This window comes from Burkholderia sp. BCC1638, assembly GCF_902833195.1.
Lineage (GTDB): Bacteria > Pseudomonadota > Gammaproteobacteria > Burkholderiales > Burkholderiaceae > Burkholderia > Burkholderia diffusa.
On record NZ_CADFEC010000004.1, the window covers coordinates 1 to 55,244 of the forward strand.

The 55,244-nt window shown below is 66.9% G+C and carries 56 protein-coding genes and 2 tRNA genes (1 of these 58 running past the window's edge); 19 read left to right on the forward strand and 39 right to left on the reverse strand.

Annotated features, from left to right (window positions below; all coding sequences use genetic code 11):
* Positions 1-146: 146 nt before the first annotated feature.
* Positions 147-1,145 (forward strand): LLM class flavin-dependent oxidoreductase, encoded by a 999-nt coding sequence (locus tag HWX22_RS05275; RefSeq protein ID WP_175915157.1) that lies wholly within the window; start codon positions 147-149, stop codon positions 1,143-1,145.
* A gap of 25 nt (positions 1,146-1,170) precedes the next feature.
* On the opposite strand, the gene HWX22_RS05280 is transcribed toward HWX22_RS05275, so the two are convergent.
* Positions 1,171-2,232 (reverse strand): alpha/beta hydrolase, encoded by a 1,062-nt coding sequence (locus HWX22_RS05280; RefSeq protein ID WP_175915158.1) that lies wholly within the window; start codon positions 2,230-2,232, stop codon positions 1,171-1,173.
* A 174-nt stretch (positions 2,233-2,406) separates the two neighbouring features.
* Here HWX22_RS05280 and pdxY point away from each other — a divergent pair, with 174 nt between their 5' ends.
* The 3 genes from pdxY (at position 2,407) to HWX22_RS05295 (ending at position 7,339) form a co-directional block, all read left to right on the forward strand.
* The gene (gene pdxY, locus HWX22_RS05285; protein ID WP_175915159.1) at positions 2,407-3,267 is read left to right on the forward strand and encodes a pyridoxal kinase PdxY; all 861 of its coding nucleotides are present in this window, start codon (positions 2,407-2,409) and stop codon (positions 3,265-3,267) included.
* 404 nt (positions 3,268-3,671) lie between these two features.
* The gene (locus tag HWX22_RS05290; protein WP_175909683.1) at positions 3,672-5,816 is read left to right on the forward strand and encodes a phospholipase C, phosphocholine-specific; all 2,145 of its coding nucleotides are present in this window, start codon (positions 3,672-3,674) and stop codon (positions 5,814-5,816) included.
* 374 nt (positions 5,817-6,190) lie between these two features.
* Complete coding sequence (locus HWX22_RS05295) at positions 6,191-7,339, forward strand: branched-chain amino acid ABC transporter substrate-binding protein (RefSeq protein WP_059523668.1); 1,149 nt, start codon at positions 6,191-6,193, stop codon at positions 7,337-7,339.
* Positions 7,340-7,546: 207 nt separating this feature from the next.
* On the opposite strand, the gene HWX22_RS05300 is transcribed toward HWX22_RS05295, so the two are convergent.
* On the reverse strand, positions 7,547-8,308 hold the full coding sequence (locus tag HWX22_RS05300) for a FadR/GntR family transcriptional regulator (protein WP_059815973.1): 762 nt from the start codon (positions 8,306-8,308) through the stop codon (positions 7,547-7,549).
* A 425-nt stretch (positions 8,309-8,733) separates the two neighbouring features.
* Here HWX22_RS05300 and gudD point away from each other — a divergent pair, with 425 nt between their 5' ends.
* Entirely contained in the window at positions 8,734-10,086 is a 1,353-nt protein-coding gene (gene gudD / locus HWX22_RS05305) for a glucarate dehydratase (protein ID WP_175909687.1), read from the forward strand.
* A gap of 69 nt (positions 10,087-10,155) precedes the next feature.
* On the opposite strand, the gene HWX22_RS05310 is transcribed toward gudD, so the two are convergent.
* The 3 genes from HWX22_RS05310 to HWX22_RS05320 form a co-directional block, all read right to left on the reverse strand.
* Positions 10,156-10,620 carry a DUF2214 family protein gene (locus HWX22_RS05310; protein WP_175909689.1) on the reverse strand — a complete coding sequence of 155 codons (465 nt, stop codon included), beginning with the start codon at positions 10,618-10,620 and terminating at the stop codon, positions 10,156-10,158.
* Positions 10,621-10,657: 37 nt separating this feature from the next.
* On the reverse strand, positions 10,658-11,458 hold the full coding sequence (locus HWX22_RS05315; RefSeq protein ID WP_175915160.1) for a hypothetical protein: 801 nt from the start codon (positions 11,456-11,458) through the stop codon (positions 10,658-10,660).
* A 236-nt stretch (positions 11,459-11,694) separates the two neighbouring features.
* Positions 11,695-12,759 carry a glycosyltransferase family 4 protein gene (locus tag HWX22_RS05320; RefSeq protein ID WP_175915161.1) on the reverse strand — a complete coding sequence of 355 codons (1,065 nt, stop codon included), beginning with the start codon at positions 12,757-12,759 and terminating at the stop codon, positions 11,695-11,697.
* A gap of 561 nt (positions 12,760-13,320) precedes the next feature.
* Here HWX22_RS05320 and HWX22_RS05325 point away from each other — a divergent pair.
* Entirely contained in the window at positions 13,321-15,150 is a 1,830-nt protein-coding gene (locus tag HWX22_RS05325) for an ABC transporter ATP-binding protein (RefSeq protein ID WP_059815988.1), read from the forward strand.
* A gap of 95 nt (positions 15,151-15,245) precedes the next feature.
* On the opposite strand, the gene otsA is transcribed toward HWX22_RS05325, so the two are convergent.
* Positions 15,246-16,622, reverse strand: coding sequence for an alpha,alpha-trehalose-phosphate synthase (UDP-forming) (gene otsA, locus HWX22_RS05330; RefSeq protein ID WP_175915162.1), 1,377 nt, complete (start codon positions 16,620-16,622; stop codon positions 15,246-15,248).
* Positions 16,619-17,371, reverse strand: a complete 753-nt coding sequence (gene otsB, locus HWX22_RS05335) for a trehalose-phosphatase (protein ID WP_059523682.1) — start codon at positions 17,369-17,371, stop codon at positions 16,619-16,621. The genes otsA and otsB overlap by 4 nt, the downstream gene beginning before the upstream one ends.
* A 283-nt stretch (positions 17,372-17,654) precedes the next feature.
* On the opposite strand from otsB, the gene HWX22_RS05340 reads away from it, so the two are divergent.
* The 3 genes from HWX22_RS05340 to HWX22_RS05350 are packed head-to-tail and all read left to right on the forward strand — an operon-like array spanning position 17,655 to position 19,631.
* Positions 17,655-18,299, forward strand: coding sequence for an SCO family protein (locus tag HWX22_RS05340; RefSeq protein ID WP_175915163.1), 645 nt, complete (start codon positions 17,655-17,657; stop codon positions 18,297-18,299).
* Between the two features lie 8 nt (positions 18,300-18,307).
* On the forward strand, positions 18,308-18,748 hold the full coding sequence (locus HWX22_RS05345; protein WP_059815997.1) for a copper chaperone PCu(A)C: 441 nt from the start codon (positions 18,308-18,310) through the stop codon (positions 18,746-18,748).
* Positions 18,749-18,758: 10 nt separating this feature from the next.
* Positions 18,759-19,631 (forward strand): cytochrome c oxidase assembly protein, encoded by an 873-nt coding sequence (locus tag HWX22_RS05350; protein WP_059691099.1) that lies wholly within the window; start codon positions 18,759-18,761, stop codon positions 19,629-19,631.
* Between the two features lie 12 nt (positions 19,632-19,643).
* Here HWX22_RS05350 and HWX22_RS05355 read toward each other — a convergent pair whose 3' ends face one another.
* Positions 19,644-20,135, reverse strand: coding sequence for a GNAT family N-acetyltransferase (locus HWX22_RS05355; protein WP_175915164.1), 492 nt, complete (start codon positions 20,133-20,135; stop codon positions 19,644-19,646).
* A 127-nt stretch (positions 20,136-20,262) separates the two neighbouring features.
* On the reverse strand, positions 20,263-21,129 hold the full coding sequence (locus tag HWX22_RS05360; protein WP_059523692.1) for a pirin family protein: 867 nt from the start codon (positions 21,127-21,129) through the stop codon (positions 20,263-20,265).
* Positions 21,130-21,239: 110 nt separating this feature from the next.
* On the opposite strand from HWX22_RS05360, the gene HWX22_RS05365 reads away from it, so the two are divergent.
* Positions 21,240-22,157, forward strand: coding sequence for a LysR family transcriptional regulator (locus tag HWX22_RS05365; protein WP_175915165.1), 918 nt, complete (start codon positions 21,240-21,242; stop codon positions 22,155-22,157).
* A 114-nt stretch (positions 22,158-22,271) separates the two neighbouring features.
* On the forward strand, positions 22,272-22,775 hold the full coding sequence (locus tag HWX22_RS05370) for a GAF domain-containing protein (protein ID WP_175915166.1): 504 nt from the start codon (positions 22,272-22,274) through the stop codon (positions 22,773-22,775).
* A 75-nt stretch (positions 22,776-22,850) separates the two neighbouring features.
* On the opposite strand, the gene map is transcribed toward HWX22_RS05370, so the two are convergent.
* Positions 22,851-23,657 carry a type I methionyl aminopeptidase gene (gene map, locus HWX22_RS05375; RefSeq protein WP_059523698.1) on the reverse strand — a complete coding sequence of 269 codons (807 nt, stop codon included), beginning with the start codon at positions 23,655-23,657 and terminating at the stop codon, positions 22,851-22,853.
* Positions 23,657-23,893, reverse strand: coding sequence for a ParD-like family protein (locus tag HWX22_RS05380; RefSeq protein WP_059523699.1), 237 nt, complete (start codon positions 23,891-23,893; stop codon positions 23,657-23,659). The genes map and HWX22_RS05380 overlap by 1 nt, the downstream gene beginning before the upstream one ends.
* A gap of 149 nt (positions 23,894-24,042) precedes the next feature.
* Here HWX22_RS05380 and HWX22_RS05385 point away from each other — a divergent pair, with 149 nt between their 5' ends.
* From HWX22_RS05385 to HWX22_RS05395, 3 genes are read left to right on the forward strand one after another with little or no spacing between them, the layout of a single operon-like run.
* Positions 24,043-24,702 carry a helix-turn-helix domain-containing protein gene (locus HWX22_RS05385; RefSeq protein WP_175915167.1) on the forward strand — a complete coding sequence of 220 codons (660 nt, stop codon included), beginning with the start codon at positions 24,043-24,045 and terminating at the stop codon, positions 24,700-24,702.
* Positions 24,699-25,247: a GNAT family N-acetyltransferase gene (locus HWX22_RS05390; RefSeq protein WP_175909711.1), complete on the forward strand. Its 549-nt coding sequence runs from the start codon at positions 24,699-24,701 to the stop codon at positions 25,245-25,247. Before HWX22_RS05385 ends, HWX22_RS05390 begins: the two co-directional genes overlap by 4 nt.
* 13 nt (positions 25,248-25,260) lie before the next feature.
* Positions 25,261-25,473 carry a hypothetical protein gene (locus HWX22_RS05395; protein ID WP_244135191.1) on the forward strand — a complete coding sequence of 71 codons (213 nt, stop codon included), beginning with the start codon at positions 25,261-25,263 and terminating at the stop codon, positions 25,471-25,473.
* 63 nt (positions 25,474-25,536) lie between these two features.
* Here HWX22_RS05395 and HWX22_RS05400 read toward each other — a convergent pair.
* The 4 genes from HWX22_RS05400 to uvrC all read right to left on the reverse strand — a co-directional run bounded on the left by HWX22_RS05400 (position 25,537) and on the right by uvrC (position 28,649).
* A tRNA-Cys gene (locus tag HWX22_RS05400) sits at positions 25,537-25,610 on the reverse strand.
* Positions 25,611-25,711: 101 nt separating this feature from the next.
* Positions 25,712-25,787, reverse strand: a tRNA-Gly gene (locus HWX22_RS05405).
* 144 nt (positions 25,788-25,931) lie between these two features.
* Positions 25,932-26,519, reverse strand: a complete 588-nt coding sequence (gene pgsA / locus HWX22_RS05410; RefSeq protein ID WP_006757520.1) for a CDP-diacylglycerol--glycerol-3-phosphate 3-phosphatidyltransferase — start codon at positions 26,517-26,519, stop codon at positions 25,932-25,934.
* Positions 26,520-26,618: 99 nt separating this feature from the next.
* Complete coding sequence (gene uvrC, locus HWX22_RS05415; protein WP_059702472.1) at positions 26,619-28,649, reverse strand: excinuclease ABC subunit UvrC; 2,031 nt, start codon at positions 28,647-28,649, stop codon at positions 26,619-26,621.
* Positions 28,650-28,725: 76 nt separating this feature from the next.
* On the opposite strand from uvrC, the gene earP reads away from it, so the two are divergent.
* The 3 genes from earP to HWX22_RS05430 all read left to right on the forward strand — a co-directional run bounded on the left by earP (position 28,726) and on the right by HWX22_RS05430 (position 32,266).
* The gene (gene earP / locus HWX22_RS05420) at positions 28,726-29,913 is read left to right on the forward strand and encodes an elongation factor P maturation arginine rhamnosyltransferase EarP (RefSeq protein ID WP_175915168.1); all 1,188 of its coding nucleotides are present in this window, start codon (positions 28,726-28,728) and stop codon (positions 29,911-29,913) included.
* Between the two features lie 138 nt (positions 29,914-30,051).
* Positions 30,052-30,609, forward strand: a complete 558-nt coding sequence (gene efp, locus HWX22_RS05425) for an elongation factor P (protein ID WP_059816028.1) — start codon at positions 30,052-30,054, stop codon at positions 30,607-30,609.
* Between the two features lie 271 nt (positions 30,610-30,880).
* The gene (locus tag HWX22_RS05430; protein ID WP_175915169.1) at positions 30,881-32,266 is read left to right on the forward strand and encodes a sigma-54 dependent transcriptional regulator; all 1,386 of its coding nucleotides are present in this window, start codon (positions 30,881-30,883) and stop codon (positions 32,264-32,266) included.
* A 172-nt stretch (positions 32,267-32,438) separates the two neighbouring features.
* On the opposite strand, the gene nagZ is transcribed toward HWX22_RS05430, so the two are convergent.
* From nagZ to HWX22_RS05540, 22 genes are all read right to left on the reverse strand, one after another.
* Positions 32,439-33,467, reverse strand: coding sequence for a beta-N-acetylhexosaminidase (nagZ, locus tag HWX22_RS05435; protein ID WP_175907347.1), 1,029 nt, complete (start codon positions 33,465-33,467; stop codon positions 32,439-32,441).
* Positions 33,468-33,483: 16 nt separating this feature from the next.
* A complete protein-coding gene (gene acpS, locus HWX22_RS05440; RefSeq protein ID WP_059816034.1) occupies positions 33,484-33,924 on the reverse strand; it encodes a holo-ACP synthase in 441 nt (146 codons plus the stop codon).
* Positions 33,925-33,993: 69 nt separating this feature from the next.
* Entirely contained in the window at positions 33,994-34,770 is a 777-nt protein-coding gene (pdxJ, locus tag HWX22_RS05445) for a pyridoxine 5'-phosphate synthase (protein WP_059816037.1), read from the reverse strand.
* The gene (gene recO, locus HWX22_RS05450) at positions 34,767-35,606 is read right to left on the reverse strand and encodes a DNA repair protein RecO (RefSeq protein ID WP_014897645.1); all 840 of its coding nucleotides are present in this window, start codon (positions 35,604-35,606) and stop codon (positions 34,767-34,769) included. The genes pdxJ and recO overlap by 4 nt, the downstream gene beginning before the upstream one ends.
* On the reverse strand, positions 35,593-36,492 hold the full coding sequence (gene era / locus HWX22_RS05455; RefSeq protein WP_059523712.1) for a GTPase Era: 900 nt from the start codon (positions 36,490-36,492) through the stop codon (positions 35,593-35,595). Before era ends, recO begins: the two co-directional genes overlap by 14 nt.
* 60 nt (positions 36,493-36,552) lie before the next feature.
* On the reverse strand, positions 36,553-37,800 hold the full coding sequence (rnc, locus tag HWX22_RS05460) for a ribonuclease III (protein WP_175915170.1): 1,248 nt from the start codon (positions 37,798-37,800) through the stop codon (positions 36,553-36,555).
* Between the two features lie 153 nt (positions 37,801-37,953).
* A complete protein-coding gene (gene lepB / locus HWX22_RS05465) occupies positions 37,954-38,847 on the reverse strand; it encodes a signal peptidase I (RefSeq protein ID WP_059447970.1) in 894 nt (297 codons plus the stop codon).
* A gap of 16 nt (positions 38,848-38,863) precedes the next feature.
* Complete coding sequence (gene lepA, locus HWX22_RS05470; RefSeq protein WP_021159691.1) at positions 38,864-40,657, reverse strand: translation elongation factor 4; 1,794 nt, start codon at positions 40,655-40,657, stop codon at positions 38,864-38,866.
* Positions 40,658-40,874: 217 nt separating this feature from the next.
* Positions 40,875-41,111 (reverse strand): glutaredoxin family protein, encoded by a 237-nt coding sequence (locus tag HWX22_RS05475; RefSeq protein WP_059816043.1) that lies wholly within the window; start codon positions 41,109-41,111, stop codon positions 40,875-40,877.
* Positions 41,112-41,118: 7 nt separating this feature from the next.
* Positions 41,119-42,624 carry a DegQ family serine endoprotease gene (locus tag HWX22_RS05480; protein WP_175915171.1) on the reverse strand — a complete coding sequence of 502 codons (1,506 nt, stop codon included), beginning with the start codon at positions 42,622-42,624 and terminating at the stop codon, positions 41,119-41,121.
* 16 nt (positions 42,625-42,640) lie between these two features.
* Entirely contained in the window at positions 42,641-43,693 is a 1,053-nt protein-coding gene (locus HWX22_RS05485) for a MucB/RseB C-terminal domain-containing protein (RefSeq protein WP_175907351.1), read from the reverse strand.
* A 5-nt stretch (positions 43,694-43,698) separates the two neighbouring features.
* Positions 43,699-44,316, reverse strand: a complete 618-nt coding sequence (locus HWX22_RS05490) for a sigma-E factor negative regulatory protein (protein ID WP_175915172.1) — start codon at positions 44,314-44,316, stop codon at positions 43,699-43,701.
* An 88-nt stretch (positions 44,317-44,404) separates the two neighbouring features.
* Positions 44,405-45,004 carry an RNA polymerase sigma factor RpoE gene (gene rpoE / locus HWX22_RS05495; protein WP_006752490.1) on the reverse strand — a complete coding sequence of 200 codons (600 nt, stop codon included), beginning with the start codon at positions 45,002-45,004 and terminating at the stop codon, positions 44,405-44,407.
* A 91-nt stretch (positions 45,005-45,095) separates the two neighbouring features.
* Positions 45,096-45,560 (reverse strand): protein YgfX, encoded by a 465-nt coding sequence (locus HWX22_RS05500; RefSeq protein ID WP_059816055.1) that lies wholly within the window; start codon positions 45,558-45,560, stop codon positions 45,096-45,098.
* Positions 45,561-45,571: 11 nt separating this feature from the next.
* Positions 45,572-46,804 carry a beta-ketoacyl-ACP synthase II gene (fabF, locus tag HWX22_RS05505; RefSeq protein WP_175915173.1) on the reverse strand — a complete coding sequence of 411 codons (1,233 nt, stop codon included), beginning with the start codon at positions 46,802-46,804 and terminating at the stop codon, positions 45,572-45,574.
* A gap of 162 nt (positions 46,805-46,966) precedes the next feature.
* Positions 46,967-47,206 carry an acyl carrier protein gene (gene acpP / locus HWX22_RS05510; RefSeq protein WP_004197638.1) on the reverse strand — a complete coding sequence of 80 codons (240 nt, stop codon included), beginning with the start codon at positions 47,204-47,206 and terminating at the stop codon, positions 46,967-46,969.
* A gap of 144 nt (positions 47,207-47,350) precedes the next feature.
* Positions 47,351-48,100 carry a 3-oxoacyl-ACP reductase FabG gene (fabG, locus tag HWX22_RS05515; protein WP_175907353.1) on the reverse strand — a complete coding sequence of 250 codons (750 nt, stop codon included), beginning with the start codon at positions 48,098-48,100 and terminating at the stop codon, positions 47,351-47,353.
* 36 nt (positions 48,101-48,136) lie between these two features.
* On the reverse strand, positions 48,137-49,069 hold the full coding sequence (gene fabD / locus HWX22_RS05520; RefSeq protein WP_059816057.1) for an ACP S-malonyltransferase: 933 nt from the start codon (positions 49,067-49,069) through the stop codon (positions 48,137-48,139).
* A gap of 85 nt (positions 49,070-49,154) precedes the next feature.
* Positions 49,155-50,144, reverse strand: coding sequence for a beta-ketoacyl-ACP synthase III (locus HWX22_RS05525; protein WP_059816060.1), 990 nt, complete (start codon positions 50,142-50,144; stop codon positions 49,155-49,157).
* Positions 50,145-51,251 carry a phosphate acyltransferase PlsX gene (gene plsX, locus HWX22_RS05530; protein ID WP_057928056.1) on the reverse strand — a complete coding sequence of 369 codons (1,107 nt, stop codon included), beginning with the start codon at positions 51,249-51,251 and terminating at the stop codon, positions 50,145-50,147. It abuts the gene before it with no gap.
* Between the two features lie 129 nt (positions 51,252-51,380).
* Positions 51,381-51,560 carry a 50S ribosomal protein L32 gene (gene rpmF, locus HWX22_RS05535; RefSeq protein ID WP_006051932.1) on the reverse strand — a complete coding sequence of 60 codons (180 nt, stop codon included), beginning with the start codon at positions 51,558-51,560 and terminating at the stop codon, positions 51,381-51,383.
* 98 nt (positions 51,561-51,658) lie between these two features.
* Entirely contained in the window at positions 51,659-52,294 is a 636-nt protein-coding gene (locus HWX22_RS05540) for a DUF177 domain-containing protein (protein WP_059702495.1), read from the reverse strand.
* 255 nt (positions 52,295-52,549) lie between these two features.
* Here HWX22_RS05540 and HWX22_RS05545 point away from each other — a divergent pair, with 255 nt between their 5' ends.
* Positions 52,550-53,179 carry a Maf-like protein gene (locus HWX22_RS05545; RefSeq protein ID WP_175915174.1) on the forward strand — a complete coding sequence of 210 codons (630 nt, stop codon included), beginning with the start codon at positions 52,550-52,552 and terminating at the stop codon, positions 53,177-53,179.
* Positions 53,176-53,898, forward strand: a complete 723-nt coding sequence (locus HWX22_RS05550) for an SAM-dependent methyltransferase (protein WP_175915175.1) — start codon at positions 53,176-53,178, stop codon at positions 53,896-53,898. The genes HWX22_RS05545 and HWX22_RS05550 overlap by 4 nt, the downstream gene beginning before the upstream one ends.
* Positions 53,899-53,970: 72 nt before the next feature.
* Here HWX22_RS05550 and HWX22_RS05555 read toward each other — a convergent pair whose 3' ends face one another.
* Both HWX22_RS05555 and HWX22_RS05560 read right to left on the reverse strand, forming a co-directional pair.
* A complete protein-coding gene (locus tag HWX22_RS05555; RefSeq protein WP_059816070.1) occupies positions 53,971-54,963 on the reverse strand; it encodes a S49 family peptidase in 993 nt (330 codons plus the stop codon).
* Positions 54,964-54,975: 12 nt separating this feature from the next.
* Positions 54,976-55,244, reverse strand: the 3' portion of a protein-coding gene (locus tag HWX22_RS05560; RefSeq protein ID WP_059523743.1) for a Rieske 2Fe-2S domain-containing protein. The gene runs 142 nt beyond the window's last position; the window shows 269 of its 411 coding nt (coding positions 143-411); its start codon lies off the right edge, out of view — the gene reads right to left on this strand; the stop codon is at positions 54,976-54,978.

Sequence of the window (55,244 nt, forward strand, 5' to 3'; positions counted from 1 at the left end):
GCGCCACAACCAAGCGCTCATCGCGCTCGCACGGCGACGCTGTGACGTCCTGTTCGCCATGCTGCGCGACGGCACCATTTACCAACCCAAGTCAGCCCCTACCGCTTGACGAAACACATAGGGGCACCCCCTTCGAAGGCCACCCCATGATTCCGTTTTCCGTACTCGATCTCGCCCCCATTCCCGCCGGCGCCGACGCCGCCCAGGCGTTCCGCAACACCGTCGATCTCGCGCAGCACGCGGAGCGTCTCGGTTACCGGCGCTACTGGCTCGCCGAACATCACAACATGCCGGGCATCGCGAGCGCGGCGACCGCCGTCGTGATCGGTCACGTGGCGGGCGCGACGAAGACGATCCGCGTCGGCTCGGGCGGGATCATGCTGCCGAACCACGCGCCGCTCGTGATCGCCGAGCAGTTCGGCACGCTCGCGTCGCTGTATCCGGGGCGCATCGACCTCGGGCTCGGCCGCGCGCCTGGCACCGACCAGACCACGTCGCGCGCGCTGCGCCGCGACCTGATCGGCAGCGCCGACGCGTTTCCGGACGACGTCGCCGAGCTGCAGCGCTACTTCGCGGAACCGGTGCCCGGCCAGCGCGTGCGCGCGGTGCCCGGCGCGGGGCTGGACGTGCCCGTGTGGCTGCTGGGTTCGAGCCTCTTCAGCGCGCAGCTCGCCGCGATGCTCGGGCTGCCGTTCGCATTCGCGTCGCACTTCGCGCCGGACTATCTGATGCGCGCGCTCGAGCTTTATCGCGCGCAGTACCGGCCGTCGGCCGCGTGGCCGAAACCGCATGCGATGGTCGGGGTCAACGTGTTCGCGGCCGATACCGACGACGAGGCGCGGCGCCTCTTCACATCGCTGCAGCAGCAGTTCATCAACCTGCGCCGCGGCACGCCGGGCAAGCTGCCGCCGCCCGTCGACACACTCGAGGCGAGCGAGTTCGAACTCGCGAACGTCGCACACGCGCTGTCGTTCGCGGCCGTCGGCTCGCGCGACACAGTGCGCGACAAGCTGCGCGACCGGATCGCACAAACGGGCGCGGACGAGGTCATCATCACCGCGCAGATCTACGATCACGCCGCGCGGGTGCGCTCGTTCGAACTGGCGGCACAGATCCGCGACGAACTCGCGAACGAAACCCGCTGACCGGGCGGGTGCGCCCGTGCAGGCGTCACTGCGGGTGCACCGCCTCCATGCCTTCGAGCAGCGCCTTGTGGAACGCGTCCGGGTCCTGGATCTGCGGCGCGTGCCCGAGCGCCGGGAATTCGACGAGCTGCGCGCCGGGAATCGCCGCCTGCGTGCGTTTTGCGAGCTCCGGGTAACGACCGAGCTTCGCGTGCACGTCGGGCGGCGCCACGTCCTTGCCGATCGCGGTCGTGTCCTTGTCGCCGATCAGCAGCAGCGTCGGCACGCGGATCGCGCCGAGTTCGTAGACCACCGGCTGCGTGAGGATCATGTCGTAGATCAGCGCGGAGTCCCACGCGACCGCGTCGCGGCCCGGACCGCGATACATGCCGGCGAGCATCTGCACCCAGCGCTCGTAGGACGGCGCCCACTTGCCCGCGTAGTAGGTCGCCTGCTCGTAGCGGCGAATGCCGTCCGCCGTCGTCTTCTGCTCGCGTGCATACCAGTAGTCGACCGACAGCGGCGGCACGCCGAGCGCCTTCCAGTCCTCGAGGCCGATCGGGTTCACCAGCACGAGCTGCTCGGTCGCCTTTGGGTACATCAGCGCGTAGCGCATCGCGAGCATCCCGCCCGTCGAATGGCCGACGATCGTCGCCGACTTCACGCCGATCGACTCGAGCAGCGCATGCGTGTTGCGCGCGAGCTGCTGGAAGCTGAACTGGTAGCGCTCGGGCTTCGACGATTTGCAGAAGCCGATCTGGTCCGGCGCGATCACGCGATAGCCGGCGCGGCTCAGCACGCCGATCGTGTCCTCCCACGTCGCCGCGCAGAAGTTCTTCCCGTGCAGCAGCACGACAGTGCGGCCGTTCGGGTGCGCCGGCTGCACGTCCATGTACATCATCTCGAGGGTTTCGCGCTGGGACACGAACGCGTAGCGGTGCACCGGCTCCGGATAGGCGAAACCTTCCAGGCGGGGGCCGTACACGGGCCCGTCGTTACCGGCCGGCGCCGGGACGGCGGCCGTGGCTGGCGTCGCGCATGCGGCAGCGACACCCGCGCCGAGCACGGCGGCGCGCGCGAGGGACAACATCTTGCAAATCGAAGGCATGGCGATCACGGTAATGGGAAACGCACGCGGGCAACCAGGCGGCTGCGCGCCCCGCGATTCTACGCGGTCGGGCTGACGACGGAGCGCAACACTCGATGACCGCGCGACTTCCGCGCACGCGACGATCTCGGGTATCGTGTGACGTGACCCTGAAACGCCTGCAGGCGAACGCTCATGAAAAACGTCCTCAGCATTCAGTCGCACGTCATCTACGGACACGCCGGCAACAGCGCGGCCGTGTTCCCGATGCAGCGCCTCGGCGTCAACGTCTGGCCGCTTAACACCGTCCAGCTGTCGAATCACATGCAGTACGGCCACTGGGCCGGCAGCGCGATCGACGCCGCGAAGATGGAGCAACTCGTCGACGGCGTCGCCGCGATCGGCGCGCTCAAGCGCTGCGACGCGGTGCTGTCCGGCTTCGTCGGCTCGCCGGCGCAGGCGCGCGCGACGGTCGAGATCGTGCGCACGGTGAAGGCGATGAACCCGAACGCGTGGTACTTCTGCGATCCGGCGCTGGGCCAGACGGGCGGCATCCGGCCCGAACCCGGCGTCGAGGAATTCATCGTCCAGGAGATGCCGGCGCTCGCGGACGGCATGTCGCCGAACCACACCGAGCTGCAGAAGCTCGCCGGGCGACGCATCGAAACCGTCGCCGAAGCCGTCGACGCCTGCCGCGCGCTGATCTGCCGCGGCCCGAAGATCATCCTCGTCAAGCACCTGCACGACCGCAACAGCCCGGCCGACCGCTTCAACATGCTCGCCGTCACCGAGACCGAAGCGTGGATCGGCCAGCGCCCGCTGTATGCGTTTCCGCGCCATCCGGTCGGCGTCGGCGACCTCACCAGCGCCATCTTCGTCGCTCGCCGGCTGCGCGGCGACTCGGTGCGCGCCGCGTTCGAGCACACGCTCGCGGCCGTGCACGCGGTCGTGAAGGCGACCTACGACGCGCGTCGCTACGAGCTCGAACTCGTCGCCGCGCAGGATGAAATCGCGCGCCCGAGCGAATGGTTCGGCGCGTGGGTGACGGACGCCTGACGCCGCCGCATCCGCGTCGCCGGCGCGCGCCATCTGCTTTTCTGTTGTCCTGTTGTCCTGTTGTCCTGTTGTCCTGTTGTCCTGTTGTCCTGTTGTCCTGTTGTCCTGTTGTCCTGTTGTCCTGTTGTCCTGTTGTCCTGTTGTCCTGTTGTCCTGTTGTCCTGTTGTTCTGCTATCCGCTTTCCCGCTGTCCGCATCCCCGCTTCCCTTGCATCACGACCGTCGGCCGTTGTCCGTTCAATGCCGCGCGTGCAAACGTTTCCGGACTTCACATGAATGACACCGAATACTCGCTATGCTCGCGGCGGCACGACTGGCGCAGCCGCATCCTGCGCCGCGGACGCGCCCGTTATTTCCCGCATGTCCCGCCAACCGGCTCCCCCCTTTAACGCACGATAACGACCATGACCCGATCGAACCGTCGTGATTTCCTGCGCGTCGCCGCCGGCACTGCCGGCGCCGCCGCGCTGAACCTGTTCCCGCCCGTGATCCGCGATGCGCTCGCCATTCCCGCGAACCGCCGTACCGGCACGATCCGAGACATCGAACACATCGTGATCCTGATGCAGGAGAATCGCTCGTTCGACCATTACTTCGGCACGATGCGCGGTGTCCGCGGCTTCGGCGACCCGCGCCCGCTGCGCCTCGCGAACGGCAAGTCGGTGTTCCACCAGCCGGTCGGTCCGGCCGAGCTGCTGCCGTTCCACCCGGGCGCCGACAAGCTCGGCCTGCAGTTCCTGCAGGACCTGCCGCACGGCTGGCAGGACATGCACGCCGCGTGGAACAAGGGCCGCTACGACCAGTGGGTGCCGAACAAGGGCACCACGACGATGGCGTACCTGAAGCGCGACGACATCCCGTTCCACTATCAGCTCGCCGATGCGTTCACGATCTGCGACGCGTACCACTGCGCGATCCCGAGCTCGACCGACCCGAACCGCTATTACATGTGGACCGGCTACGTCGGCAACGACGGCACGGGCGGCGGCCCGGTGCTCGGCAACGAGGAAAAGGGCTACGGCTGGACGACTTATCCGGAAGTGCTCGAGCAGGCCGGCGTGTCGTGGAAGATCTACCAGGACGTCGGCACGGGGCTCGACGCGAACGGCTCGTGGGGCTGGACGCAGAACCCGTACATCGGCAACTACGGCGACAACGCGCTGCTCTACTTCAACCAGTACCGCAGCGCGCTGCCCGGCACACCGCTGTACGACAAGGCGCGCACCGGCACCAACATCAGCGCCGGCGGCACGCTGTTCGACGTGCTGCAGCAGGACGTGAAGAACGGCACGCTGCCGCAGGTGTCGTGGATCTGCGCGCCGGAAGCCTACTCGGAGCACCCGAACTGGCCGGCCAACTACGGCGCGTGGTACATCGAGCAGGTGCTGAAGGCGCTCGTGTCGAATCCGGACGTGTGGAGCAAGACCGCGCTCTTCATCACGTACGACGAAAACGACGGCTTCTTCGACCACGTGCAGCCGCCGTTCGCGCCGCAGTCGCGCGACAACGGGCTGTCGACGGTCGCGACGACCAACGAGGTGTTCGCCGGCGACGCGTCGCACATGGCCGGCCCGTACGGGCTCGGGCCGCGCGTGCCGATGCTGGTGGTGTCGCCGTGGACCAAGGGTGGCTGGGTCTGTTCGCAGACCTTCGATCACACGTCGCTGCTGCAATTCATCGAAGCGCGCTTCGGCGCGCAGTACGCGGTCACCGCGGCGAACGTGTCGCCGTGGCGCCGCACGGTGTGCGGCAACCTGACGTCCGCGTTCGACTTCGCGACGCCTGACGCAAGCTGGCCGCAGCTCCCGGACACGAGCGGCTACGCGCCGCCCGACCGCAACCGTCACCCCGACTACATCCCGGTGCCGCCGGTCGTCCAGCATCTGCCGAAGCAGGAGGCCGGCCTGCGTCCGGCGCGCGCGCTGCCGTATGAACTGTTCGTGCACGGCCGGATCGACAACGCGAGCGGCCAGTTCCGGCTGACCTTCGCGAACACCGGCACCGCGGGCGCGGCGTTCCAGGTTCAGGCGCGCAATCGCGTCGACGGCCCGTGGACCTACACGGTCGACGCCGGCAAGCGGCTTTCCGACACGTGGAGCCCGGCGCCGTCGCTCGGCCTGTACGACCTCGACGTGTACGGCCCGAACGGCTTCTATTGCCATTTCCGCAGCCCCGCCGCGTTGGCGGTCGGCCCCGCGAGCGTCAACCCCGAGGTCATCTACGGCTACGACGTCGCGAACGGCAACATCACGCTGCGCCTGATGAACCGCGGCCACAAAACCGTGCGGCTCAAGGTGACGAACGCATACGGCCACGGCCATGCGCGTGAGTTCGACCTCAAGCCGGGCACGCACGTCGACGACTACTGGGACCTGCGCGGCAGCAACGGCTGGTACGACCTGACCGTCAGCGACGGCAAGCCGCTCGGCTTCCAGCGCCGCTTCGCGGGTCACGTCGAGACCGGCCGCCCGAGCACCAGCGACCCGGCCATCCGCACGACCGCGGCGCACGACGACGCCGAAGCCGCATCGGACGCGCTGTCCGACTGACGGCTCTCATGACGCGGCGCGGCCCCGGCGGGCCGCGCCGTGTTCTAACTCCGCACCGCCGCCCGCCTCCCACGTCCGTCGCGCTCGCGACGGGAAACTCCCGATACCGGCCGTCCGCGCTCGCGTGGAAGCTATGCGCAAATCCGCACCGAATGCGCGGCAAATTGCCAAGACCCGCACATATCGGCGACCTATATATCGAGGCGATCGGGGCTCCTCGCAGAGCCTGACGGGAGATTCTTCCGGGAAGCATCAGCATGCCGACCTCCCCGCCCGATTCCGAGAAGCGGTCGAACCGCCCGCCCGTCGCACGCGCCCGGCCCGCCGGCTGCGTGCGGTATCCACCCGCTGGTGTAAGAACAAGAGGAACGAACATGAAATTGCGTCATTCCCTGTTGTCGGTATCGGTCGTATCCGCGGTAGCTCTCCTCTCGCAACAGGCCGCTCAGGCGGCCGACTCGACCGACGTGAAGGTCGGCTTCGCCGCGCCGCTCACCGGCGTGAACGCCGGTTACGGCAAGGATCTCCAGAACGGCGTGCAGCTCGCGCTCGACGATGCGGCCGCGCAGAAGATCCAGATTGCCGGCAAGCCCGCGCACTTCAACCTCGTCGTACAGGACGACCAGGCCGACCCGCGCATCGGCGTGCAGGCGGCCCAGGCGCTCGTCGACCAGAACGTGTCGGTGGTGGTCGGCCACTTCAACTCGGGCACGACGATTCCGGCGTCGGTGGTCTACGACAAGGCCGGCATCCCGGTGATCGACCCGGCCGCGACCAATCCGACGCTCACGTCGCGCGGGCTCGCGAACATGTTCATGGTGATCGCGACCGACGGCCAGAACGCCGGCAACGCGGGCAAGTACGCCGTGGACGTGACCAAGGCTAAGCGCATCGCGATCATCGACGACCGCACCGCGTTCGGCCAGGGCGAGGCCGACGAGTTCGAGAAGGCCGTGAAGGCGGCCGGCGGCAACATCATCGGCCGCGAGTTCACCAGCAACCAGGCGGTCGACTTCCGCGCGCAGATCACGAGCCTGAAGGGCAAGAATCCCGACCTGATCTTCTTCGGCGGTCTCGATTCGCTCGCCGCGAACTTCATCAAGCAGATGCGCCAGCTCGGGCTGAACGCGCAGTTCGTCGGCGGCGGCGGCGTGAAGGACAACGAGTTCATCAAGATCGCCGGCCCGGCCGCCGAAGGCGCGATGGCGTGGGAATACGGTCGGCCGCTCGACGAGCTGCCGCAAGGCAAGGATTTCGAGCAGCGGTTCAAGAAGCGCTTCGGTGTCGACGTGCTGTCGTATGCGCAGTTCGGCTACGACGCGGCGTGGGCGGCGATCAAGGCGATGCAGGCGGTCAACTCGACCGATCCGAAGGTCTATCGCCCGGCGTTGAAGAAAGTCGACTTCGAAGGTGTCACCGGCCGCATCTCGTTCGCGAGCGACGGCTCGCTGAAGAGCGGGATGTCGACGCTGTATCAGGTGAAGAGCGGTGCGTGGAAGACCATCGTGACGAAGGGAGGCTGATCGAGCGGGATGGGCGGCCTGGACAGCCAGGCCGCCGGGGCGCGGGCCGTGGCGGGAACGCCGCCCCGCCTTCACACGCGCGATGCGGATACCGACGGATGGGTAGTCGGCAATAAAACGATCGGCGCAATGGCGCCGATCTTATACGATGACTGATGTTATTTCGGCATATTCGCCGTCGCCCGCGGCAATGCGCGGGCCGTCTCGTCAGCTGGCCTGCGTATCGCGTTCCGCCTCGGCCGCTTCGTGCGCACGGCGCAGCCGCTCGCGGCTGTTGGTCAGGTGCGTGCGCATCGCGGCACGCGCGGCTTCCGGGTCGTGACGCGCGATCGCCTCGTAAATATCTTCATGCTCGTGATTTAGGCGGCCGACATAGCGCTCGAGGTCGTCGCCGGCGAAGCGCGCCGAATTCACGCGCGTGCGCGGAATGATCGACGCGCCGAGCTGCGTCATGATGTCGACGAAGTAGCGGTTGCCGGTGGACTGCGCGATCTGCAGGTGGAACTGGAAATCGAGCTGGGCCGTGTCGCGGCCGCCGCCCGCCCCCGACGCGATCGCGTCGAGCGCACGCCGCAGCGCGGCGAGGTCGGTATCGTTCGCGCGCTGCGCCGCGAGGCTCGCGCATTCGCTTTCGAGACTGATGCGCAGCTCGAGCACGGCAAGCACGTCGCGCAGCGTCGTGATCGTCGCGGGATCGATGCCGAGCGTCTGGCGGCGCGTCGGTTCGAGCACGAAGCTGCCGATGCCGTGGCGCGTCTCGACGAGGCCGCTCGCCTGCATCCGCGAGATCGCTTCGCGCACGACCGTGCGGCTGACGCCCTGCGCCGCCATGACTTCAGTTTCGGTCGGCAGCTTGTCGCCGGGACGCAGCGTGCCGTTTTCGATCTGCGCGGTCAGCGCGTCGACGACATCTTGTGCGAGGCTGCGTGCGCGACGGCGCGGCGCTGCGGGAAGCGTGGGCACGGACATGAGGCCGGTTCCTTTTTGAATGATCGTAATGTGAGCCGAGGGTTTACGCGGGGTTTGAGCGAACGCCGATGATTCATTATACTGCGTCACAAGTCATCCGACGACTGATGATCGAGCCACGGATCTCCTGTCGACCGAGGCCGGCGTACAAGCACCTGCCAGGTCCCGTGGTTCGCGATCGGCCGACATTCGCGCTTCTGCGCGGCTGCCGGCGCCCGGTTTCACGGTCGACCGAAGCGCGCATCCGCGTTTGTTCCGGTCTGCCGCGACACCGGCATCGAGCGGGTCGCCCCCACCCTTTCGGGTTGCTGTCGACATGCGGGGCTTGCGCGCCGCGCACGTCGGTTGTCGAATGATCGCACCTCCCGCCGCGCGCGGCAAAGCTTTTGCCGCACGGCATTGCCCACTCTTTCGCCATCGCCGCCATGAACGCCGTCACTGCCTCGCCTTCCCACGACACGCCGCGCATCGTCGACCTGCAAGCCATTCCGGTCGCCGGCCACGACAGCATGCTGCTCAACCTGAGCGGTGCGCACGGCCCGTTCTTCACCCGCAATCTCGTAATCCTGAAGGACAGCGCGGGCCGCACCGGCGTCGGCGAGGTGCCGGGCGGTGAAAGCATCCGCCGCACGCTCGAGGATGCGCGCGCGCTCGTCGTCGGTCAGCCGGTCGGCAACTACCATGCGGTGCTCAACGACGTGCGGCGGACCTTTGCCGACCGCGACGCGAGCGGCCGCGGCCTGCAGACTTTCGACCTGCGCACAACGATCCACGCGGTCACCGCGCTCGAGGCCGCGCTGCTCGACCTGCTCGGCCAGCATCTCGGCGTGCCTGTGGCCGCCCTGCTCGGCGAGGGACAGCAGCGCGAGCGCGTCGAGATGCTCGGCTACCTGTTCTACGTCGGCGACCGCACGCAAACCGCGCTGCCCTACCGCGATGGCCGCGGCGCGACCGACGACTGGACGCGCGTACGCGACGAGGCCGCGCTGACGCCCGAGGCGGTTGTGCGCCTCGCCGAAGCCGCGCATGCGCGCTACGGGTTCAACGACTTCAAGCTGAAGGGCGGCGTGTTCGAAGGCGCACGCGAGGTCGAAGCCGTGACGGCGCTCGCCGAGCGCTTCCCCGAAGCGCGCGTGACGCTCGATCCGAACGGCGCGTGGTCGCTCGACGAGGCCGTGCGGCTGTGCCGCGACCTGCATCACGTGCTCGCGTATGCGGAAGATCCGTGCGGTGCGGAAAACGGCTACTCCGGCCGCGAGGTAATGGCCGAATTCCGCCGCTCGACCGGGCTGCCGACGGCGACCAACATGATCGCGACCGACTGGCGGCAGATGGGCCATGCGGTGCAGTTGCAGGCGGTCGACATCCCGCTCGCCGACCCGCACTTCTGGACGATGCAGGGCTCGGTGCGCGTCGCGCAGATGTGCCGCGACTGGGGCCTCACGTGGGGCTCGCATTCGAACAACCACTTCGACGTATCGCTCGCGATGTTCACGCACGTCGCGGCAGCCGCGCCCGGTCAGGTCACCGCGATCGACACGCACTGGATCTGGCAGGACGGGGAACGGCTGACGCGCGAGCCGCTGAAGATCGAGAACGGGCTCGTGGAAGTGCCGAAGCGTCCGGGTCTCGGCATCGACGTCGACATGGATGCGGTCGCGGTCGCGCACGAGCTGTACAAGCAGCACGGGCTCGGCGCGCGCGACGATGCAGCCGCGATGCAGTATCTGATTCCGGGTTGGACGTTCAACAACAAGCGCCCCTGCCTCGTGCGCTGAGCACGGGACGAGCCGGGCGGCGGGTCCGCCCGGTCGAAAGACTAGCCGGCCGCACCTGCCCGGCCAGGCCTAGCCGGCCGCCCCGATCCCCCGCGCCATTCCCGACGCGGCGAGCACGATGACCATGACGAGCACGGCCTGCCAGTGGCCGATCCGCACGTAGGTGCGTGCGCGACCCAGATCGGGCATCTGCTGCTGCCGCGCGGCGATGCGCCAGCGGATCAGCCCGAGCATCGGCACGATCTCGAGCAGCAGGATCAGCACGAGCGCGGTCATCTTGAGGTGAAAGAGCGGCTCGTGAAGGTAATACGCGGCGCCCTTCTCGAAGCCGCCGAACGCGCGCGTGAGTCCCGTCGCGATCAGCACCAGCGCGGACAATCCCCAGGCCGCGTCGGCCTTGAACACGCCGGGCAGGTCGGCGGCCTGCGCCGACGCGATGAGCCGGCGCAGCGCGCGGTTGCGCCCCGCGATCGCGGCGAACGCGACGCCGAACGCCATCAGGTGAACGGCTGCCAGCAACCAGCGAACGATCATTGCGCCTCCTTGTCGCCCGCGCGCCGCGCAGGCCTTGTCAGACGATCTGCTTGAGCGCGGCGTCGAGCGCGAGCACCGCGACGCGGTCGCCCTCGGTCGCGAGCGGCGCGCGCATCACGATCTGCCGGTTATGACCGACGGCCGCCGGCGAATCCCACAGCAGCTCCACCTTCGGCCGCCGAAACAGGCTGCCGCGACGCGGCGGCACGGCGGCCGCCTGCGCACCCTGCTCGGCTTCGGCGGCCGCGCTCCGGCCGGGCCAGCGGACCGACAGTTCGCGCGCGTCGTACTGGCCGACCTTGCGGCTCTCCATCCAGACGATCGCGGTACGCGTGAGCGTGTCGAGCGAGATCGCGTAGCGGCCGACCGCGAAGCGGCGCGCGGCCACGTTGGTGCGCCACAGCGGCCGCGGGCGGCACATCCACACGATCGCCGCATACAGCGCCGGCGCGGCGACGAGCCAGCCGTTGGTCGCCGTCACCGCGTGCAGCGCACGGCGCCAGCCGGCCGCCCACGCGAACGCGCCGATCGACCACACGGCAAACAGGAAACCGATCAGCGCGAAGACCCGCAGCGCCTGTCGCAGCCACTGCGGCAGCGGATGGAACGGCCGCTCGGCGCGCGCGACGGCGCCCGGCAGCGCGAGCAGCAGGAAGATCAGCACGAGATAGACGAACGCCCATGGCGACGACACCATCGCCGACAGCGACGCGCGATAGCCCATCTGGGACATCGAGAACAGCCAGCGCGCGAGCAGCACGAGACCGATCGCGCGCAACGCGAAGATCACGCCGGCGCCGGGGGCCGGCGCTGCGCGCGTGGTTTTCGATCTCGCCAAGACTGCTCTCCTCTCGATGTTCGTGCGGGGCCGGATTTCGCGGCACGGCCATTATAGGGACATTACCGTCTGGACAGACGGCCGGATGGCGTGCCGGACCGCTTCCGGGGCCGTTCGCGGCGCCGGGCGCGGCGAGAATACAACAGATCGGCGCCGCAGATGTGACAACGCCCCGCCGGTGACCCGGACGGGGCGTCGATGACGGCCTCAGCCGCAGTGCGGCCGGCGCTCCGGCATCAGCTTGCGTTGACTTCGCGCAGCACCGTGCGGCGCTTCTGGCGCAGCAGTTCTTCGTAGCCCTTCACGTAGTTCTGCGCCATCACCTTCGACGAGAAACGTGCTTCGAACGCGGCGCGCACCTTCTCGCGCGGCAGCGTATCGAGGCGCTTGAGCGCCGCGACGGCCGACAGTTCGTCTTCGACGACGAAGCCCGACACGCCGTTTTCGATCACTTCCGGCACCGAACCGCGCTTGAACGCGATCACCGGGGTGCCGCAGGCCATCGCCTCGATCATCACCAGGCCGAACGGCTCCGGCCAGTCGATCGGGAACAGCAGCGCGTGCGCGTTGCCCAGGAATTCGGTCTTTTCCGACTCGCTGATTTCGCCGATGTACTCAACGTGCGGCAGCGCGAACAGCGGCTTGATCTTCTCTTCGTAGTACGCGCGGTCGGCCTTGTCGAGCTTCGCGGCGATCTTGATCGGCAGGCCGGCCTGCTCGGCGATGCGAATCGCGGTGTCGACGCGCTTCTCCGGCGAGATGCGGCCGAGGAACGCGAGGTAGCTCGGCTTCACGTTCGGGATCGGCGTCAGCAGGTTTTCCGGCAGGCCGTGGTACACGGTCGACAGCCAGTTCGCCTGCGGCAGCGGGACGCGCTGGTTGTCGGAGATCGACACGACCGGCACGTCGCTGAACGCGTTGAAGATCGGCTGCAGTTCCGGCAGGTCGAGACGGCCGTGCATCGTCGTCAGATGCGGGACCGGCTGGCGCGAGAACAGCGAGAACGGGTAGTAGTCGATGTGGCAGTGCAGGACGTCGAACTCTTCCGCACGGCGGCGCACCTGCTCGAGGAGCAGCATGTGCGGAGCCATCACGTCGCGGATCGTCGGGTCGAGGCGCAGCGCCTGCGGCCAGCACGCTTCGAGCTTCGCCGACGTTTGCGAATCGCCGCTCGCGAAGAGCGTGACGTCATGCCCCATCTCGACGAGAGCTTCGGTGAGGTAGGACACCACTCGCTCGGTACCACCGTACAGTTTCGGGGGCACCGCTTCGTGCAACGGAGCGATTTGGGCGATTCGCATGCGTAACTCCTAAAAAATCGGCTAAAAACCAGGTATGGGTCGGCAACCTGCCGGCGGTCCGGGCTGGATGCATGTCGTCCGAAAGTCGGACGAATCAGCCTGCCGGGGGCGTCGAACCCGCGCTGCTCAAGGAGCGTCGGCGACGCGACAGGCATAGAACGTTTGAAACGAAGACCCGTTGACAGGGGTTCGTAAAAACCTGGAATCGAACCCGGAGCCGATTATCTAGGGTTAATCCCGATACGGCGCACAACATTTCAAACACTTTACTTTGTTACAAAGGTGCAACACTTTGCAACCCGCGGACTTGGGCGTCCGTTCTAGAGTGGAAGGCCCTTTTGGCGTTCCGAGTCATCCCTCGCCGCCGGCATCGCGATTCCGGCGCATGCGGCAGGACAGGATGCCGGATTTTATCTCAAAATTGATCGCGCGCCCCTGACCAAGGCAAGATTCGCGCGGCGCAAAGCACGGCCTTGTTTACAATGCCGGATTATTCAGTCCGGGCGACCGTGGGCTGCGATCCACCGATCAGCTCAATCACCGAATCACCGCACGCATATTTTGGAATCTCTCACCCCTGCCCAGCGCAACGCCCACAACGCGAAGCTGTCGAGCTACGCGCATCGGCCGATCGCGTTCCTGTTCCGCTACATCCGCCTGCATCCCGTCGCGCACCTGGTCGTGCTCTGCAGCGTGCTGGCCGCCGTCGGCTGCGCGCTCGGCTCGCAATACGCGATCAAACACCTGATCGACGTGCTCGCGACCGGGCGTCATCATCCGGGCCCGTTGTGGAGCGCGTTCGCGCTGCTCGTCGGGCTGATCGCGGCCGACAACCTGCTGTGGCGCGTCGGCGGCTGGGTCGCCGCGCACACGTTCGTCGCGGTCACCGGCGACCTGCGGCGCGACCTGTTCCAGTACCTGATCGGCCACTCGCCGACGTACTACTCGGAAAAGCAGCCGGGCACGCTCGCGAGCCGCATCACCGCCACGTCGAACGCCGTCTATACGTCCGAGAACACGATGGCGTGGAACGTGCTGCCGCCGTGCATCGCGGTGATGGGCGCGATCCTGATGATCATCGTCGTGAACCCGCTGATGGCCGCCGGCCTGCTCGGCTGTTCGGCCGTGCTCTCGATCGTGCTGTTCAAGCTCGCCGGGCGCGGTTCCGCGCGCCATCACGCGTTCGCGTCGAAGGCCGCCGCGGTCGACGGCGAGCTCGTCGACGTGATCGGCAACATGGGCCTCGTGCGCGCGTTCGGGATGACGCTGCGCGAACAGAAGCGCTTCGGCGCGACGGTGAAGGCCGAGATGGACGCGCGCCAGCAAAGCCTGCTCTATCTCGAGAAGCTGCGCCTGCTGCACGCGGTGATCACCGCGATGCTGTCCGCCGGCCTGCTCGGCTGGGCGCTGTGGCTGTGGGACCAGGGCCGCGCGACCTCCGGCGACATCGTGCTCGTCAGCTCGCTCGGCTTCACGATCCTGCACGGCACGCGCGATCTGGCGGTCGCGCTCGTCGACGTCACGCAGCACGTGGCACGCCTGTCCGAAGCCGTAAAGACGCTGCTCGAGCCGCACGGGATGCCGGACCGCTCCGACGCGCAACCGCTGTCGGCCAAGGGCGGGCGCGTCGATTTCGAACGCGTGACGTTCGCGTATCCGCACCGCCGCGCGATCCTCGACCACTTCGATCTCCATATCGAACCGGGCCAGCGCGTCGGCCTGATCGGCAAGTCGGGCGCCGGCAAGTCGACCGTGCTCGCGCTGCTGCAGCGCTTCTACGACACGCAGGACGGCGCCGTGAAGGTCGACGGGCAGGACGTGAAGGCGATCACGCAGGACAGCCTGCGGCACGCGATCGCGCTCGTGCCGCAGGACATCTCGCTGCTGCACCGGACCATCTACGACAACATCGCATACGGCCGGCCCGAAGCGACCCGCGACGAAGTGCTCGCCGCCGCGCGCGACGCCCGCTGTTCGGAGTTCATCGAGGCGATGCCGGAAGGCTATGACACGATCGTCGGCGACCGCGGCGTGAAGCTGTCGGGCGGCCAGCGCCAGCGCATCGCGATCGCCCGCGCGATCCTGAAGAACGCGCCGATCCTGCTGCTCGACGAAGCGACATCCGCACTCGACAGCGCATCCGAGGAAGCGATCCAGAGCGCGCTCGACCGCCTGATGGTCGGCCGCACGGTGATCGCGATCGCGCACCGGCTGTCGACGCTGCGTAATTTCGACCGGATCATCGTGATGAGCAACGGCAAGGTGATCGACGACGGCAGCCCCGACGTGCTGCGCAACCGTCCGGGCCTGTACCGCGACCTGCTCGCGAAGCAGCACGGCCGCCATCACGCGCCCGACGGCACCGCACCGACCGGCGAACGCGTGGCCTGACGCCGCGCCACGCAGCCGACAAAAAAAGCCGCCGTGCTTCGCGCACGGCGGCTTTTTTCATGACATCGCACCACCTTCGCCGCGCGGCGCGCGGATTACACGCGCTGCAGGTCGCGCAGGAAGTTGTCGCGCCACACCGACACGTTGTTCTCGCGCAGCTGCGCGATCATGTCCGCATAGCGCGCGCGCCGCTCGGCGAGCGGCATCGTCAGCGCTTGCGACAGCGCGTCGGCCATTCCGTCGATATCAATCGGATTGACGATCAGCGCACCCGTCAGCTCGCGCGCGGCGCCTGCGAAACGCGACAGCACGAGCACGCCCGGATCCTCCGGATTCTGCGCGGACACGTACTCCTTCGCGACGAGATTCATGCCGTCGCGCAGCGGCGTCACGAAGCCCACGCGCGCGAGGCGATACAGCGCGGCCAGCACCTGCCGGTCGTACTGGCGGTGAATGTAGAGGATCGGCGCCCAGTCGAGCTCCGCGTAGCGGCCGTTGATGCGCCCCGACTCCGCTTCGAGCTGCAGGCGGATGTCCTGGTACGCGCGCAGGTCGGCGCGCGTCGACGGTGCGATCTGCAGGAACGACACGCGGTTGCGGATCGACGCCTGGTGCTCCAGCAGTTTCTCGAACGCGCGAAACCGCTCGACGAGCCCCTTCGAATAATCGAGGCGGTCGACGCTCATGATCAGTTGGCGCCCGCGCAGCGACGTGGCCATGCGCGCCGCCTTGCCGTTCTCGCCGGCCTGCGCGAGCGACGCGATCTCGTCCGGATACACGCCGATCGGATAGGCGGCCGCACGCAGCGTGTTGCCGAACGCACTGACACGCACCGTATGCCCTTCGCGCGCCACTTCGCCGCCCGCCTCGAACTCGATGTAGTCGCAGAATGCGCGCAGGTCCGGATCGGTCTGGAAGCCGAGCAGGTCGAACGCGCACAGCGACTCGACGAGCTCGCCATGCGGCGGCACGTTGACGAGCACCTGCGCGGCCGGAAACGGAATGTGCAGGAAAAAGCCGATGCGGTTCTTCACGCCGGCCGCACGCAGCGCACGCGCGAACGGGATCAGGTGATAGTCGTGCACCCAGATCACGTCGTCGTCCTGCAGCAGCGGCACGAGCTGCTGCGCGAGCCAGACGTTCACGCGGCTGTAGCCCTCGAACTCGTGGCGGTCGTACTGGATCAGATCGGCGCGGTAATGAAACGCGGGCCACAGCGTCGCGTTCGAAAAGCCTCGGTAGTACTGGTCGTAATCGCGGCGCGACAGCCCGACGGTCGCGAACGTCACGGGGCCGCGCTCCTCGATGCGGATCTGCGGCGCGCCGGACGCGACCACCTCGCCGCTCCAGCCGAACCACATGCCGCCCGTCTCCTTCAGCGCGTCGTACACGCCGATCGCGAGGCCGCCCGCCGCCGGTTCGCCTTCCGAAATCGGGGCGACGCGGTTCGAAACAATGATGAGCCGACTCATGCGCCCTGCTGCTCCGCGCCAAGCCAGCGGGCGATCTGCTCGTGCAGCGCGTCGACCGAGTCGAGCCGCGTACGGGCCGACGTCTCGCCCGCGCCGACCTTGATCGACACACCGCCGCGCGCGTTAACCACCGCGAAGCCCTTCTCGTCGGTCAGGTCGTCGCCCGCGAACAGCGGCATGCGGCCCGCGAACGGCGGCTCGTCGAGAAACGCGGCCAACGCGCGCCCCTTGTCGACGCCCTTCGGTTTGATCTCGAATACCATCTTGCCGGGCTGCAGCACGTACGCATCCGCATATTCGGCGACGAGGCGCTCGGCCGCTGCGCGCGCGGCCGGCTCGCGCTCAGGCGCGTTGCGGTAGTGCAGCGCGACGGCCGCGCCCTTGATTTCGAGCAGCATGCCCGGATGACGGTCGACGACGGCCGCGAGTTCGCGCTCGATGCGCAGCAGCCGCTCGTCGTTGAAGCCGATGCGCTGCGTGTCGCCGTTCGCATCGCGACGTTCGGCGCCGTGCAGGCCCGCGATCGGCAGGTCCGGCATGTTCAGGAACGTGTCGAGATTGTCGATGCCGCGACCCGACACGACGGCGACCGCACCGTGCGTGCGACGCCGCAGTTCATCGAGCAGCGTCAGCAGCGACGGCGGCACGTGAATGCTGTCGGGCGTCGGCGCCAGCTCGACGAGCGTGCCGTCGAAGTCGAAAAAGAACGCGGTATCGGTCAGGGACAAGGAAGCCGGAACGGATTGCATCGATTCGATGGTCTGAGGAGCGGCCTGCAAACGCGGGGCCGCCGCTGCGAGAATGGAATTGTGCGCATCTTACCGCGCCTGCGTGGCGAGATGGGCGAAACCGGTGGGGCACGAGCCTCGCGCGGCCCTCCGCGTCAACTGCGACATATTGCCCCGCTGGCCCGTGCCGTACGGGTTTCGAAAGGACGCAGGCGCGGGAATTGCGCTACAGTCGGCAACCGCCGGCCGCGCGACGCATGGCGCCGCGCCGGCCGACGACTGTTCCGTCCGATCGAGCCCCAGGATGTCGTCTGCCCGTCCCGCGCCGCACCGGCGCCTCTTCAGTCTGACCCGCTTCGTCCGCACGGCCGCGGCGCTGAGCGCCGCCGTCGCGCTCGCCGCATGCACGCACGACGAGCCGAACTGGCAACTGACCAACGTCACGGGCCACCTGCCCGACCTGTCGTTCACGCTCACCGGCGGCGATGGCCACGCGACCGACGCGAACGCGTTTCGCGGCCGCGTCGCGCTCGTCTACTTCGGCTATACGCACTGCCCGGACGTCTGCCCCGAAACGATGGCACGGCTGATGGAAGTGCTCGCGAAGCTCGGCCCCCAGGCGAACGACGTGCGCATCCTGTTCGTCTCGGTCGATCCGGCGCGCGACACGCCGCAGGCGATGCAGTCGTATGTCGCCGCGTTCGACGCCGCGCATGCGCGCGGCCTGACCGGCACCGACGGCCAGATCGAATCGCTCGCGAAGCGCTATCGCGTCGCATACCAGATGGAAAAACGCGATCCGTCCGGCGGCTACGAGGTCACGCACAGCTCGGCCGTCTACATCTTCGACGCGAACGGTCGCGCGCGCCTGCTCGCGACCGACCGCGACTCGCCCGACGCCATCGCCGCGGATGTGCGCCGGATCATCGACACCGCCTCCACCACCTGAACTCCGACATGAAGACGACCCTCAAGACGTTCGCCCTCCTCGCCGCGCTGTGCACCGGCGCGCACGCGTATGCCGCCGGCGCGATCTCCGCGCACAACGCATGGGTGCGCTGGCTGCCGAACAAACTGCCCGCGGGCGGCTACGTGACGCTCGTCAACACGGGCGACAAGCCGGTCGATCTCGTCGACGTCGACAGCCCCGACTACGGGATGGCGATGCTGCACCAGACGGTGTCGAACGGCTCGACGCAGAAGATGGAAATGGTCGACAAGCTGACGATCCCCGCGCGCGGCAAGGTCGACATCGCGCCGGGCGGCTATCACTTCATGCTCGAGGAGCCCAGGCACGCGATCAAGCCCGGCGACACCGTGCGCCTGCGCCTGAAGTTCTCCGACGGCGAGACGGTCGACGCGCCGTTCGCCGTGAAGTCGCCGGCCCAGGCGAAGTGATGCGCGCGCGATGAACGTCCTGTACTGGCTCGACCCGTGGGAACCGTCGCCGACCGTGGTCATCGCGGTGCTGACGGCCGCCGTGCTGTTCGCGCGCGGCGTGAAGAAGGCGAAGGTGTCGCCGCTGCGGCAGTTCTCGTTCTGGCTCGGGCTGACGGCGCTCTACATCGCGCTGCATACGCGGCTCGACTACTTCTTCGAGCACGAATTCTTCCTGCACCGCGCGCAGCATCTCGTGCTGCATCACCTCGGGCCGTTCTTCATCGCGCTGGCCTACCCGGGCGCGGCGATCCGCGCGGGCATCCCGTTTCGCTGGCGGCAGCGCTTCGTGCGCCCCGCGCTCGCCTGGGCGCCCGTGCGCGCGACGCTCGACGTGGTGTTCCATCCGGTCGTCGCGGTCGTGCTGTTCGTCGGGCTGATCTATTTCTGGCTGCTGTCTCCGATCCACTTCATCGCGATGCTCGACTGGCGCCTGTATCGCGTGATGAACTGGAGCATGGTGATCGACGGGTTGCTGTTCTGGTGGCTCGTCGTCGATCCGCGTCCCGCGCCGCCCGCGCGGCTGTCGCCGGGCCGCCGGATCCTGATCGTCGTCGCGGCAATCCCGCCGCAGATCGCGCTCGGCGCGCTGATCTTCTTCACGCCGCATGAGCTGTATCCGATCTACTCGATCTGCGGACGCGCATTCACGTGGCTCAGCCCGCTGCGCGACCAGCAGATCGGCGGCCTGCTGCTGTGGATCCCGGGTTCGATGATGAGCGTGATCGGCGCGCTGATCGCGCTGCGGCACTGGCTGCGGCTGTCGGCGCGCGGCCGCTTGATCGACGAGCGGGCGGCCGCCCGGCGCACGCAAAACCCGCCGGTGACGCGCGCCGCCCACTGACGGCGCGGCGCGTCAGCCGCGCGCGCTGGTCATCCACACGTGCGGGATGCCGTCCTCGTCGTGCACGTCCGAGCTCGGCGTGAAACCGAATGCCCCATAGAAGCGCTGCAGATGGGCCTGTGCATGCAGGCTCACCTGCGTATCCGGCCACTGCGCGCGGATGTGCTCGAGCGCGCGCGACAGCAGCGCGTTGCCGAGGCCCGCGCCGCGAAACGGTGCGGTCGTCAGCACGCGGCCGATGCGCACGTCGGTGTGCTGCGCATCCGGCAGCAGCACGCGCAGATAGCCGGCGAGACGGCCCGCTGGATCGTACGCGGCCAGGTGCCATGCGGCCTGATCCACACCGTCGATGTCGCGATACACGCAGTTCTGCTCGACGACGAACACGGCGCTGCGCGCGTCGAGGATCGAATAGAGTTCACGCGCCGTCAGCGCGTCGAAGGATTTCCAGTGCCAGTCGAGATCGTCGGCGCGCGCGGAGGCGGCAGGTGCGGAAGCATTCATGGTCGGTCCTGATTCAAGCGCGCCGGCCGGCGCGCGGCAACCGTTGATTATGCCTCGAAGCGCACGCGGCACGCGTGCCGCCGCTCCGCGCATGAAAAAAAGCCCCGCATTGCGCGGGGCCTGTCCGTCACGCCGGCATCTGGCCGAAGCGGCCGCTGTTGAAATCGTCGATCGCGGTCCGGATTTCCTCTTGCGAGTTCATCACGAACGGCCCGTAACCGACGACCGGCTCATCGATCGGCTCGCCGCTCAGAATCAGCAGCTTGGCGTCGCCGTTCGCTTCGATCTCGACGTCGCGGCCGTCGCGGCTCAGTTGCACGAACTGCGCCTCGCGGGCGACCGTCTCGCCGTTCACCAGCAACGTCCCGCTCAGCACGACCACCGCGAGCGTCCGCCCTTCGGCGATCGGGAACCGTGCACGGCCGCCTGCTGCAAGCCGCACGTCCCACACGTCGATCGGCGTGTGCGTGCGGGCCGGGCCGCGCCGCCCGTCGAACTCGCCCGCGATGATCCGCGCGCGACCTGCGCCGTCCGGCAATTCGACCACCGGGATGTCCGCGTCCAGAAGCGTCTGATAACCGGGCGCCCCCATCTTGTCGGCGGCGGGCAGATTCACCCACAGCTGCACCATCTCGAGCGGGCCGCCGCGCTTCGTGAACGCTTCCGAGTGGAATTCCTCGTGCAGGATCCCGCTCGCGGCCGTCATCCACTGCACGTCGCCCGGGCCAATCACGCCGCCTGCGCCGGTCGAGTCGCGGTGCGCGACTTCGCCGTCATAGACGATCGTCACCGTTTCGAACCCGCGGTGCGGGTGCTGGCCCACCCCGCGCGGCGCCGAAGCCGGCTCGAAGTTCGCAGGACCGGCGTAGTCGAGCAGCAGGAACGGGCTCAGGTGCATGCCGTGAGACTGATAGCTGAACATCGAACGCACCGGGAAACCGTCGCCGACCCAATGACCGCGCGGCGCACTGTACACACCCTGGATCTTCTTCATTTGCCTTCTCCGAATTGCGGCGAAACACGTGTTTCGCATCCTGAGAAGGAATATAGAGGTGGAACGATCGATCCGGTAGACTGCCAAAATCGCACTCAGCGTTCTATTTCATGAACGATAACGAACGGGATCTGAACGATCTCTATTACTTCGTGCAGGTGGTCGAGCACGGCGGCTTCGCGCCGGCCGGACGCGCGCTGAACATGCCGAAATCGAAGCTGAGCCGCCGCATCGCGCTGCTCGAAGCGCGGCTCGGGATGCGGCTGATCCAGCGCTCGACACGCCGCTTCACTGTCACCGACGTCGGCCAGACCTATTACGCGCATTGCCGCGCGATGCTCGTCGAAGCGGACGCCGCCGACGAGGCGATCGCGCTGCTGCACGAGGAGCCGCGCGGCATCGTGCGGGTCAGCTGCCCGGTCGTGCTGCTCGATTCGCTGGTCGGCGCGATGATCGCCGCGTTCATGGTCGCGTGCCCGCGCGTGGAAATTCACCTGGAAGCGACCAACCGGCGCGTCGACGTCGTCGGCGAAGGGATCGACGTCGCGATCCGCGTGCGCCCGCCGCCGCTCGAGGACAGCGATCTCGCCCTGCGCGTGCTGGCCGAGCGCGGGCAGTGCCTCGTCGCGAGCCCCGCGTTGCTGCGCGAGCGGGGCGTGCCGGCCGTCCCCGCCGACCTGACCCGCTTGCCGAGCCTCGATCACGGCGTGCCACAGGCCACGCACGTGTGGCGGCTGCGCGGCCCCGACGGCGCGCAGGCGGAAATCCACCACCAGCCGCGGCTCGTGACGGGCGGCATGCTCGCGCTGCGCGCGGCGGCCGTCGCGGGCGTCGGCATCGTGCAGTTGCCGACGATGATGGTGCGCGACGAAGTCGCGCGCGGCGAACTGGCGACCGTGCTGCCGGACTGGGCACCGCGCCGCGAGATCGTGCACGCGGTGTTCGCGTCGCGGCGCGGGCTGCTGCCCGCGGTGCGCGCGCTGCTCGATTTCCTGGCCGAGCGGTTCGCCGAACTCGAACCTGACTGAGCGACGGCGCCCGCGAACCACGCGCTGCAAACGGGCCGTGCGTGCCGTAGACTGCGGAACGCGCATCGCGCTTTTCACAACCCCGCTGCCCACAACCCTTTTCGCATTTCAGCCATGTTCACGCTGTCCACCGACCCTCACGCCTCCAAGGCCGAACTCTATGCGACGCTCGTCGAGCAAGCACGCGCGCTCGTCGAAACGGAACGCGACCTGATCGCGAACGCCGCGAACTTCTCCGCGCTCGTCTATCACTCGCTCGACCGCCTGAATTGGGCCGGCTTCTATTTCTTCGACGGGACGGAACTCGTGGTCGGCCCGTTCCAGGGCAAGCCCGCGTGCGTGCGGATCGCGCTCGGCAAGGGCGTGTGCGGCACCGCCGCGCAGACCCGCGAGACGCAGGTCGTGCGCGACGTGCACGAATTCCCCGGCCATATCGCCTGCGATGCCGCGTCGGAATCGGAAATCGTCGTGCCGCTGGTGGCCGCCGACGGCACGCTGATTGGCGTGTGGGACGTCGACAGCCCCGTTGCCGCACGCTTCGATGCCGAGGACCGCAACGGGATGGAAGCGCTCTGCCGCGTGTTCGTCGAACACGCATGGCAGAAGACGCGCGGTTAAGCCGCGCGACGCCAAATGAAAAGGCCCCGTCATGGGGCCTTTTCATTGCGCCGCTGCCGTGCGGCTCACCGCGCGTCAGGCCGCGTGCGTGCCGGACAGCGCCGCGAACGCCGGCGGCGTCACGTCGTCCGACAGGATCTCGAAGCCCTGCTCCGTCACGACGACCATGTGCTCCCATTGAGCGGACAGCGAATGGTCCTTCGTGACGACCGTCCAGCCGTCAGCCAGCACGCGCGTGTCGCGCTTGCCCGCATTCAGCATCGGCTCGATCGTGAAGATCATCCCCGGCCGCAGCGGCACGCCGGTGCCCGGGCGGCCGTAGTGCAGCACCTGCGGCTCGTCGTGATACACATCGCCGATCCCGTGCCCGCAATACTCGCGGACCACGCTGAACCCTTCGCGATGCGCGACCTGCTGGATCGCGTAGCCGACGTCGCCGAGCGTCGCGCCCGGACGAACCGCGCGGATGCCCGCATGCATCGCCTCGTAGGTCGTCGCGACGAGGCGACGCGCCAGTTCGCCCGGCTCGCCGACGAAGTACATGCGGCTCGTGTCGCCGAACCAGCCGTCCTTGATCACCGCGATGTCGAGATTCACGATGTCGCCGTCACGCATCGGCCGCGACGACGGAATGCCGTGACAGACCACGTGGTTGACCGACGTGCACAGGGTTTTCGGATAACCGTGGTAGCCGATGTTCGCCGGGATCGCGCCGAGCTCGTCGACGATGTATTCGCGGCAGCGCGCGTCCAGTTCGTCGGTGGTGACGCCCGGCTTCACGTGCTCGGTGATCATCGTCAGCACTTGGGATGCCAGCTTCGCGGCCTCGCGCGACCTGGCGATTTCCGCGGCACCGCGGATCGGGATTTCGCGTCTCGCCATCATGCCACCTGCTCGATGCCGTGAGCGACCGACTCCGTCGGCCCGGCGTCGCCGCCGCGCGCTTCGGTCTCGATCAGCATCCGGCAGATATCGCCGTAGGACAGCGACGGATTGAGCTCCGCGAGCATCCCGACGCGCAGCCAGTGCTCCGCCTGTGCATTGATCGAACGGCTCAGCGCGGTACTGGTCGAGCGCAGCCGTTCGTGCATGTGCTCGGATATCTTGATGATTCCCATATGTCTCTAATTAAACGAAATATAGCCGTTTCGTATATTACGCTCGCTCCGATCTCCGGGCAAGCGCCTGGCCGCCAGCGAATCCTCGATCCGAGACGGCAGCAATTCCGTTGACATCGAATTCCAGCTTGCTGGAAAATAAATCCATCATGCAAGAATCAACCGCCACCCCCGCCGACGACACCGGCATCAACGAACGCATTGCCCGGCGCGTGCGCGACCTGCGCACGCTACGAGGCTACACGCTCGATGCGCTCGCCGCGCGTTCCGGCGTCAGCCGTTCGATGATCTCGCTCATCGAGCGTGCGTCGGCGAGCCCGACGGCCGTCGTGCTCGACAAGCTCGCGGCCGGTCTCGGCGTGTCGCTGGCCGGGCTGTTCGCCGGCGATCGCGACGACGCACCCGCGCAGCCGCTGGTGCGGCGCGCACAGCAGGCGGAATGGCGCGATCCGGCGTCCGGGTACATGCGGCGCAATCTGTCGCCGCCCGGCTGGCCGTCGCCGATCCAGCTCGTCGAGATCGATTTCCCGCCCGGCGCGCGCGTCGCGTACGACTCCGGCGGGCGCGAAAGCGCGCTGCATCAACAGGTGTGGGTCGTCCGCGGGCGCGTCGACGTCACGTTCGGCGACCAGCTTCACGAACTGCACGAAGGAGACTGTCTGGCCATGCGCGTCGATCAGCCGCTGGTTTTCAGCAACCCGTCGTCGCACGTCGCGCGCTATGTCGTCGCGATCTGCGATGCCCCCGCCGCCGTCGGCGCGCGGAATGTGTCATCCGTTCAAGGCCGACAGGCGCAGGAGCCCGTATGAATTCCCCGACACCGCGCGGCGACGTGCGCTTGATCGATTGCAGCGAGGCCGAGCATGCCGCGGCCATTCTCGAGATCCTGAACGACGCGATCGTGAATTCCACCGCGCTGTACGACTACCGGCCTCGCCCGCCGGAATCGATGGTCACGTGGTTCGCGACGAAGCGCGCCGGCGGGTTTCCGGTCGTCGGCGCGGTCGACGAATCGGGCACGCTGGTCGGCTTCGCGAGCTGGGGTACATTCCGCGCGTTCCCGGCGTTCAAGTACACGGTCGAGCACAGCGTCTACGTCCACCGCGACCATCGCGGCCGCGGGCTCGGCGAGTTGCTGCTGCGCGAGTTGATCCGGCGTGCGCGCGAGGCCGACGTGCATTTGCTGGTCGGCTGCATCGACGCGACCAACGGCGGCAGCGTCGCGCTGCATACGCGGCTCGGCTTCGTGCACTCGGGCACGATCACCGAAGCGGGCTTCAAGTTCGGCCGCTGGCTCGATGCGGCGTTCTATCAGTTGAGGCTCGACACGCCGGCACGGCCGGTCGACGGCTGACCGGCATCGCCGAATGTTCGGCACGCTCATGGTGACGCGTGCCGGAGAACGGCATCGACACGCCGCCGGATCTCTAATCGGAAATCCGCAAACACGTGTCGGTCGGCGGACGATCACGCCGCCGATCCTGAACAGCAAGGGCCAGCATCTGCTCGCGATTTACGACTACGACGGCAAGAGCACGTCGAAGTGCGAGTGGGTGACGCTGACATATCCGGTGGAATAGATGCGTGAATGACGCGTGAAAAAAAGAAAAGCCCCGCCGAAGCGGGGCATTTCTTTTCCTACCTGGAGGCGCGAGCCGGAGTCGAACCGGCCTAAACGGCTTTGCAGGCCGCTGCATAACCGCTTTGCTATCGCGCCAAAAGCGGACTGTCCGGATGCCGTAGAGGCAAGCGACAGATTTTTTATTCGAGGACCATCAGTCCATCAAATAAAAAGGGAAGCGTGGCTTCCCCATTACTTGGAGCGGGAGACGAGTCTCGAACTCGCGACCTCAACCTTGGCAAGGTTGCGCTCTACCAACTGAGCTACTCCCGCGTATTGCTGCACTACTGCTTCCCCGTCACACACTTACTTCGTCGTGCAGCGGAGAAGCGAGATTATGTCGAAGGCACATTCGTGTGTCAAGGGCTTTTCCAGCCCTTTTTCCAAAAACCTGCGCAACCGCCCGTGCGGGGCCGGTCACGCGCCGCCGCGCTCGCGAATCTGCGGCCACGCAAGCTTCATGTAGTACAGCATCGACCAGATCGTCAGCACCGCCGCGAGGTACATCAGCCATTCGCCCCACACGCGCGTGTCGATCGTCGCAATGCCGAGCGGCAGCGGGCCGTAGTACAGCAGCATCGGGATCGCGACCATCTGGCACGCGGTCTTGAACTTGCCGAGCTGGTTCACCGCGACGCTCTTCGACGCACCGATCTGTGCCATCCATTCGCGCAGCGCCGAGATCGCGATCTCGCGGCCGACGATCACGAGCGCGATCGCCGCATCGACCCGCGAAATCTGCACGAGGATCAGCAGCGCGGCAGTCACCATCAGCTTGTCCGCGACCGGATCGAGGAACGCGCCGAACGACGACGTCTGGTTCCACTTGCGGGCGAGAAACCCGTCGAACCAGTCGGTCAACGCGGCGAGGATGAAGATCGCCGCCGCCGCGAGGTTGCGGTGCGCGCCGCCCATCACCGTGTCCGGCAGATAGAACACGCCGACGACGAGCGGGATCAGCACGATCCGTACCCACGTCAGGAAAATCGGGAAATTGAACGGCATGGCATGCGGGTCAGTAAAGGATTCGCAATTGTGCCGTGTCGACCGGCCCGCCACAAGAACGCGAGATCGCGCGCTGGGGCCGCCGGCCGCACGGCCGCTTCAGTGAAGCTGCTTGTAGATCTGCTCGGCGAGTGCGTGCGAGATGCCGTCGACGCTCGCCAGTTCCTCGACGCTCGCGGCCACCACGCCGCGCAGCCCGCCGAACCGCGCGAGCAGTCGCTGCCGACGTTTCGCACCGACCCCTTCGAGCTCCTCGAGCCGCGAGGTCTGGCGCGCCTTCGCCCGCTTCGCGCGCATCCCGGTGATCGCAAAACGGTGCGCCTCGTCGCGGATCTGTGCGACGAGCATCAGCGCGGCGCTCTCCTTGCCGAGTTCGAGCGGTGCGCGGCCGTCCGCGAACACGAGCGTCTCGAGGCCGACCTTGCGCCCTTCGCCCTTCGCGACACCAACCAGCATCGACGTGTCGAGGCCGAGTTCGGTGAACACCTGTCGCGCGATCTCGACCTGCCCTTTGCCGCCGTCGATCAGCACGATGTTCGGCAGCAGGCTCGATGCCTCGGCCTTGCGCGTCGATTCGCCGTCGATGCCGGCCGCGTCGTCGGCGGACGCCGCCTGCGCGGCCTGCTCGACCATCTTCTCGTAGCGGCGCGTCAGCACCTGCCGCATGGCCGCGTAATCGTCGCCCGGCGTGATGCCGGTGATGTTGTAGCGCCGGTACTCGCCCGACTGCATCTTGTGATGGTGATAGACGACGCACGACGCCTGCGTCGCCTCGCCCATCGTGTGGCTGATGTCGAAACATTCGATCCGCAGCGTTGCAAGATCGTCGCCTTCGAAGCTGAGCGTCTCCGCGAGCGCGCGCGTGCGCGCCTGCTGCGAGCCCTGCTCGGACAGCAACCGTGCGAGCGCGATCTGCGCGTTCTGCTCGGCCATCGACAGCCACGCGCGCCGCTGCCCCTGCGGCTGCCGCACCAGCGAGACCTTGTGACCGGCCTGCTCGGACAGCAGTTCGAGCAGGTCGCGGCTCGCGGGTGCGTGGCTCACGACCAGCACGGGCGGCACGCGGTTGCCGAGATAGTGCTGCGCGATGAACGCATCGAGCACCTCGGCCTCCACCGACGCCCCCGCGTCGCGCGCGGCGGCAGCGTCTTCCGCAGGCCCGTCGGGCAATGCCGCGGCGGTTTCGTCGGCAGCGTCCGCCGCCTCGGCTTCGTCGCCGAGCCCGCCTTCGGCAAGCGTCAGCGCACTTTCGACGTGCGTCGGGAAATAGGCCTTGTCGCCGAGATGCCGGCCGCCGCGCACCATCGCCAGGTTCACGCACACGCGCCCGCCCTGCGCGACGACCGCCAGGATGTCGACGTCGCTGTCGCTGCCGACCTCGATCGCCTGCTGGTGCAGCACCGTCGCGAGCGAGCTCATCTGGTTACGCACGGCGGCCGCCTGCTCGAACTTCAGGTCGGCCGCGAACGCGTGCATCTTCTGCTCGAGCTCCTTCATCACTTCCGACTGCCGGCCGAGCAGAAACCGCGCGGCATTCGACACGTCGATCGCGTAATCGTCCTCGGAAATCGCGCCGACGCACGGCGCCGTGCAGCGCCCGATCTGATGCAGCAGGCATGGCCGCGTGCGATTGTTGAAGACCGAATCCTCGCAGGTGCGCAGCTGGAACACGCGCTGCAGGATCTGGATGCTCTCGCGCACGGCCCATGCGCTCGGGAACGGCCCGAAATACTGGTTCTGCTTGTCGACCGAGCCGCGGTAGTACGCCATGCGCGGAAAGCGGTGCGCGGTGAGTTTCAGGTACGGATACGACTTGTCGTCGCGAAACAGGATGTTGTAGCGCGGCGTGAGCGCCTTGATCAGGTTGTTCTCGAGCAGCAGCGCCTCGGCCTCCGAGCGTGTGACGGTCGTCTCGATGCGCGCGATGCGCGTGACCATCATCGCGATGCGCGGCGACAGCTGCGTCTTCGTGAAATAGCTCGATACGCGCTTCTTCAGGTCGCGCGCCTTGCCGACGTAAAGCACGGCGCCCGCCGTGTCGTAGTAGCGGTAGACGCCCGGCATGTGCGGCAATTGCGCGAGGATCTTCTTGGGTTCGAACGGAATGTCGGCGGCTTCTGGGGATGTCATGCGTGATCCGGGTGCCTTGTGGCGCGGAACGGGTCCATTAGAATCGCCAGTTTAGAGCATTCACCGGCCCCCTTCGATGCCCCGCACTGCCCCCGCCTCCCCTGCGCCGCTCGCACCCGACGAACCGATCGCGTGCGACCTCTTCTGCACCGTGATCGACAACTTCGGCGACATCGGCGTGTGCTGGCGCCTCGCGCGCCAGCTCGCGCACGAGCACGGCTGGCAGGTGCGACTCTTCATCGACGATCTGCGCACGTTCGCGCGGCTGCTGCCGGGGGTCGATCCCGATGCCGGGCGGCAGACGCTCGACGGCATCGTGATCGAACACTGGCATGCGGAAGTCGGCGATGCGCTGGAGATCGCCGACGTCGTGATCGAGGCGTTCGCGTGCGAGCTGCCCGGCGCGTATCTCGCGGCGATGGCGCGCCGCGCTCGCCGCCCCGTGTGGATCAATCTCGAATACCTGAGCGCCGAGGACTGGGTCGCCGATTTCCATTTGCGGCCATCGCCGCATCCGCGCTACCCGCTGCTCAAGACGTTCTTCTTCCCGGGTTTGTCGGCCGGCACGGGCGGCGTGCTGAAGGAACGCGACCTCGACGCGCGTCGCACGGCCTTCGAAGCCGACGCGGCAGCGCGCGCCGCCTGGTGGCGGCAGGCGACCGGCGACGCGCCGCCGGCGCCGGGCACGACCGTCGTCAGCCTCTTCGCCTATGAAAATCCGGCCGTCGACGCGCTGCTCGCGCAGTGGCGCGACGGCCCGTCGCCCGTCGTCGCGCTCGTGCCCGTCGGCCGCATATCGCCGGCCGTCGCCCGTTTCTTCGGGGTCGAATCGTTCGGCGCCGGCGCGCGCGCGACCGCCGGCAACCTGACCGCTTACGGGCTCGCGTTCGTCCCGCAGGCCGACTATGACCCGCTGCTGTGGGCGGCCGACATCAACTTCGTGCGCGGCGAGGACTCGTTCGTCCGCGCGCAATGGGCGCGCAAGCCGTTCGTGTGGCACATCTACCCGCAGGCCGACGATGCGCACCTGCCGAAGCTCGACGCCGCGCTCGCGCACCTGTCGGCCGGCCTCGCCGACGCGCCGCGCGCGGCGCTCGAGCGCTTCTGGCACGCATGGAACGGCGGCGGCACGCCCGATTGGGCCGATTTGCTGCAACATCGTGCCGCACTGGACACCAACGCGGCATGCTGGGCCGACGCGCTGGCGGGCGTCGGCGATCTCGCCGGAAAGCTGGCGGAATACGCAAAATCTCAGTTAAAATAAGCGGTTATCCGACGGCCGACCACGCAAGCGCCCGCGTTTGGGGCTCTTGGCACCCACCGGAACGCCCCCCGCTTGCGCCGTCAGCCGTTGTGCAACGCTCAGGCACCTATTTATTTGATTGGATCAGGACAGTTTTTTATGAAGACCGCACAGGAACTCCGCGTAGGCAACGTCGTGCAGATCGGCAGCGACGCATGGGTCATCGCAAAGACGGAATACAACAAGTCGGGCCGTAACGCCGCCGTCGTCAAGATGAAGATGAAGAACCTGCTGTCGAACGCAGGCCAGGAATCGGTCTACAAGGCTGACGACAAATTCGAAGTCGTCGTGCTCGACCGCAAGGAAGTGACGTACTCGTACTTCGCCGATCCGATGTACGTGTTCATGGACGCCGACTACAACCAGTATGAAGTCGAAGCGGAAATGATGGGCGAAGCGCTGAACTACCTCGAAGACGGCATGGCTTGCGAAGTCGTGTTCTACAACGAAAAGGCGATCTCGGTCGAATTGCCGACGGTCCTGGTTCGCGAGATCACCTACACGGAACCGGCCGTCAAGGGCGACACGTCGTCGGGCAAGGTGCTGAAGAACGCCAAGCTCGCAACGGGCTTCGAACTGCAAGTGCCGCTGTTCTGCAACACCGGCGACAAGATCGAAATCGATACGCGCACGAACGAATATCGCAGCCGCGCGTAATCGCCCGCGATTTCCGGATCGAACAAAGCGCCCTTCGGGGCGCTTTTTGTTTGTCTGCCGCCAACAGCACCGATACGTCGGCACCATGGGCAACACAAAATCCAGCACTAAAGGTATTCAATTTGTATCATCGGTAACTGTTTTATAGCGACAAAGAAATAATGCACGTCAGGTGTTCAGCGGGGCATAAAATCAGTTTTTAATCTGACATGCGGCTGCGGCCGGCTCGATGGCCGACAGCCCGCCTCTCTTGACTCGACTCGCGTCCACCATGCCACACGCCCTGATTGTCGAAGACGATCCCAACAGTCTGTCCGGCCTGACCGCACTGCTCGCCGCGGACGGCTTCTCGGTCGACACGGCCACGTCGCTCGCCGAGGCACGCACGGCGCTCGGCCGCTCGATTCCCGATGTCGTCCTGGTCGACCTGAACCTGCCGGACGGCAGCGGATTCGACCTGCTCCAGCATCTGCCGCAACAGCAGCCGAACGGCTCGCTGCCGGTGATTGTGTTGACGGGCAATGCGACGGTCGAGAGCGCGATCGAAGGCCTGCGTCACGGCATCTGGGATTACCTGCTGAAGCCGATCAACATTCCGCGCCTGCGCAGCCTGCTGGCCCGGATTCCGCGTCCCTACGAACTGATCGACGAAGTGCGGACGCTGCGCGCGTCGCTGCGCCACTTGGGCCGTTTCGGCGCGCTGGTGGGCCGCAGCGAGGCGATGCAGCACGTGTACGACATGATCGAGCACAACGCCGGCACCGAAACGGCCGTGCTGTTCACGGGCGAAGCCGGCACCGGCAAGAAGCTGGCCGCGCGCACGCTGCACGACCTGAGCCGGCGCCGCAAGGGGCCGTTCGTGTCGTTCGACTGCCGCACGATCGCGCATGCCGGGCGTCACGGCGCGTCGCTCGACAGCGTGCTGTTCGGCCATGAACGCGGCGCGTTCGACGGCGCCGAGCGGCGCGAATCGGGCCTGTTCGAACAGGCCGGCGGCGGCACGCTGTTCCTCGACGAGATCACCGCACTGCCGCTGGTGCTGCAGGAGGCGCTGCTGCATGCGCTCGACTCGCAGAACTTCATGCGGATCGGCGGCACGAGTTCTATCGCGAGCGACTTCCGGCTGATCGCGACCACGCGCCGCCCGGCCCGCGAGGCGGTCGCGAACGGCACGCTGCGCGAGGATCTATGGCTGCGTCTCGACGCGGCATCGATCACGATGCCGCCGCTGCGCGAGCGCGACGGCGATGCACTCGCCATCGCGGATGCGCTGATCGACGAACTCAACCGCGAAGCGCGCGCCACCGGCCGCAGCACGACCGACAAGCGCGCGGCCCCGGGCTTCGTGCGCGAATGCCTGTCCTACGAATGGCCCGGCAACGTGCGCGAATTGCAGGAGCGCGTGCGTTTCGCCTATGACGTGTCCGGCGATTTCATCGAAACGCTGCGCGCGGGCGAAGCGAGCTTCGCGGCCGGCGCCGCGCTGAACGGCAGCAGCGTGCAGATCAAGGTCGGCACCCCGCTGTCCGACGTCGAGGACCTGCTGATCCGCGCGACGCTCGACGCGGTCGGCGGCACGCGCCATCGCGCGGCGACGCTGCTCGGCATCAGCCCCAAGACGCTGTACAACAAACTGCAGCGGATGAAGGTCAACTGACCGCGCCGCAGTTGTTCGGGGCACTGGCGGGAGTTGACGGTTAGTTGCACGAGACCATGTCGCCTTGCACATCGCCCCGCGTCGGTGGAACAGCAAAAAGCCGCGCTTGTGCGCGGCTTTTTGCTTTCGACAACGACAACGGGAAAGGCGACATCGCGCCGCCCTTCTCCGCTTATGCCAGCGCGCTGCCGAGGAGCGCCTGCGCCTGCAGATACTCGGGTTGCACGATCAGCTTGTCCCACTTGAGCGGCTTGCCGCGCGCCCGCATCCGCTTGATGCGCCGCACCGACTCGGCCGACGCCTGCGCCTTCAGCCCGTTCAGCACGACTTCGGCCGCGTCCGGCTGGTTGCAGACGAGCACCATGTCGCAGCCGGCGGCGAGCGCCGCGTCGGCCGCCTGCGTGAGCGTGCCGCCTTCGCGTGCCGCCTCCATCGACAGGTCGTCGCTGAAGATCGCGCCCGTGAAACCGAGCTTCCCGCGCAGGATGTCCTGCAGCCACACGCGCGAGAAGCCCGCGGGCCGCTTGTCGACCTGCGTGTAGATCACGTGCGCGGGGATCACCGCGGACAGCGACAGGCCAAGCCAATCGTACGGGGCGACGTCCTGCTTGAGGATCGCGTCGAGCGGCCGGTCGTCGGTCGGCAGCGCGACGTGCGAATCGGCTTCCGCGAAGCCGTGCCCCGGAAAATGCTTGCCGCAGTTCGCCATGCCCGCGAGCGACAGCCCGTGGTTCAGGCTCTTCGCGAGCAGCGTGACGACGCGCGGGTCGCGATGAAACGCGCGATCGCCGATCACCTTCGAATGCCCGTAGTCGAGATCGAGCACCGGCGTGAAGCTCATGTCGATCCCGCATGCGCGCAGCTCGGCGGCCAGGATGTAGCCGACCGCCGTCGCGACCTTCGTCGCGAGCAGCACGTCGCGGTCCCACAGCTCGCCGAGGCGGCGCATCGCCGGCAGCACGGTGAAGCCGTCGGTGCGGAACCGCTGCACGCGGCCGCCTTCATGATCGACGGCGATCAGGATGTCCTCGCGCACCGCGCGAATCGAATCGGTCAGCGCGGTCAGTTGCGCGCGGTTCTGGAAATGCCGTGCGAACAGGATCACGCCGCCGGTGTTCGGATGCGCAAGGCGCCGCGCGTCGTCGCGCGACAGGGCCGTGCCGACGACGTCGAGCATGACCGGGCCGGGAGTCGTTTTCATCGAATCGGGAAGTCCGTCAGGGAGTGGTTCGGGAAACAGGTGCGGGTGCAGGCGGCGGCGCGGCATCGGCCTCGGCGACCACGAATGACACCGCGTAGTCGCGTTCGTCGCTGACTGTCACACGCGCCGTGATGCCGCGCGCGGCGAGCCAGTCGGCCAGCTCGCCCGACGCGACGACGTACGGTTCGCCGCTGCGCTGGTTGAGGGTCTGCAGCGCGCGCCACGTCATCGGCCAGTGCATGCCGAGCCCGATCGCCTTCGAGAACGCTTCCTTCGCGGAAAAGCGTGTCGCGAGAAAAGCGATGCCGCGCGCCTCCGAGCGCGCACGGCGCGCATGGAACACGCGCAACTCGTCGGGGCCGAGCACCTTCTCGGCGAACCGGCCGCCCGTGCGCGCGAGCACGGCCGCGATGCGGCTCACCTGGACGATGTCGGTGCCGATGCCGTAGATCGCCATCTCAGCGCCCGCCGTGATGCGCGGACGATACGGGGCGATGAGCGAAGCGCGCGCGCATGCGACGCATCGTCAGCGCGCGCCGCCGTGCAGCGCGGCGACCCGTGCGGCGACCATGATCGCCTTCATCTCGCGCACCGCGTTGTCCCAGCCGGCGAAGATCGCGTGCGCGACGATCGCGTGGCCGATGTTCAGTTCGACGATGCCGTCGATCGCGGCGATCTGCTGCACGTTCGTGTAATGCAGGCCATGGCCGGCGTTGACCTTGAGGCCCAGTTGCGCGCCGGCCTGTACGCCCGCGACGATGCGCTCGTATTCGCGCTGCTGCTCGACCTCGTCGTGCGCATCGGCGTAGCGGCCGGTATGCAGCTCGACCACCGGTGCGCCGGCTTCATGCGCGGCGCGGATCTGCGTCTCGTCCGGATCGATGAACAGCGACACGCGCACGCCGGCGTCGGCGAGCTGCTTGCATGCCGCACGCACGGCCTCGAAGCGGCCGGCAACGTCGAGACCGCCTTCGGTCGTCAGTTCCTCGCGCTTCTCCGGCACGAGACACGCGTCGTGCGGACGCACTTCGCATGCGATGTCGAGCATCTCGGCCGTCACCGCGCATTCGAGGTTCATCCGCGTCTTCAGCAGCGGGCGCAGCTTGCGCACGTCGGCGTCGACGATGTGGCGGCGGTCCTCGCGCAGGTGCAGCGTGATCGCGTCGGCACCGGCCTCTTCGGCGGCGAGCGCCGCGCGGATCGGATCGGGATAGGTCGTGCCGCGCGCGTTGCGCAGCGTCGCGACGTGGTCGATGTTCACGCCGAGGTCGATGGCGGTGGGCGTTGTCAGGAAGAAACTCATAGGTTTTGCAGGTCGATCAGGATCTGACGCGTGGCAAGCGGCGTACCGCCGAGATAGGTGTTCAGCAGGAAGCGCATCAGCGTCTTGCTTTGCGCGACCGTCTGGGCTCGATGGTAATCGTCCTGCTCCATGTCGAGCAACGTCTGTCCGGTAATCACCGGCCAGTGCGACGGTACGTCGTCGTCCGCATTGCGCACGCCGCGCTCGGGATCGAACACGTAGCGGCGATCCGGTTCGACCGCACGGCGCGCGACCGTGCGGTTCAGCGCCATCGCATAGCCGGTCTCGCGCAGCAGCACGCGCTCGAACGAACGCAGCACCTGCACCGCGGGCTCGCCGTGCGCAAGGCGCGTGAGGGTGAGCACGTAATGATTGAAGAGCGGCGGCTGCGGATCCTCGCGCGCGCAGAATTTCACGAGCAGCTCGTTCGCGTAGAAGCCGCACAGCAGCCCGTCGCCGCCGAGCGGCAGCATCCCGCCGACCCACTCGGCACCGGTCAGCGTGCGTACTTCGGATTTGCCCGACCAGGACAGCAGCAACGGCTGGAAAGTCTGCAGCACGCCGCGCAGCGCGGAGTGCGGGCGCTTCGCGCCCTTCGCGACGAGCGCGAGGCGGCCGTGATCGCGCGTGAGCACGTCGATGATCAGGCTCGTTTCCCGGTACGGATAGCTGTGCAGCACGAACGCCGGCTGCTCGGCGACGCGGAAATCGGACGTGCGAGACGTCGCGCGCCGCGCCTTGCGACGCGGCGGTTCGGGCGGTGCCGGCAACGGCGCGTCGTTCGCGCCGGCGGTCACTGCGTCTTCGGTCGACGTCAGCGCGTCATTCGTACCCATAGGCGCGCAGCCCCGCCTCGTTGTCGGCCCATCCGCTCTTCACCTTCACGAAGGTCTCGAGATACACGGGGCCGTCGAACAGCTTCTCCATGTCCATCCGCGCCTCGGTGCTGATCTGCTTGAGCTTCTCGCCCTTCTTGCCGATCACCATCGCCTTGTGCGAATCGCGCTCGACAAGGATCGTCGCGAAGATACGCTTCAGGCGCCCTTCCTCCTCGAACTTGTCGATCAGCACGGTGCTCGTGTATGGCAGTTCGTCGCCGGTCCAGCGGAACACCTTCTCGCGCAGGATTTCGGCCGCGAGGAAGCGCGAGCTGCGGTCGGTCAGCTCGTCCTCGCCGTAGATCGGCTCGCCTTCCGGCAGGTACGGCTTGATCGTGTCCAGCAGGCGCTTGATGTCTTCCGGCCGCTGCGCCGACAGCGGCACGAGTTCGGTGAATTCGCGCAGCTCACTCACCTTCTGCATGAACGGGAACAGCGTCGCCTTGTCGGCCACGCGGTCGATCTTGTTCGCGATCAGCAGCGTCGGCATGCCGGGCGGGATCAGGTCGAGCACCTTCTGGTCGTCGGGCCCGAAGCGGCCGGCCTCGATCACGAACAGGATCACGTCGACCGACGTGAGCGTCGACGTGACCGCGCGGTTCAGCGAGCGGTTCAGCGCGGTGCTGTGGCGGGTCTGGAAGCCCGGCGTGTCGACGAACACGAATTGCGCGTCGTCGAACGTGTTGATGCCGGTGATGCGATGGCGGGTCGTTTGCGCCTTGCGCGACGTGATGCTGATCTTCTGGCCGACGAGTGCGTTCATCAACGTCGACTTGCCGACGTTCGGGCGGCCCACGATCGCGATCATGCCGCAACGGAAACCGGTAGGAGCGGGAGTGTTCATATCGTTTGGGAGACAGGTTCGGAAACGGCCGCGCGGCGCGCGGCACGATCGAGGGGCAATTCAGTGGTCGGCATCGGCCACGCGCGCCTGCGCGGCAGCGAGGCTTGCGCCGCCCTGCGGCGTCTCGGTGCCGGGCGCCGCGGTGTCGCGGGCGCGCGACGCCGCACGCGACGCGGCGTCGGAACCGGCAGCAGGCTTGTCGGTCGACGCGGCCGGATCGGCCGCCTGGCCTGCCTGCTTGTCGACTGCACGGGGTGCGGCTTCCGCGGGCTTGTCCGCCGCGCGCGAGCCGGCTTCGTTGCGATCCGACGGCTTCTCGGGCGCCTTCTCGGCAGGCTTGTCGGCCGTCGGCTTCGTGGGCCGGTCGGCCTTGTCAGCGGCCGTTTCCACATGCGCCGCGCGAATCGCGGCCATCGGCGCCTGCGCCGACCGCTCGGTCGGGTGCGCGCCGGCGTCGGTCGCTGCCGACGCGGCAGCCGCCGCCTTCGCATCGCGCGCCGCCGCACGCTCCTTCCGTTCCGGCGAACGCAGGTCCAGCGCTTCCTGCACGCCCTTCACGCCCGGCACGATTTCCGGCTCGACGTGCTTCGACCCGCGTGCGTTCTTCGAACGCTTCGGCTTCGCGGCCAGCATCGGCGCAGCCGCCAGCACCTCGTCGAGCGCCTTCTTCGCGGCAGCCTGCTCGGCCGCTCGCCGGCTCGCACCGGAGCCCGACACCTTCACGTCGAGCTTCGGCACCGTGCATTCGACCTCGAACTGCTGATTGTGCGCCGCACCATGCGTCGCGACGACCGTGTAGGTCGGGAGCGCGATCTTGTGCCCCTGCAGGTACTCCTGCAGCAGCGTCTTCGCATCCTTGCCGAGCGTGCGCGGGTCGATGTGGTCGAGAATCGGGATATAGAGGCGCTTGATGACCCCTTGGGCGGCTTCGAAGCCGCCATCGAGGAATACCGCCCCGATGATGGCTTCGAACGCGTCCGCGAGGATCGACGGGCGACGGAAGCCGCCGCTGCGCAATTCGCCCTCGCCCAGCCGCAGCCCTTCCGAAATATTCAGGGCCTGAGCAATTTCGTAGAGCGACTGCTGCTTGACGAGATTGGCGCGCACGCGCGACAGGTCGCCTTCGTCCAGCTTGCTGAAACGCTGGAACAAAAGGGCGGCCACCGCGCAATTCAGAACGGAATCGCCGAGAAACTCGAGCCGTTCGTTGTGCGTGGCACTGTGACTGCGATGGGTCAAAGCCTGGCGCAACAATTCCGCATTGCGAAATTCATAGCGCAGCCGGCTTTCCAACTGGGATAGGGGCATGTGCAGGAGTATAACGCGGGCGCCGGTCGGGCCGAAACGGCACGGCCGGACGCGAAAAGGCGTGACGAGGCGGTGTTACCGCCGGTTCTTAAAGTAGTTCGGCAATACGCGACGCGGCCCGTGCGTCGCGTATTGCGTGCGAGTCGAACGCGATCAGTTGAAGGAACCGATGCGCTTCAGGTCGCCGAAGTTCATCCAGATGAAGAACGCGCGGCCGACGATGTTGTTGTCCGGCACGAAACCCCAGTAGCGGCTGTCCGCGCTGTTATCGCGGTTGTCGCCCATCATGAAGTAGTGGCCCGGCGGCACCTTGCAGATCACGCCGCGGCTGTTGTACGTGCAGTTGTCGCGATACGGATAATCGTAGGCGCCCATCACGAACGGCGGCACGGCGGGATTGTTGAGGATCGCATTCTTCTTCGTGCCGATCGTCTCCTCGAACTGCTTCGCGTAGTTCTGGCGCTCGTCGTCGAAGAAATCCGGCAGCGGCGTTTCGGGCACCGGCTGGCCGTTGATCGTCAGTTGCTTGTCCTGGTAAGCGACCGTGTCGCCCGGCAGGCCGATCACGCGCTTGATGTAGTCGACCGACTCGTCCTTCGGATAACGGAACACGACGACGTCGCCGCGCGACAGCGGGCTGCCCTGCGTGATCTTCGTGTTCGTGATCGGCATGCGCAGGCCGTATTCGAACTTGTTGACGAGGATGAAGTCGCCGACCAGCAGCGTCGGCACCATCGAGCCCGACGGGATCTTGAACGGCTCGACGACGAACGAACGCACGACGAACACGGCCAGGATCACCGGAAAGAAGCTTGCGGTGTACTCGAGCCACCACGGCTGGCGCAGCTTTTCGTCACGCAGCTTCGAACGCGTCTGCCCCGCGTTTTCGTCCGCGAAACGCTTGTCGATACGCGACTGCTGGCGATCGAACTCCTCGATCGCCGCGTCGGCCGCCTTGCGTCGCCGCGGCAGGAACACCAGTTTGTCCAACACCCACGCTACGCCCGTCACGACGACGAGCACAAAAAGAATCAGCGCAAAATTCATAAAAGGATCAGTCCTGTTATTTGTCTTCGACGCGCAAGATCGCGAGGAACGCCTCCTGCGGGATCTCGACCGAACCCACCTGCTTCATGCGTTTCTTACCTTCTTTCTGCTTCTCGAGCAGTTTCTTCTTTCGCGTGATGTCGCCGCCGTAGCACTTCGCGAGCACGTTCTTGCGAAGTGCCTTGATGTTCTCGCGCGCGACGATGTGCGCACCGATCGCCGCCTGGATCGCCACGTCGTACATCTGGCGCGGAATGATCTCGCGCATCTTCGCGGCCACTTCACGGCCGCGATACTGCGACTGCGAGCGGTGCACGATGATCGACAGCGCATCGACCTTGTCGCCGTTGATCAGCATGTCGACCTTCACGACGTCCGACGAACGGTATTCCTTGAACTCGTAGTCCATCGATGCATAGCCGCGCGACACCGACTTCAGGCGATCGAAGAAGTCGAGCACGATTTCGGCCATCGGGATTTCGTACGTCAGCTGCACCTGACGGCCGTGATACTGCATGTTGATCTGCGAGCCGCGCTTCTGCTCGCACAGCGTGATCACGGAACCGACGTAGTCCTGCGGCATGTACAGGTTCACCGTGACGATCGGCTCGCGGACTTCCGCGATGCGGCCGGGCTCCGGCATCTTCGCCGGGTTCTCGACCATGATCGTCGAGCCGTCGCTCTGCACGACCTCGTAGACGACCGTCGGTGCGGTCGTGATGAGGTCCATGTCGAACTCGCGCTCGAGTCGCTCCTGCACGATTTCCATGTGCAGCAACCCGAGGAAGCCGCAGCGGAAACCGAAGCCGAGTGCCTGCGACACTTCCGGCTCGTACTGCAGCGACGCATCGTTGAGCTTCAGTTTCTCGAGCGATTCGCGCAGCGCGTCGTACTGGTTCGCCTCGACCGGATAGAGGCCCGCGAACACCTGCGGCTTCACTTCCTTGAAGCCCGGCAGCGGCTCGGCGGCGGCCTTGGTCGCATGCGTGACGGTATCGCCGACCTTCGCGGCAGTCAGTTCCTTGATGCCGGCGATGATGAAGCCCACCTGCCCGGCCGACAGCGATTCGAGATTGCGGGACTTCGGCGTGAACACGCCGACGTGCTCGACCGGATACTGCGCGCCGGTCGCCATCATCTTGATCTTGTCCTTCGGACGCAGCGTGCCGTTGACGATGCGCACGAGCATCACGACGCCGACGTAGTTGTCGAACCACGAGTCGATGATCAGCGCCTGCAGCGGCGCGGCCGGATCGCCCTTCGGCGGCGGCACTTTCGCGATCAGTGCTTCGAGCACGTCCTCGACGCCGAGCCCCGTCTTCGCGCTGCAGCGCGTCGCGTCGGTCGCGTCGATGCCGATCACGTCCTCGATCTCCTCGATCGCGTTCTCGGGGTTCGCGGCCGGCAGGTCGATCTTGTTCAGCACCGGCACGACCTCGACGCCGAGCTCGATCGCCGTGTAGCAGTTCGCGACCGTCTGCGCCTCGACGCCTTGGCTCGCGTCGACCACGAGCAGCGCACCTTCGCACGCGGACAGCGAACGGCTGACCTCGTACGAGAAGTCGACGTGCCCCGGCGTATCGATCAGGTTGAGGTTGTAGACCTTGCCGTCGCGGGCGCGATAGGACAATGCCGCCGTCTGCGCCTTGATCGTGATGCCGCGTTCGCGCTCGATATCCATCGAGTCGAGCACCTGCGCTTCCATTTCACGGTCGGCGAGGCCGCCGCATACCTGGATGATGCGATCCGCGAGCGTCGACTTGCCATGGTCGATGTGCGCGATGATCGAGAAATTGCGAATATGATCCATTCAGTGCCGATCAAGCGAAAAAGGCGCGCTCGACGACTGCGGAGCACGCCTTGTAAGTCGGTGAAAAAACGGCTTATTTTAGCCGAAAAGGCCTTTGCCGGGCGGTAATTTGGGACGCCTGGTCACGGAGGCCCGGTCAGGGCGTCCTGCCGGAGGCCTTGGCGGGCGGACTCGCACCGGCACGCCGCGCAGGGCGCGGCCGGCGACGGGGCCAGGTTCAGCGCCGCACCGTTAGCGCGCCGCGCACCCTCGCCTCGTCGAACCGGTGGCGGCACACTTCCGTGCCGTCCAGCAACAGCACCGGCACGTCCTCATCGTAACGGGCGACGAGTGCCGGATCGGCATCGATGTCGACGTAGTCGACGGCAACGCCGAATTCGGCCGCCACCGGCGCCAGCGCATCACGCATGTCGTCGCACAGGTGGCACCAGCCGCGGCCGTAGAGCGTGAACATCGGTGCGTTACTTCTGGATCGGGCGCGGGCGCACCGGCACGAACTGCGTATTGTCGCCGCGCCGCACGAGCACCGCGACCGCCTTCTGCGGATCGAGCTGCGCGGTCACGTCGGCGAACTGCTTCGCGCTCGTGATGTCGGTGTCGCCGACGCGCAGCACGACGTCGCCGCGCTGCAGGCCCGCCCGGGCCGCCGGGCCGTCGACGCCGTCGATCTGCACGCCGTTCTTCAGCTTCAGCGACTTCAGCTGGTCAGCCGAAAGGTCACTGACCGTCAAGCCGAGTGAATTGGCCGGGCGCGGCTTCTGCGGCACATTCTTGCGCTGCTCGGCCTTCGCCGTCGTCTCCGCCGGCGTCTCGGCGATCGTGATCGGCACATCACGCGCCTGACCCTTGCGCCACACGCTGACGGTCGCCTTGGTGCCCGGCTTCGTGTCGCCGACCATGCGCGGCAAATCCGACGCCGTATCGACCGACCGGCTGTTGAACTTCAGGATGATGTCACCCGGCTGGATGCCCGCCTTGTCGGCCGGACCGCCCGGCTCGACGCTGCTGACGAGCGCGCCTTCCGCCTTCGGCAGCCCGATCGAATCGGCCACCTCCTTCGTCACTTCGCCGATCGCCACCGCAATGCGGCCGCGCGTGACCTTGCCGGTCGCCTTCAGCTGGTCTGCCACGCGCATCGCCTCGTCGATCGGAATCGCGAACGAAATGCCCATGAAACCGCCGGTACGACTGTAGATCTGCGAGTTGATGCCGATCACCTCGCCCTGCATGTTGATCAGCGGGCCGCCCGAGTTGCCGGGGTTCACCGCGACGTCGGTCTGGATGAACGGCAGGTAATCGCCCGTGTTGCGGCTCTTCGAACTTACGATGCCGGCCGTCACGGTGTTGTCGAGGCCGAACGGCGAACCGATCGCGACGACCCACTCGCCGACACGCACCTTGTTCGAATCGCCGATCGCGACGACCGGCAAGTTCGACGCCTGGATCTTGACGACCGCGACGTCCGTGCGGTCATCGACGCCGACCAGTTTCGCCTTGAATTCGCGCTTGTCGGTCAGCGTCACGTAGATGGTGTCCGCGTCGTCGACGACATGCGCGTTGGTCATCACGTAGCCGTCCGCCGACACGATGAAGCCCGAACCGACGCCGCGGTTCTGCTCGGTGTCGGGCGGATTGTCCGGCGCCGGCGCGTTCTTCGGGCTGCCATTGCCGTTGCCGCCGCCGTTGCCAGGCGCCTGCGGCAGCGGAATGCCGAAGAAGCGCCGGAAAAATTCCGACATGTCGCCGTTGTCGAAGCCCGGCGGGAGCACGCCGCGCGGCCCGGGTGTCGGCACGTTCGCGGTGGTCCGGATGTTCACGACAGCCGGCCCGACCTTCTCGACCAGATCGGCGAAGTCGGGAAGGCTGGCTGCTGGAGGCGTGACAGCGGCCGCGGATTGCGGGGCGAGCGGCAGGCAGGCAAACAGCACCGCCGCCGCGAGCACTTTGCGCAGCGTGAGTTTCGTCATGTCGGAAGCCGTAGCGTTACTTGGAAGCCTTGTATTCTATGGCAGACGCGAACTGCTGCAAGGTGGCCGGCGGCACTTCGCCGAGCACGGTGATCCAGTAGTCGCCGCGACGCTTCACGAGCACGTGGGTCGCGCCGGTGCTGCCCGCCCCTTCCTTGCGCGTGTTCTTTTCGGCCGGCTCGATGAAGACGGAGATCGTCGCGAGGCCGTCGGTGAAGACGGCCTGATCGACTGGAATCGGCGGATCGCCGGCGTCGCGCGCAGCCATCGGCCGGCGCACCTCGCGAATCTTCCGGAAGCCGGCGATGGTCGGTGCGATCTGCCAGCCCTGCGCTTCCATGTCGACCGTCGCGACCGGCGGGCGAACGATCGTCCAGCCGCTCAGGTTGCGCATGCCGGCCGCGATCGCGGATTTGTCGCCGACCGCGCCGCCCGTCTGCACTTGCGAAAACGCGACCTGCTCGAGCACGTGATCGCTCGCATCGAGCGTCTGCGAACGCAGCAGCAGCCCGGTGCGGGTGTCGGCCCACAGCTTGTACGTGAACCGGTACGCATCCTTCGGCACGAGTTCGACCACTTGCGCGTCGACCCCGGCCACCCGGTCCTTGCCGAGCAGCTTCGCGTCATAAACGGACATCACGTGCTCGCCACCCGCGCCGAGCAGTGCAGGGAACGAATCGCGCGTCTGGCGGCGCTCGACCACGCACAACTTGCGCTCGGGAACGAACGTGTACAACTCGTCGTTGTGCCGCAGAACCTTGCGCGGCTTGCCGTCGAGCGACTCGATCCGCTCGAACTCGCCGTCGCGGGACGCCACGTGCGCGATGCGCGACGACTGGACATACCCGCCGCGCTGGTAGACGAACGTACCCTCGTAGCTCTGCTGCTGCGCCGCCTGCTGGATGCGATCGAGCCAATCCGCTGCACCCTTGCGGGTCGCGACGGGATCGTCCGGTTGCTGGGCGCTGGCTGAGAGAGATTGAACGGACAACAGGGCGGCTGCGCAAAGCAGGAGGGCCGGCAGCCGCTTCCATCCGGAGATGGCGTGATTCAACTGCAATGTCCGCATCGGGTTTATTGGCCTGGCGTGGTGGTCACGGCAGCGCGGATCAGCGGCATCGAGCCCGTGACGACGGGCTGCTGCGCGAATTGCTGGTGCGCTTCAAGGTATTGGTCGAGACTTGCGTCGCGGATGATGTTGACGTCCTGCAGGCCCGGCTGCGCCGATGCCTGCGCAACCGTCACGCGCTGCAGGTTGCCGTTCTGCGGTGCGCCTGTCGACGCGACCTGGACGGCGCCCGGCGCACCGGCCGTCTGCATCTGCGGGACGACGATCCACGTCAGCGTGGCGGCCGCGGCGGCCACCGCGAACGCGGGCACGACACGCCGGCGCAGCGACAGCAGCTTGCGCGCGACCGGCGCGGCGGCCGGCGCGAGCAGGTGCGGCTCGCTTTCCAGCGCAGCCGACATGCGCGCGGTGAACGCGACGCTCAGCGCGGGCGACAGCGCGAGCTCGTCCGAGCGCAGCGCATCGCCGATCAGGTGGTAATGGGCCCACGCAGCGCGATCCGCGCGGTCGAGCTCAGCCAGAAACTGCCCGTGATCCGGGCCGTCGAACAGTTCACCGTCGACCAGAGCGGAAAGGCGCTCGCCGCGCGAGCACGCTTGCGACTGCGTATTGACCGACCTCATGATGCTCCCCATCTTGCACACACCCCGTCGTGACTTCACGACTCTATCCGTAACTAGACCCCGACCCGCGTCGTTGCGCCCGTCGCGCTTACCAGCGCTTGCCTTCGGGCGTATCGAGCAGCGGACGCAATTTCGCAGCGATTGCCTCGCGCGCCCGGAAGATCCGCGACCGGACCGTCCCGATCGGACAATCCATCATTTCCGCGATCTCTTCGTAGCTCAGGCCCTCGATCTCGCGCAGCGTGATCGCCTGGCGCAGTTCTTCGGGCAGGACGGCCATTGCAGCGTTGACCGTCTCGGCAATCTGCTTGCTCATCAACATCGACTCAGGCGTGTTGATATCCCTTAGTTGGTCTGCGTCGGAGAAAGTTTCCGCTTCCTCGGCATCGGCCTCGGTGGAGGTCGGTGCCCGGCGGCCCTGCGTCGCAAGGTAGTTCTTCGCCGTATTGACGGCAATCCGGTACAACCACGTGTAGAACGCCGACTCGCCGCGAAATTGCGGCAGCGCACGATACGCCTTGATGAACGCGTCCTGGGCCACATCCTCGACCTCGGCGGGATCCCGCACGAGGCGCGAGATCAGCCGAATGATCTTGCGGTGGTATTTGGAGACCAGGAGTTCGAACGCCGCCTTGTCGCCTTTCTGTACGCGCTCGACCAGAGCCTGATCGATTTCTTTTTCACTCACCTGACAAATCCGTTAACTAGGGATGCAACGCGGAGCGTTATTGTAGCGTTCCGGCGCCGGCCGCTGGTTACGGTCGGTAACTGCGCCACCGTCATGCCCGCCCCGCCGTGCCCGCGGTACGCGCCAGCACGGACAACGCGCTGAACGACGCGGCGTCGAGCGCATCGGCCGGGATCAGCAGCGGCCGGGCACGCCGGGCGCCCTGCCCGACCGACAGCACGAGCAGCAGGCTGCTCCAGTGTGCATGGCCGGTCACGCGGCCCCGGGCCAGCAAGCGCCCGGTGCGGCCAAACGCCGCGATCTCCCCGAATGCATCGATCCGCAACTCGGCCGGCAGCCGACGGGCACAGGCCCGTGCGGCACACATGGCAAGCAGCGCTGCCGTCGCCGCGGACACGCACGCGCCGGCTGCGGCACCGGCCCGCGGCGCCCAGAACAGGTACGCGGACGCGGCAGCCGCCGCGACGAACACGGCCAGCACGACATACGACACGGCCGAGGCCCGCAACGCAAAGCGCTGCGGACGCCCGGCCGGAGCATCGAATGGACTCGTCAAGCGATTCAGCGTCAGACGCGCTTGAACACCAGCGTGCCGTTGGTACCGCCGAAGCCGAAGTTGTTCTTTACGGCAACGTCGATCTTCATGTCACGCGCGGTGTTCGCGCAGTAATCGAGATCGCACTCGGAGTCCTGGTTGAAGATGTTGATGGTCGGCGGCGACACGTTGTTGTGCAGCGCCAGCACCGTGAACACCGACTCGAGGCCGCCCGCGCCACCCAGCAGGTGGCCCGTCATCGACTTCGTCGAGTTCACGACGAGCTTGTACGCGTGCTCGCCGAATGCCGCCTTCACCGCGTCGGACTCGTTCTTGTCGCCGAGCTGCGTCGACGTGCCGTGCGCGTTCAGGTACTGGACCTCGTCCGCATTCACGCCGGCGTCGCGCAGCGCTGCAACCATGCAGCGGCGCGGACCGTCCATGTTCGGCGCGGTCATGTGGTACGCATCGCCCGTCATGCCGAAGCCCGAGACTTCCGCATAGATCTTCGCGCCGCGTGCCTTCGCCGCCTCGTACTCCTCGAGCACCATCACGCCCGCGCCCTCACCCAGCACGAAGCCGTCGCGATCCTTGTCCCACGGACGGGACGCCGTGGCCGGATCGTCGTTGCGGGTCGACAGCGCACGCGCGGCCGCGAAGCCGCCGATGCCGAGCGGCGACACCGTCGATTCGGCGCCGCCCGCGACCATCACGTCGGCGTCGCCGGCCTGGATCAGGCGCGCCGCGAGGCCGATGCTGTGCAGACCGGTCGTGCAGGCCGTCACGGCCGCAAGGTTCGGGCCCTTCAGGCCGAACATGATGCTCAGGTGACCCGAGATCATGTTGATGATCGAACCCGGCACGAAGAACGGCGAGATCCGGCGCGCGCCGCGATCGACGTAGGTCTGGTGCGTATCTTCGATCATCGGCAGGCCGCCGATGCCGGAGCCGACCAGCACGCCGATGCGTTCCGCATTGGCTTCGTTCACTTCGAGGCCGCTGTCCCGGATTGCCTGGACGCCGGCTGCGATGCCGTAATGGATGAACGTATCCATGTTGCGGGCTTCCTTCGCCGGAATGTATTCCTCGGCGCTGAAACCCTTCACTTCGCCAGCGAAATGGCAGGCGAGGTTCGACGGATCGAACTTCGTGACGGTGGCGATGCCGGACTTGCCGGCGACGAGATTGGCCCAGCCGTCGGCAACATTATTGCCAACGGGCGAAATCAGCCCCAGGCCTGTAACGACAACACGACGGCGGCTCACGGTAACCTCTTTTCCATTGGATGACAAAAACAAAAGCCACAGTGGCCACAGGAACCAGCCCTGCGAGCCCTGTGGCTGTTAGTCCGTCCGGCGCGGTTGCCGGCAGGATGGCGCGTCAAACGCGAAGATCGCGGCGACGTGGCAGATAAGCGCGAAAGGCGCTTACGCCTTGACGTTTGCGCGAGCGTAGTCGATCGCTTGCTGAACGGTCGTGATCTTCTCTGCTTCTTCGTCCGGGATTTCCATGCCGAACTCGTCTTCGAGCGCCATCACCAGTTCAACCGTGTCGAGCGAGTCCGCGCCGAGATCGTTCACGAACGATGCTTCGTTCTTGATCTCGGCTTCTGCGACGCCCAGTTGCTCAGCGACGATCTTCTTGACACGTTGTTCGATGTTATCCATTACCCCTCCGAGGGAAAGTTCAGATTTACAAGTGCGCGCATTTTATCAGGTTTGCTGACGCCAAAACGCGCGTTGGCTTGATGGTCGATCAAGCGCCGATCCGCCTGAAAAACGGGATACGGCGCGGATGGTAAACGAAAATCGTTACGACATGTACATGCCGCCGTTCACGTGCAGCGTCGTGCCGGTGATGTAACCGGCCTGCGGCGATGCGAGGAACGCGACGGCATGGGCGATGTCTTCCGGGCTGCCGAGACGGCCGAGCGGAATCTGGGTCTTGAGCGCGGCCTGCTGTTCTTCCGGCAGCGTCTTCGTCATGTCGGTGTCGATGAAGCCCGGCGCGACGCAGTTCACCGTGATGCCACGGCTGCCGATCTCGCGCGCGAGCGCACGCGTCATGCCCGCGACGCCGGCCTTCGCCGCCGCGTAGTTGGCCTGGCCCGGGTTGCCGGCCGAGCCGACCACCGACGTGATGTTGATGATGCGGCCGCCGCGGGCCTTCATCATCGGACGCAGCACCGCACGCGACAGGCGGAACACCGACTTCAGGTTGGTGTCGATCACCGCGTCCCAGTCCTCGTCCTTCATCCGCATCGCGAGCTGGTCCTGCGTGATGCCGGCGTTGTTGACGAGCACGTGAAGCGCGCCAAATTCCTTCACGGTCGCGTCGATCAGCGCTTCGGCCGCCGCCGCGTCGTTGACGTTCAGCATCGCGCCGCGGCCCGTCACGCCCGCTTCCGCGAACCCTGCGGTAATCGCGGCGGCGCCCGATTCGCTCGTCGCCGTGCCGATCACCGTCGCGCCCTGGCGCGCGAGTTCGAGCGCGATCGCCCGGCCGATGCCGCGCGATGCGCCGGTCACGATCGCGACCTGTTTATCGAGAGTCTTTTCCATGAATCGAATATCCGTCTCTTGAGGAAAGGCGCCGCGTCAGGCGGTCGCCAGCTTCAGTGCTTCGTCGAGCGAAGCCGGATCGAACACCGATGCGCCGACCAGGTTGCCGTCGATGCGCTTCGTCAGCCCTGCCAGCACCTTGCCCGGACCGCATTCGATCACGTGCGTGACGCCCGTGCCCGCGATGTGCTGCACGCATTCGACCCAGCGCACCGGGCCAGCGGCCTGGCGCACCAGCGCGTCCTTGATCGCGGCCGGATCGCTGACCACCGCGACGTCGATGTTGTTGACGACCGGAATCTGCGGCGCCTTCACGTCGACGTTCGCGAGATAGTCGCGCAGTTGGTCCGACGCCGGCTTGAGCAGCGACGAATGGAACGGCGCCGACACCGGCAGCGGCAACGCGCGCTTCGCGCCCTTCGCCTTCGCGATCTCGCAGGCCTTCTCGACGGCCGCCTTCGCGCCCGCGATCACGACCTGCGCCGGCGCGTTGAAGTTCACGGCTTCGACGACGCCCGCTTGCGCGGCTTCGGCGCACACCGCGCGCACCGTGTCGTCATCGAGACCCAGGATCGCGGCCATGCCGCCCTCGCCGACCGGCACGGCCGTCTGCATCGCCTGCGCGCGGAAGCGCACGAGCGGCACCGCGTCCTTGAACGCGATCGCGCCCGCGGCGACGAGCGCCGTGTATTCGCCGAGGCTGTGGCCCGCGACGATCGACGGTGCCGGGCCGCCGGCCTGCTGCCATGCGCGATAGCACGCGTAGGCGGCCGTCAGCATCACGGGCTGCGTGTTGGTGGTCAGATTCAGTTCTTCGGCCGGACCTTCGGCGATCAGCTTGCCGAGATCCTGATTGAGTGCATCTGATGCTTCCTGGACCGTCTCGCGCACGACGGCCAGATCGGCGAATGCGTTGAGCATGCCGACCGACTGCGAGCCCTGCCCCGGAAAAACGAATGCAAATTTCATATCGTCCCCAATTGAATCGATTCGGACGGCGCGCGCGAACGGCGCGCCGGTTCGGGATCCGCGCGCAGCAATTGCGCGCCGCGGATCAGTAGCGGAAGACGGATGCGCCCCACGTGAAGCCGCCGCCGACGCCTTCGATCAGCACGTGCTGACCGCGCTGGATGCGGCCGTCGCGCACCGCGGTGTCGAGTGCCAGCGGGATCGACGCAGCCGACGTGTTGCCGTGCTGGTCGACCGTCACGACCATGCGCTCCTGCGGCAGGCCGAGCTTGCGGCAGGTGCTGGTCATGATGCGGATGTTGGCTTGGTGCGGGATCAGCCAGTCGACTTGCTCGGGCGCGAGATTCGCCTTGGCGAGCGCCTCGATCGCGACCTTTTCGAGCACGTTGACCGCGAGCTTGAACACGGCCTGCCCGTCCATGTACAGGAACGCGCTGCCGTCGATCACGCCGCGATTGACGTTGCCCGGCGTGCAGAGGATGTTCGAATAGCTGCCGTCCGCATGCAGCGCGCTGCCGAGCACGCCCGGCTCTTCCGATGCGGACAGGATCACCGCGCCCGCGCCGTCGCCGAACAGCACGCAGGTCGTGCGGTCCTTGAAATCGAGAATGCGCGAGAACGTCTCCGCGCCGACGATGAGCGCCGTGCGGTGCTGGCCGCTGCGGATGAAACTGTCGGCCGTCGCCATCGCATACGCGAAGCCCGAGCACACCGCCTGCACGTCGAATGCCGCGCCGCCGTTCTTGATACCGAGCTTGTTCTGCAGCAGGCACGCCGTGCTGGGGAACACGAAATCGGGGGTCGAAGTCGCGACGATGATCAGGTCGATCGACTGCGGATCGATGTCGGCCGCCTCGATCGCACGACGCGACGCTTCGAGCGCGAGATCGCTCGTCGTGACGTTCGGTGCGGCGAAGTGACGCGCATGGATGCCCGTGCGCGCAACGATCCACTCATCGCTCGTCTCGATGCCTTCCTTCGCGAGTCGATCGGCGAGCTGCTGGTTCGTGACGCGGTCGGGCGGCAGGTAGCTGCCCGTGCCGAGCACGCGGGAATAGAGAGTCGATTGGGCCATTTATGCTTTAGAGGATTGCGCAGCGGAAGGTTCGGCGTGATGGCCTGCGGCCGGGCTCGTCTGGCCCGCGCCGCCCGCGTCGTGTTCGCCGTCGCCGAGCGACACCGAATTGTCCGCCATCGCGCGCGCGAGGCGCTCCAGCACGCCGTTTTTGACGGCATCATACCCGCGTTTGATCGCCCACTCAAACGCGTAGGCATCGGCCGAACCGTGGCTTTTGATCACGAGGCTCTTCAGCCCCAGCAGCGCCGCACCGTTGTACTGGCGGTGATCGACGCGCTTCTTGAAACGCATCAGCACCGGCAGCGCAAGCAGCGCCATCAGCTTCGACATCAGCGAACGGCCGAACTCCTCGCGGATGATGTCGGACAGCATCTGCGCGAGCCCTTCGGACGTCTTGAGCGCGACGTTGCCGACGAAGCCGTCGCAGACGATCACGTCGACCGTGCCCTTGTAGATGTCGTTGCCTTCGACGTTGCCGCGGAAATTCAGCGTGCTGGCGCGCAGCAGTTCACCTGCGCGCTTGATCGTCTCGTTGCCCTTGATGACTTCTTCGCCGATGTTCAGCAGGCCGATCGTCGGGCGCTCCTTGCCTTCGAGCGCGGCGACGAGCGCGTGCCCCATCTCCGCGAACTGCAGCAGGTGCTGCGGCTCGCAGTCGACGTTCGCGCCGAGGTCCAGCATCATCGTGTAGCCGGTCGGGTTCGGCAGCGCGAACGCGATCGCAGGCCGCTCGATGCCGGGCAGCGTCTTGAGCACATAACGGGAAACGGCCATCAGCGCGCCAGTGTTGCCGGCGGAGATACAGGCCTGGGCCGCGCCTTCCTTGACGTGGTTGAGCGCGACACGCATCGAAGAATCCTTCTTCTTGCGCAGCGCCACTTCGACAGGGTCGTCCATCGCCACGACTTCGGTGGCGGGCACGATGGTCAGCGCGGGATCGTCGAGGGCCTTCAGCTTTTTCAGCTGAGCGCGGATCGCGCTTTCGATGCCGACGAGCATCAGGTGCGCATCGGGATGCGCGCGGACGAACTTGACTGCCGCGGGAACGGTCACGGACGGGCCGTGGTCGCCTCCCATGCAATCGATTGTGAGCTTTACGGTCATGGAATGCGACGAATTTCAGGCACAAAAAAGCGGCAGTTGAATGCCGCCTTTTTGTTGAGCCAGGAAAGTGTCAAGCGAACCAGTTGTCACGCGAACGGCGATCGTAGCGCGCAACGCGTGACTTGACGCTTAGTCGTTCTTCGTCTTGACGACTTTCTTGCCGCGATAGTAGCCGTTCGGGCTGACGTGGTGACGCAGGTGCACTTCACCCGTGCTCGGCTCGACTGCCAGCGGCGCTGCCGTCAGGAAATCGTGCGAACGATGCATGCCGCGCTTCGACGGCGACTTCTTGTTTTGCTGGACTGCCATGACTAACTCCTAAATAATTTTCCGGATTCTAACACAGCCCGATCCGGCGCTTAACTACCCTGGCCCAAAGCCCTTACGCCTTCCCGCGCCACAACTGCTTAGTGTTTCTTGCCGCCGTCCCCGTCCTTCTTCAGCGCTTCCAGCGCCGCGAACGGATTCGGCCGTTTGCCTTCGTCCTCGTCTTCGGCGGACTCGTCGTCCGCGTCTTCCGAAGGACCGCTCGCACCCGACACGAGGCTTTCGTGAACTGCCGGGCAAACCTCGTGCTTGGGCACGAGCGGCAACGAAAGCAGCAACTCCTCTTCGATCAAGTCGACGAGATCGAACTGGCGTGAGCCCACGATCACATCGGCTTCATCGTCGTCGAGCGGAAATTCTTCAGCTTCTTCTTCGGTCGCAACGACCCGGTACGTCATGTCGACGTCGAACGTCTGGTCGTACGGGGTCATGCAGCGCTGGCACGTGAGCCACGCATGGCCGTGCACCGCGAGGCGCAGATACGGCTGCTGCCCATCGGCGCCGTCGTCCTGCAACTCTTTCTGGGTGAACCCTTCGGCCTGCCACGTGAAGACCGTGTCACGATCGGGCGCGTCCGCCGGCACTTCGTTCAGCATGCGCGGCAGCTGCGACAGGCGCACGGCACCCGCTGCCTGCCGCCCGCTGCGGGCGAATTCGAACAGGTCGACCGCGTGCGGATCAAGCGACGCCGCAGGTTTGCCAGAAGAAGTGTTCATGTTGCGCTCCTGCCTACAGGCTGACTTGCGGGATCCGGCTTGCTGGCGCCGCACATTTGGCGCCGCGCACGTGCGCGATCTACGCCGCGTACGATTACGTACTTTACTTCCGAAGACCCGGCAGGCGCCACCACTGCGAAAGCCTGCCGACGAAAAGCGGGAAAGCATACCTGTTTTACCTTTTGCGGTCAATCACTTATGCTTGCGCCCTCGCAACACCGCGCCACACCTGACGACTCATCGACCCAATCGACCATGCCGGATACCGTTTGCCGCCCGCCGCGGCTGATTCTCGCCTCCAGTTCCCGCTACCGCCGCGCGCTCCTCGAGCGCCTCGGCGTGCCGTTCGACGTGATGTCGCCCGACCTCGACGAAACCCCGCTCGCAGGCGAAACGCCGGCCGCGACCGCGCTGCGCCTCGCCGGCGCGAAGGCGCGCGCGGTCGCCGCGACGATCGACGCGCCGGACGGCGTACTCGTGATCGGGTCGGACCAGGTCGCGACGTTCGACGGCCACCAGATCGGCAAGCCAGGCACGCACGAGCGCGCGCTCGCGCAGCTCCTGTCGATGCAGGGCCGCGACGTCGAATTCCACAGTGCGCTCAGCTTGTACGACAGCCGCACGGGTGAAACCTGGAGCGAGGACGTCGTCACGCACGTGCGCTTCCGCTCGCTGCCCGAAGCCGAACTCGACGCATACTTGCGTGCGGAAACGCCGTACGACGTCGCCGGCAGCGCGAAATCCGAAGGGCTCGGCATCGCGCTGCTGGATGCCATCGACTCCAACGACCCGACGGCGCTCGTCGGCCTGCCGCTGATCACGCTCACGCGGATGCTGCGCGCCGCGGGCTATCCGCTCTTTGCCACCCAGGGAGACCGCGCATGACCGCCGGCACGCTCTATCTCGTCCCGAACACCCTCGGTGAAGGCGACGCATCGATGCTCGCCGCCGTGCTGCCCGCGGCCGTGCAGGCGCGCGCCGGCACGCTCGGCTATTACATCGGCGAAAACGCGAAAACGACCCGCGCGTTCCTGAAGAAGATCGGCACGACGCGGCCGATCCAGGAAATCGAGATCCGGGAACTGAACGTCAATACGCCGGCCGGCGAGATCGACCGGCTACTCGCACCGGTACTGGCGGGCGCGGACGCCGGGCTCGTATCCGAGGCCGGCTGCCCCGCCGTTGCCGATCCTGGCGCGCTGCTAGTCCGCCGGGCGCACGAGCGCGGCGTGAAGGTCGTGCCGCTCGTCGGGCCGAGTTCGATCCTGCTCGCGCTGATGGCATCCGGCCTGAACGGCCAGAGTTTCGCGTTCAACGGCTATCTGCCGGTCGATGCGGCCGCGCGCGCGAAACGCCTGCGCGAACTCGAGCAGTTGTCGCGCAAGGCGCGCCAGACGCAGATATTCATCGAGACGCCGTACCGGAACCACGCGATGCTCGACACGCTCGTCGCGACCTGCGCGCCGTCGACGCAGATCTGCGTCGCGGCCGACCTGACCCTCGAGACCGAGACGATCTCCAGCCGTACGGTGGCCGACTGGAAAAAGGCGCCTGCGCCGAATCTGCACAAGCGCCCCGCCATCTTCCTGTTGCTCGCGAACTGAGATCGGCGCCGGCAACAGCCTCGCGGCACGGGGCACCCCGCTGCGCTCGCCGCGGCGCCGGCCGGCTGCGGCTCAGCGCAGGCTGAACGACGCGCCGCCGGCGGTCAGCGCCTTCATCGCGGCACCGCCGACCGCCGCGCCGAACTTGCGCGCAACGCGATTCGTCAGGCTTTCCTTCACCGTGTAGTCGACGAGATCCGGCGCCTTCAGCACGTCGCGCGCGACCGTGTCGGTCGTGCCGTAGCCGTCGGCGAGCCCGAGTTCGACGCTCTTCTCGCCGGTCCAGAACAGACCCGAGAACATGTCGGGCGTTTCGTGCAGTCGCTTGCCGCGGCCATCCTTCACGGCCTTGATGAACTGCGCATGGACCTGGTCGAGCAGCGCCTGCGCATGGGCATCCATCTTCGGCGTCTCGGGCGAGAACGGATCGTAGAAGCCCTTGTTTTCGCCCGACGTGTGCAGGCGGCGATCGACGCCCAGCTTGCCCATCAGGCCCGTGAAGCCGAACCCGTCCATCAGCACGCCGATCGAGCCGACGATACTCGCCTTGTCGACGAAGATCTTGTCGGCGGCGGACGCAATGTAATAGCCGCCCGATGCGCACATGTCGGTCACGACGACGTACAACGGCTTGTCCGGATACTTCGTGCGGAGCCGGCGGATCTCGTCGTAGACCATCCCTGCCTGCACCGGGCTGCCGCCCGGGCTGTTGATCCGCAGCACGACGCCGGCCGTGCCGTTGTCGTCGAAAGCGGCATCCAGCGCCGTATTGATGTCGTCGGCGTTCGCGTTGGTGCCCGCCGCGATCTCGCCGTCGATCGTCACGAGCGCCGTGTGGCGCCCGCTCGACGAGAACTTCGAGTCGCTCGAGAAATCGATCAGCGCGAACGCGAACAGCACGAATACGCCGAGGAACGCGAAGCGGAAGAAAATCTTCCAGCGCCGCGCCGCGCGCTGTTCCTTGACGGCCGCGAGCGCGATCCGCTCGAGCGCCGCACGCTCCCAGTTCGGTTCGCGGCTGTCGGGACGGGACGAGGAATCAGGGATGTTCGGTTGGTCGGCCATGCAGTAATGTCTTCAGTCGGTCGTGGCGGAAGGAGGCGGAGCGGCGGGCCCCAGGTCGGCATCCGGCACCCAGAATACCGCACGCCCGTCCGGCGTGTCGCGCTCGTCGACTTCGACCGGCCGCAGACGGCCGCCGCGGCACGGGCCGCCGACACACTTGCCGGTATCCGGCGCGTAGATCGCGCCGTGCGTCGCGCACATCAGGTACAGGCCCGACGACTCGAAGAACTGCCCTTCCGCCCAGTCGAGCTCCATCGGCACGTGCGCGCAGCGGTTCAGGT

Bases quoted from the DNA above. Each gene is read 5' to 3' on its own strand.
- plsX (WP_057928056.1), bottom strand. From the start codon at position 51,251: ATGACCGTAAAGCTCACAATCGATTGCATGGGAGGCGACCACGGCCCG.
- HWX22_RS05380 (WP_059523699.1), bottom strand. From the start codon at position 23,893: ATGGGAATCATCAAGATATCCGAGCACATGCACGAACGGCTGCGCTCG.
- pdxJ (WP_059816037.1), bottom strand. From the start codon at position 34,770: ATGAGTTTCTTCCTGACAACGCCCACCGCCATCGACCTCGGCGTGAAC.
- HWX22_RS05360 (WP_059523692.1), bottom strand. From the start codon at position 21,129: ATGAAGAAGATCCAGGGTGTGTACAGTGCGCCGCGCGGTCATTGGGTC.
- HWX22_RS05540 (WP_059702495.1), bottom strand. From the start codon at position 52,294: ATGAACACTTCTTCTGGCAAACCTGCGGCGTCGCTTGATCCGCACGCG.
- pdxY (WP_175915159.1), top strand. From the start codon at position 2,407: ATGAAAAACGTCCTCAGCATTCAGTCGCACGTCATCTACGGACACGCC.
- gudD (WP_175909687.1), top strand. From the start codon at position 8,734: ATGAACGCCGTCACTGCCTCGCCTTCCCACGACACGCCGCGCATCGTC.
- HWX22_RS05550 (WP_175915175.1), top strand. From the start codon at position 53,176: ATGACCGCCGGCACGCTCTATCTCGTCCCGAACACCCTCGGTGAAGGC.
- HWX22_RS05340 (WP_175915163.1), top strand. From the start codon at position 17,655: ATGTCGTCTGCCCGTCCCGCGCCGCACCGGCGCCTCTTCAGTCTGACC.
- nagZ (WP_175907347.1), bottom strand. From the start codon at position 33,467: ATGAAAACGACTCCCGGCCCGGTCATGCTCGACGTCGTCGGCACGGCC.
- HWX22_RS05485 (WP_175907351.1), bottom strand. From the start codon at position 43,693: ATGCGGACATTGCAGTTGAATCACGCCATCTCCGGATGGAAGCGGCTG.
- acpS (WP_059816034.1), bottom strand. From the start codon at position 33,924: ATGGCGATCTACGGCATCGGCACCGACATCGTCCAGGTGAGCCGCATC.
- HWX22_RS05310 (WP_175909689.1), bottom strand. From the start codon at position 10,620: ATGATCGTTCGCTGGTTGCTGGCAGCCGTTCACCTGATGGCGTTCGGC.
- recO (WP_014897645.1), bottom strand. From the start codon at position 35,606: ATGGGTACGAATGACGCGCTGACGTCGACCGAAGACGCAGTGACCGCC.
- efp (WP_059816028.1), top strand. From the start codon at position 30,052: ATGAAGACCGCACAGGAACTCCGCGTAGGCAACGTCGTGCAGATCGGC.
- HWX22_RS05345 (WP_059815997.1), top strand. From the start codon at position 18,308: ATGAAGACGACCCTCAAGACGTTCGCCCTCCTCGCCGCGCTGTGCACC.
- otsB (WP_059523682.1), bottom strand. From the start codon at position 17,371: ATGCAATCCGTTCCGGCTTCCTTGTCCCTGACCGATACCGCGTTCTTT.
- HWX22_RS05295 (WP_059523668.1), top strand. From the start codon at position 6,191: ATGAAATTGCGTCATTCCCTGTTGTCGGTATCGGTCGTATCCGCGGTA.
- earP (WP_175915168.1), top strand. From the start codon at position 28,726: ATGCCCCGCACTGCCCCCGCCTCCCCTGCGCCGCTCGCACCCGACGAA.
- HWX22_RS05370 (WP_175915166.1), top strand. From the start codon at position 22,272: ATGTTCACGCTGTCCACCGACCCTCACGCCTCCAAGGCCGAACTCTAT.
- HWX22_RS05280 (WP_175915158.1), bottom strand. From the start codon at position 2,232: ATGCCTTCGATTTGCAAGATGTTGTCCCTCGCGCGCGCCGCCGTGCTC.
- rnc (WP_175915170.1), bottom strand. From the start codon at position 37,800: ATGCCCCTATCCCAGTTGGAAAGCCGGCTGCGCTATGAATTTCGCAAT.
- lepA (WP_021159691.1), bottom strand. From the start codon at position 40,657: ATGGATCATATTCGCAATTTCTCGATCATCGCGCACATCGACCATGGC.
- HWX22_RS05290 (WP_175909683.1), top strand. From the start codon at position 3,672: ATGACCCGATCGAACCGTCGTGATTTCCTGCGCGTCGCCGCCGGCACT.
- uvrC (WP_059702472.1), bottom strand. From the start codon at position 28,649: ATGACATCCCCAGAAGCCGCCGACATTCCGTTCGAACCCAAGAAGATC.
- HWX22_RS05355 (WP_175915164.1), bottom strand. From the start codon at position 20,135: ATGAATGCTTCCGCACCTGCCGCCTCCGCGCGCGCCGACGATCTCGAC.
- acpP (WP_004197638.1), bottom strand. From the start codon at position 47,206: ATGGATAACATCGAACAACGTGTCAAGAAGATCGTCGCTGAGCAACTG.
- HWX22_RS05350 (WP_059691099.1), top strand. From the start codon at position 18,759: ATGAACGTCCTGTACTGGCTCGACCCGTGGGAACCGTCGCCGACCGTG.
- HWX22_RS05545 (WP_175915174.1), top strand. From the start codon at position 52,550: ATGCCGGATACCGTTTGCCGCCCGCCGCGGCTGATTCTCGCCTCCAGT.
- otsA (WP_175915162.1), bottom strand. From the start codon at position 16,622: ATGAGTCGGCTCATCATTGTTTCGAACCGCGTCGCCCCGATTTCGGAA.
- HWX22_RS05480 (WP_175915171.1), bottom strand. From the start codon at position 42,624: ATGACGAAACTCACGCTGCGCAAAGTGCTCGCGGCGGCGGTGCTGTTT.
- HWX22_RS05300 (WP_059815973.1), bottom strand. From the start codon at position 8,308: ATGTCCGTGCCCACGCTTCCCGCAGCGCCGCGCCGTCGCGCACGCAGC.
- map (WP_059523698.1), bottom strand. From the start codon at position 23,657: ATGGCGAGACGCGAAATCCCGATCCGCGGTGCCGCGGAAATCGCCAGG.
- era (WP_059523712.1), bottom strand. From the start codon at position 36,492: ATGAACACTCCCGCTCCTACCGGTTTCCGTTGCGGCATGATCGCGATC.
- HWX22_RS05430 (WP_175915169.1), top strand. From the start codon at position 30,881: ATGCCACACGCCCTGATTGTCGAAGACGATCCCAACAGTCTGTCCGGC.
- HWX22_RS05320 (WP_175915161.1), bottom strand. From the start codon at position 12,759: ATGCGAATCGCCCAAATCGCTCCGTTGCACGAAGCGGTGCCCCCGAAA.
- HWX22_RS05555 (WP_059816070.1), bottom strand. From the start codon at position 54,963: ATGGCCGACCAACCGAACATCCCTGATTCCTCGTCCCGTCCCGACAGC.
- HWX22_RS05475 (WP_059816043.1), bottom strand. From the start codon at position 41,111: ATGTTCACGCTCTACGGCCGCGGCTGGTGCCACCTGTGCGACGACATG.
- HWX22_RS05390 (WP_175909711.1), top strand. From the start codon at position 24,699: ATGAATTCCCCGACACCGCGCGGCGACGTGCGCTTGATCGATTGCAGC.
- pgsA (WP_006757520.1), bottom strand. From the start codon at position 26,519: ATGCCGTTCAATTTCCCGATTTTCCTGACGTGGGTACGGATCGTGCTG.
- fabD (WP_059816057.1), bottom strand. From the start codon at position 49,069: ATGAAATTTGCATTCGTTTTTCCGGGGCAGGGCTCGCAGTCGGTCGGC.
- rpmF (WP_006051932.1), bottom strand. From the start codon at position 51,560: ATGGCAGTCCAGCAAAACAAGAAGTCGCCGTCGAAGCGCGGCATGCAT.
- HWX22_RS05275 (WP_175915157.1), top strand. From the start codon at position 147: ATGATTCCGTTTTCCGTACTCGATCTCGCCCCCATTCCCGCCGGCGCC.
- HWX22_RS05525 (WP_059816060.1), bottom strand. From the start codon at position 50,144: ATGGCCCAATCGACTCTCTATTCCCGCGTGCTCGGCACGGGCAGCTAC.
- HWX22_RS05395 (WP_244135191.1), top strand. From the start codon at position 25,261: ATGTTCGGCACGCTCATGGTGACGCGTGCCGGAGAACGGCATCGACAC.
- HWX22_RS05490 (WP_175915172.1), bottom strand. From the start codon at position 44,316: ATGAGGTCGGTCAATACGCAGTCGCAAGCGTGCTCGCGCGGCGAGCGC.
- lepB (WP_059447970.1), bottom strand. From the start codon at position 38,847: ATGAATTTTGCGCTGATTCTTTTTGTGCTCGTCGTCGTGACGGGCGTA.
- HWX22_RS05385 (WP_175915167.1), top strand. From the start codon at position 24,043: ATGCAAGAATCAACCGCCACCCCCGCCGACGACACCGGCATCAACGAA.
- HWX22_RS05365 (WP_175915165.1), top strand. From the start codon at position 21,240: ATGAACGATAACGAACGGGATCTGAACGATCTCTATTACTTCGTGCAG.
- fabG (WP_175907353.1), bottom strand. From the start codon at position 48,100: ATGGAAAAGACTCTCGATAAACAGGTCGCGATCGTGACCGGCGCATCG.